This window comes from Burkholderia sp. MSMB1072 (assembly GCF_001524725.1).
Lineage (GTDB): Bacteria > Pseudomonadota > Gammaproteobacteria > Burkholderiales > Burkholderiaceae > Burkholderia.
The window spans coordinates 56664-113034 of the sequence record NZ_LOYC01000022.1; the positions used below are offsets into that span (position 1 = coordinate 56664).

A 56371-nucleotide genomic window follows, 5' to 3' on the forward strand; every position below is an offset into this window, starting at 1 on the left:
CGCCAGCGCGGACACGGCGCCAATGCTCGTAATCAGGAAACTCCGACGGGATGTTTTCATGGGGGACTCGCTCCAACGTTATCGGTTTGAAAGCCGTTCTGGCGACGGCGTACGACAGAATAACGCCCAAGCGGATAAATGTGCGCGCCGAAATGCCGGAGATAAGGGATTTCACACGGGCTCATCCGGCCGGCCCGCGCGGCGGCGGGCCGTGCGTCACGCGCGCGACACCATGTCGCCGACGCGCTGCGCGAGCGCGAGCGCGGCGGTGAGCCCCGGCGACTCGATGCCGAACAGGTTCACGAGCCCGCGCACGCCGTGCTGCGCGGCGCCCTGCACGATGAAGTCGGCCGGCGGCTCGCCGGGCCCCGCGACCTTCGGCCGGATGCCCGCGTACGCCGGCTGCAGCGCATCGTCGGGCAGGCCCGGCCAGAATGCGCGAATCGACGCGTAGAACGCGCCCGCGCGCGCCGGATCGACTTCGTAGCGCAACGAATCGCACCACTCGACGTCCGGGCCGAAGCGCGCCTGCCCGCCGAGATCGAGCGTCAGGTGCACGCCGAGCCCCGCGCGATCGGGCATCGGATAGATCAGGTGCGAGAACGGCGCTCGGCGCGACAGGCTGAAATAGTTGCCGCGCGCGAGATAGAGCGGCGGCACCCAGCGCGGATCGAGGCCGCGCGTGCGGCGCGCGAGCGCCTGCGCGCCGAGGCCCGCGCTGTTGATCACGCAGGTGGCGTCGATCTCGGCCGGCGCGGCGCCGCCGGTGCGCACAATGAAGCGCCCGCCGCGCAGCACGTCGATCGCTTCGACCGGCGATTGCAGCACGCACACGGCGCCGTCGCGCTCCGCATCGCCGAGCAGCGCGAGCATCAGCTGGTGGCTGTCGACGATGCCCGTCGACGGCGAGAACAGTGCCTCCACGCATTCGAGCGCGGGCTCGAGCGTCTGCGCCTCGGCGCGCGTGAGCGGCAGCAGGTCGAGTACGCCGTTTTCGGCCGCGCGCGCGGCGATCGCCTTCAACTGCTTCACCTGCGCGGCGCTCGTCGCGACGAGCAGCTTGCCCGTGCGCCGGTGCGGCACGTGATGGGTGTCGCAGAATTCGTACAGCAGGTCGCGCCCGTGCACGCACGTCACCGCCTTCAGCGACCCGCGCGGATAGTAGAGCCCCGCGTGAATCACCTCGCTGTTGCGCGAACTCGTGCTCGTGCCGATCGCGTCGGCCGCCTCGAGCACGATCGTTTCACGCCCGCGCGCGGCGAGTTCGCGCGCGATCGCCAGACCGACGACACCCGCGCCGATCACGACACAATCCGTCTGCTCCATGGCTTTTCGCGCTGCTCGCGCGTCGAAGGGAGAGAGGGGAATTGTACGTCCCGGTTCGCCCGCTTGCCGAACGCGCGCGCATCGCGGCGCGACGATGCGGCCGACCGCGCAACGAATGCCACGCGCGCACGCCGCAGCCGTGCGCGCGTGGCCGCGTCAGAAGCCGATCGGCCGGCGCTTCGCCGCGCCTTCGTCGGCGCGGATGTCGGCCGGCGCGATCGCGTCGCGGCCGTCGAGCCGCGCGGCGCCGAACGCGTGCAGCAGCGCGCGGCGCATCGTGCGCGGCGGCGTCGCGGCCAGCACGTCGAGCGCGTCGTCGCCGAGCGTATCGGGAAAGCGCCGCCCCCACGCATGCGACGTGCGGATCTCGTCGTAGATCGTCTGCGCGATCCGGCGCGCGCCGGCCGCATCGGGCGGCGCGATCTCGTACACGTTCATCCGGTTGAGCAGCGGCTCGGGAATCGCGTGCGCGTCGTTCGCGGTCGCGATCCAGATCACGTTGCCCGCGTTGATCGGCACTTCCGCGAATTCGTCGACGAACGCGCGCGCGGTGTCGTGCTCGAGCAACGCATACAGCGCGCCGAGCGGATCGTATTGCGCATCGCTGCCGGCCTTGTCGATTTCGTCGACCGCGATCACCGGGTTCGCGTAGCTGCCGTTCACGAGCGCGTCGAACACCTTGCCGGGCTTCGCGTTCTTCCATTGCGACGATGCACCCGACAGGATCCAGCCCGCCGTCAGCGAACTCATCGGCACGTAGTGGTACGCGGTGCCGAGCAGCTGCGCGAGCGCCTTCGCGAAATGCGTCTTGCCGATCCCGGGCGGCCCGAGCAGCAGGATCGGCATCAGTTCGAGCCGGTCGTCCGTTTCGAGACACAGCGCGATCTGCTTGCGTACGTCATCGAGCGGCTCGCCGAAATTCGGCAACGCTTCGCCGAGTGCGTCGAACGACGGCATCCGGTTCGGCTTCACGCAGAAACGCAAATTCCCCGTCTTGAGCATCTTCTCGTAGGTCGAGCGCAGTGCGTCGCTTGCGCTCTCGTTCAGGTCGCCCAGCGCCGTCTCGACCTGCTCGAGGTCGTACACCGTGCTGAAGGACGCCACCGCCAGTTCCTGTTTCACCATCGCCGTCGTCATACCTACCTCGCTGCACTTGCCGTCACATACTCATCAGACCCTTACGATTTCAGTGTAGCGATCCCGCATCGCCATGCAAGCAAGCAGCCGGGTGCGTCTGCTGCTAACAGCGCGCGCACGCTGCAGGGCCGCGCGCCGCGGCGTATGATCGAAAGTTCACGAGGTTCGCGCCGGGCTCGCCGACGGCGCCCGCGCGCCGCGCACACGCTGCTGCGCACCTCGCCCGACGCCTCGCCCGAAGGGTTGCCGATGTCCATCCCCGCTGCTTCTCCGCGCGTCGACGCCGACGCGATCCGTTCCGTCGACGCCGCGCTCAAGTCGCGTCGTTCGGTCCGTGCGTTCCTGCCGACGCCCGTGCCGCGCGAGACGATCGAGGCGATCCTCGAAGCCGCGAGCCGCGCGCCGTCGGGCACCAACATCCAGCCATGGCGCGTGTACGTCGCGACGGGCGCCACGCGCGACGCGCTCGCCGCCGCGCTCACCGCGGCCTACGACGATCCGGCGCGCGACGAGAAATACGTCGCCGAATACGACTACTACCCGCGCGAATGGGTGTCGCCGTATATCGACCGGCGCCGCAAGGTCGGCTGGGATCTGTACGGCCTGTTGAACATTCGCCGCGACGAGAAGGCGCGCATGCACGCGCAGCACGCGCGCAATTTCCGTTTCTTCGATGCGCCGGTCGCGCTGTTCTTCACGCTGGACCGGGTCATGACACGCGGCGCGTGGCTCGATTGCGGGATGTTCCTGCAAGGCGTGATGACGGCCGCGCGCGCCCGCGGCCTCGATACCTGCCCGCAGGCCGCGTTCGTGCCGTTTCACCGGATCGTCGCCGACCACCTCGGCATTCCGCCGAACGAACAGTTCGTCTGCGGGATGGCGCTCGGCCATGCGGACCCCGACGCGATCGAGAACCGTCTCGTCACCGAGCGCGCGAGCGTCGCCGAATTCACGCGCTTTTTCGCTTGAAAACGCATGACGCGGCCTTACCTGTCGAGCAGGATCGCATCGTGCTGCGAACCTGCCGCGGCACGTCCCGTCACATCGCGACCGAAATCGATCGGGCGTAAGATGTGCGTCCGTTCCCCGCTATCCCGCGTTTCCGGAGACGTTTCATGCTGAAACACGGCCTGGCCGTCCTGCTTGCGAGCGTCGTGCTCGCCGCCCATGCGCAGAGCCCCGCGCCCGCCGTCGTCGCATGGGAAATCCAGGTGGTGCGCGACGGTCAGACGATCGACACGTTCCAGCAAAACACCACCGTGGGCCAGTCCCGCACCGATACCCATCGCTATCCGGCCGCCGTGCCGGTGGGCTGCGGCAATGCCGCGCGCGTCGTGCCGACCGAGCGCTCGCGCTCGGTGTCGGTCGCCCCGCTCGCCGTCGATGCCAGCGCGAACACCGTGTCGCTCGGGCTCGACGTGCAGGAAACGCTCGACGACGAAAACGCGCGCGGCGATCCGTGCTTGCCCGCGTCGCCGCGGCAAATCGTCGCGAGCCACCCCGGCCTGTCGGTCGGCGGCGACGCCTGGACCGACTGGACGCTCGTCGAGCAGCATCCGCATCTCGTCTACCGCGTGCGCGCGCACGTCGCGAAGGATTGAGCGTCATGTCCGCCGACGCCCTCTCGCTGCCGTTCGCCGAACCGCACGCCGCGCCCGACGAAATCACCGCCGTCAGCTGGAATCTGCACAAGGGCCGCTCGCCGCTCGGCTTCACCGCGTGGAACGCGATGCGCGACTGGATGCAGTCGACGCACGCCGACGTGTATTTCCTGCAGGAAGCGATGGCGCGCCGCATGCCGCGCCCGATGCTCGCCCCGGGCTTCGGCGCGCCGATGGACGACGCGGTCGACGACGTGTGGCATTGCCAGGCCACCGAGATCGCGCAGGCGCTCGACTGGCAGATCGCGCTCGGGCCCAACGTGTTCAAGCCGTCGTGGCGGCACGGCAATGCGATCCTGTCGCCGCATCCGCTCGACCTCGGCGGCCGCTGGGACATCTCCGCGCACCGCTTCGAGCGGCGCGGGCTGCTGGTCGCGCGCGCGACGCTCGCGGGCGCACGCCCGGTCACGCTGCTGTGCGCGCATCTCGCGCTCACGCGCGCCGCGCGGCTGCGCCAGATGCACTGGATCGCGCACTGGATCGTGCGCAACGCGGGCGACGGCCCGCTGATGCTCGCCGGCGACTTCAACGACTGGCGCAACGATTCGGTCGCGCTGTTCGGCGAGATCGGGCTGTCCGAGGTCGCGACGCTGCTCGGCGAATCGGGCCGCACGTTTCCGGCGTTCTCGCCGGCGCTCGCGCTCGACAAGATGTTCGTGCGCGGCCTGACGCCGCTCGAATGGCGCGCGCCGTCCGGCGAGGCCGCATGGCTGTCGGACCACCTGCCGTACATCGCGCGCCTGCGCCTCGATCCGCAGTAAGTTGCCCGGTCGGGCGCGCCGCCGGAATGCGCCGGCCTCGGCGCGAAACGGGCGGCCGATCGATGAAAGTTCGTTGAAAGGATATGTTGCGCCAAATCCGCGCGGCCGCGGGGGTCAAGCCCGCGATCCGCGTCAACAGGGTAAAATAACGAGTTCCTCAAACGTCTGTCATCGAGAAGGCGCGTGTCCGACGCGCCGGCCGGCCGATCCGCGATCGGGCCGTCGCACTCGGTTTTTTGCCCGTTTTTGGGCCCGTTACACGCGTTCGCCACGCGCGTCCGTTTTCAAAGCCATGAGCAAATACGACACCGCCACCGTCCAATCCGTCCATCACTGGACCGACACGCTTTTCAGCTTCACCTGCACCCGTGAGGCGAGCCTGCGCTTCAACAACGGCGAATTCACGATGGTCGGCCTCGAAGTCGACGGCAAGCCGCTCGCGCGCGCCTACTCGATCGTCAGCCCGAACTACGAAGAGCATCTCGAATTCTTCAGCATCAAGGTGCAGAACGGCCCGCTGACGTCGCGCCTGCAACACCTGAAGGTGGGCGACAAGGTGCTGATCGGCAAGAAGCCGACGGGCACGCTGGTGGCCGACAACCTGCTGCCGGGCAAGACGCTGTGGATGCTGTCGACGGGCACGGGCCTCGCGCCGTTCATGTCGATCATCCGCGATCCGGACATCTACGACCGCTTCGATAAGGTGATCCTGACCCACACGTGCCGCCTGAAGGGCGAGCTCGCGTACATGGACTACATCAAGCACGATCTGCCCGGCCATGAGTACCTGGGCGACATCATCAAGGAAAAGCTCGTCTACTATCCGACGGTCACGCGCGAAGCGTTCGACAACGAAGGCCGGATCACCGACCTGATCGCAACGGGCAAGCTGTTCACGGATCTCGGCGTGCCGGCGTTCTCGCCGGAAAACGATCGCGTGATGCTGTGCGGCAGCACCGCGATGCTGAAGGACACGACCGACCTGCTGAAGCAGGCCGGCCTCGTCGAAGGCAAGAACAGCGCGCCGGGCCACTACGTGATTGAGCGCGCGTTCGTGGACTGATCGATCCCCCAATTTGCGCATCATCAAGAACCGGAGCGAAAGCTCCGGTTTTTTTTCGTCCCTACTTGGCGAATTCGTAACAAACTGGGACCATTCCATCTCAAATAGTTACATTTTGATACGTCATCGTGGGGTGGTCGGGTGTCAGTGTTTTTCCTACAACACCTTCATTCCGATTATTCACATTTACCCTTAAATGACCGCCTGACATGACCTTTTCGGAAATTTTGAGATATTATTCGGCGCGCGTGGTTGCCGTTCGGATGAGCGTGGAAGGGTCGGATGCAAGTGTTACAAGATGTAACTTTTGTTACCTCGGCATGGAGCGACTCCGTGGCGGCGACCGTCGTCGAAACGGCAGCCAGCCCACGCAGCCAGCCGGTGTCTGAACCGCTTTCTGACAGCAGGGAGAGTCATGGATACGTCGCTTAACGCGCCCTTGGGCGCCCACGCCCCGTTCCCGTCGCGGCAGCGCATGCCCGGCTACGCTGCTACGCCGCCCATGGCCGACGAAGCGTCGGGACGCGACGCGTCCGACGCACGGATCGCGGCACTTTCCGCCCAGCTTCTCGCCGCCGACGAAGCGGCCCGCCGCCATTTGGCCGGCGAGCTGCACGACGGGCTCGGCGCCGAATTGACCGCCGCCCGCTTCGCGCTGGCAAACGTTCAAACATGGCTGCCGGCCGATGCGCCGGAAGCCTGCCTGCGCGCACTGACGCTGGCGCAGCAGGCGCTCGACGCCGCGACCGACGCGAATCGCCGGCTCATCGACGAACGCGCCGCGCCGGCGCTCGACGCCGGCATGGTCGGCGCGCTGGCGTCGTGGATCGACACGCATGCGGCGCGCACCGGCCTGCGCACGAGCTTCGTGTGCGCGGCCGACGCACGCCTGACGCAGCTCGCCGGCGCAGGCGCGCTTGCGGTGTTCCGCGTCGCGCAGGAGGCACTGTCGAACGTCGCGAAACACGCGCGCGCGACGGCGGTCGACGTCCGGATCGTCACCGACGGCACGCATCTGTCGCTGAGTGTCGCCGACGATGGGACCGGTTTCGCCCGGCGCGGCCGCAACGGCTACGGCCTGGCCGGCATGCGCGCCCGCTGCGAGGCGTTCGGCGGTAGCTTCGAGACGGCCACGCCGGCAACCGGGCGAGGCACGCGCGTCACCGCGCGCTTCGCGTGGGCTTCGCTGCTCGCGGTGTCCGGCGCAGCACGCCGCACGTCGCTTTCGTGAGGTCGCGATGAGCCTGAACATCCTGCTCGTGGACGATCACGCGATCGTCCGGCAAGGGATCCGCCAGTTGCTGATCGATCGCGGCGTCGCGCGCGACGTGACCGAGGCCGAGAGCGGCGGCGACGCGATGGCCGCCGTCGACAAACAGGAATTCGACGTGATCCTGCTCGACATCTCGCTGCCCGACACGAACGGCATCGAGGTGCTCAAGCGCCTCAAGCGCAAGCTGACGCGCACGCCGGTGCTGATGTTCTCGATGTACCGCGAGGACCAGTACGCGGTGCGCGCGCTGAAGGCCGGCGCAGCCGGCTACCTGTCGAAGACGGTCAACGCCGCGCAGATGATCGGCGCAATCCAGCAGGTCGCGGCCGGCCGCAAGTACGTGAGCCCCGCGATGGCCGAGGCGCTCGCCGAGTACGTGTCGTTCGAGAACGAGCCGCTGCCGCACGAGAAGCTGTCCGATCGCGAATACCAGACGCTCTGCATGCTCGCGTCGGGCAAGCGGCTCACCGATATCGCGAACACGCTGTCGCTGTCGGTGAAGACGGTGAGCGTGTACCGGTCGCGGCTGCTCGAGAAGATGCGGCTGTCGAACAACGCGGAACTCACGTTCTACGTGATGAGCAACCGGCTCGTCGACATGGCGCCCGCGGCCGGCGCCTGATCCGATCCCCCGGCCCACTCGAATTCGTCCGATCCGGCGACGCGGCGCAGGCCGCGCCGCGCTGGACCACACCCGACCCAGCCCGTTTCGCGCACAAACGCCCGTTTTATCGGACGATTCCGCGGCGCCGCGGCGGGCTTATACGCCAAATCGGCTAAAATTATGGGTTTTCACTTAGTTGGCGCGCCGTGCCTGCGCGTGCCGGCGATTCATCCGCAATGTCCCTCTTCCGCAAGAAAAACGTCGATCGCATGATCGCCGGCGCGCAAGCCGCCGGGCTCAAGAAAGCGCTCGGCGCGATCGACCTCACCTTCCTCGGCATCGGCGCGATCATCGGCACCGGCATCTTCGTGCTGACCGGCACCGGCGCCGTCCAGGCCGGGCCGGCGCTGATGCTGTCGTTCGTGATCGCCGCGATCGCGTGCGGCCTCGCCGCGCTGTCGTACGCGGAGTTCGCGTCGACGATCCCCGTCGCCGGCTCGATCTACACGTATTCGTACGCGACGCTCGGCGAGCTCGTCGCGTGGATCATCGGCTGGGACCTGATGCTCGAGTACGGCCTCGCGTCGTCGGCCGTGTCGGTCGGCTGGTCGGGCTACCTGCAGTCGCTGCTGCAAGGCTTCGGGCTCACGCTGCCGACCGTGCTCACCGCCGCGCCCGGCGCGGTGCCGGGAGTCGTCACGTGGTTCAACCTGCCCGCATTCCTCGTGATGATCGTGATCACGACGCTGCTGTCGATCGGCATCCGCGAATCGACCCGCATCAACAACATCATGGTGTTCATCAAGGTCTCGGTCGTGCTGCTCGTGATCGCGGTCGGCCTGTTCCACGTGACGCCCGCGAACTGGAAACCGTTCATGCCGCACGGCTGGAACGGCGTGTTCGGCGCCGCCGCCGTGATGTTCTTCGCGTTCATCGGCTTCGACGCGGTGTCGTCGGCGGCCGAGGAAGTGAAGAACCCGAAGCGCGACCTGCCGATCGGCATCATCGCGTCGCTCGCGGTGTGCGCGGTGCTGTACGTGACGGTCGCCGCGGTCGCGACCGGCATCGTGCCGTCCGCGCAGTACGCGAGCATCTCGCACCCGATCTCGTACGCGCTGCAGATCGCCGGCGAGAAATGGGTCGCAGGCTTCATCGACCTCGGCGCCGTGCTCGGCATGCTGACCGTGATCCTCGTGATGAGCTACGGCCAGACCCGCATCATCTTCGCGATGTCGCGCGACGGCCTGCTGCCGGCGGCGCTGTCGCGTGTGCATCCGCGCTTCGCGACGCCGTTCCTGACGACCTGGCTGGTCGGCCTGTTCTTCGGGCTGATCGCCGCGCTGGTGCCGCTCAACGTGCTCGCCGAGCTGATCAACATCGGCACGCTCGCGGCGTTCTCGATGGTGTCGATCGCCGTGCTCGTGCTGCGCCGTACGCACCCCGAACTGCCGCGCGCGTTCCGCTGCCCGGGCGTGCCCGTGGTGCCGATCCTCGCGGTCGCGTCGTGCCTGTTCCTGATGCTGAACCTGCAGCCCGTCACGTGGGCCGCGTTCGGCATCTGGCTCGTGATCGGCCTCGCGATCTACGCGCTGTACTCGCGGCACCACTCGAAGCTCGCGCACGGCCACCCCGACGCGCACTGAGCATCCGTGATGGCGCGCCTTCCGCGGTGCGCCATCACGAGAACCCCACGCGGGGCCGGCACCGGCTCCGCACGTCCGTCTCTCCCGAACCCTCGGCCACCGCGCGATCGCTGTCCGATCGTCGCAATCTCTTGCCCGATTCTCCGGATTTGCCTGCCCGGCCGGCGCGCCACCTGCACGCGCGCGCCGGGCGGTTCATAATCCCGCCATCGAACGACGGCGCCGCCCGACGGGCCGTCCGGCAACAGGAAAAAACGATGGAAAGCGTCGATCTCGATGTACTGAAATCCAGCGCGCGCTGGCTCGAAGAAGGGCGTCGCGTGCTGCTCGTGACGGTCGTGAAGACGTGGGGCTCGTCGCCGCGCCCCGAAGGCGCGATGCTCGCGGTGCGCGAGGACGGCCTGGTGGTCGGCTCCGTGTCCGGCGGATGCATCGAGGACGACCTGATCGCCCGCGTGCATGCGAGCGGCATCGCGGCCGATGCGCGCCCGGAAGCGCTCAAGTACGGCGTGACGGCCGAAGAAGCGCACCGCTTCGGCCTGCCTTGCGGCGGCACGATCCAGCTCGTGCTCGAACCGCTCACGCGCGATAGCGGAATCGCCGCGCTGTGCGCGGAAGTCGAGGCCGGCCGCCTCGTCACGCGCACGATGACGCTCGCGACCGGCCGCGCGTCGCTGTCGCCCGCGCAGGCGACCGACGGGCTCGCCTTCGACGGCGAACGGCTCGTGACGATCCACGGGCCGCGCTACCGGATGCTCGTGATCGGCGCAGGACAGTTGTCGCGCTACCTGTGCCAGATCGCGGTCGGGCTCGACTACCAGGTGACGGTCTGCGATCCGCGCGAGGAATACACGGACGCGTGGGACGTGCCGGGCACGCGCGTCGTCCGCACGATGCCCGACGATACGGTGCTCGACATGAAGCTCGATGCGCGTTCGGCCGTGATCGCGCTCACGCACGACCCGAAGCTCGACGATCTCGCGCTGATGGAAGCGCTGAAGACGCCCGCGTTCTACGTGGGCGCGCTCGGCTCGCGACGCAACAACGCGGCGCGGCGCGAGCGGCTGCGCGAATTCGATCTGAGCGAAGCGGAGCTGGCCCGGCTGCACGGGCCGGCCGGCATCTACATCGGCAGCCGGACGCCGCCGGAAATCGCGATCTCGATCCTCGCGGAGATCACCGCCGCGAAGAACAACGTGTCGCTGCCGACGATCCTGCAGGTCGAAGGCGCGAAGGCCGCACGCGAAATCGCGGCGAACGGCGGCGCGGCCTGCGGCCTCTGACCGGCGGCGGCGGGCGGTAACGCTCCCGCCGGGCGCCGGCGCCGGCCGGCGCGAACGTCGATCAGCTCAGGCCGGCCGCCAGCGCGGCGGCAACCGAACCGACCACCAGCACGACGCCGACCGTACGGCGCTTGTTCAGCTCGGTCCACAGCAGCACGCCCGTCAGCGACAGCAGGATCAGCGAGCCTGCGATCGTGTCCATCAGCAGCACCCAGCCGAGATTCATACCGACGCCGCGATGCAGGTTGTTCAGCGTCGTCAGGAACGTGTTGCCCGTACGTTTCACGGACACGTAGCCGTTGCCGACCCAGTACTCGCCCTGCAGGTTCTGGTGCGGCCCGAACACGCCGAATTGCCAGTGCTCGGGCTGCATCACGCGCTTGTCGCCCCACGCGACGGCCTGCGCAGGCTCCTTGCGCATGCGGCCCGGCTTGCCGTCGAAATGCAGCTCCTGCTGCAGCCATTTCGTCATCGCGGCGGGCGTCTTCGGCACCGGATCCGGCAGCGCGATCTGCATTTCCTCGACCTGCGGCTCGCCGGTCGAAATCTTCAGCGGCGGCGCGCGGTGATTCAGCAGCACGCCCGTCACGCCGAACAGCAACCCGAGCACCGCGCCCCACAGCCCGACCCAGCCGTGCACCTTGCGCAGCCACTTGATGAAGGTCGCGCGGCGCGAGCGCTGGCGGCGCGCGGCCAGTTCGTCGTCGGTCAGCGGGCGGCCCGCCGGGTGCAGCACGGTGACGCCGGCGCGCGGCAGGCCCGTCTTGGGCGGGTCGATCGTTTCGGGCGCGTTCACGCGAAAGTATCCATTCGTTCAAAACGACGGGCGGCGCGCAAGATGTGCGCGCCGCCCGGGCAGCATGAAAATGAGAATGGATATCATTACATAAATCGCAAGCCGGCTCAATCCGTACGCGCACGAAGCGGGAGGTCCGGTGTACGCGCAAATGCGGAAGAAGGCATGCGTTGCAATCCGATGACGAACGATAGACGGTAAATACCGGGAGAACGATCCCGCAAGCCACGGACAGCCGTTCGTAAGAACCCGCCCGTCGGCTGACCGTTCAGCGCAACGGCGGCAGCGGAAAACGCGGCGCGGCGTCGTCCGGCGCGGGGTCGGCGCGATCGAGCGCGTACAGCCACGCGAGCAGGTCCGCGACCGCCTGGTAAAGCTGCGGCGGAATCCGGTCGTCGAGATCGACCTGCATCAGCAGCGACACCATCTCCGGCGCCGTATGCACGTACAGCCCGGCCTCGTGCGCGCGCGCGACGATCATCTCGGCGAGCACGCCGTAGCCCTTCGCCACCACGCGCGGCGCCGCATCGCCGCCTTTCGGATCGTAGACGAGCGCGGCCGCGCGCTTGCGGGACGTCATGCTCATGGCAGCGCCTCGTCATCGTCGCCCGGCACCGGCGCGTCGGGGCCGCCGGCCGCGCCGCGCGCGTATGCGGCGGCGGCGGCCTGCGCGGCGAACAGGTCGAAGCCGTCCGGCCCGTCGTCGACCGCGCGGATCGACAGCCCACCGACCCTGAGCCCCGATCCTTCGAGCCGCTGCCGCAGCGCGGCTTCGTGGCGCGTGAGACGGTCCGCGCCCGTCTGGTTCGCGCGCAGCCGCGCGACGAGCTGCGCGCCGTTCAGCACCAGTTCGGCATCGACCGTGCCGAGCGACGGCAGCGTCAGCGTCAGGCGCGTGCGCCACGCGATGCCGTCGCCCGGGTCGTCGCCGCCGCGCGGGGCGCGATGGCCCGGCTCGTCGGGTTCGATCGTCCAGTCGAGCCGCGCGCCCGGCCACGCCTCGCCGGTCCAGCGAAACTGGTCGGTCGCGAGTGCGTCGAGCTGCTGCCGAACGAGCGGCACGGCGGCCGGATGCACGGTCGCGAGCGGCTGCGCCTGCGGCTCGGACGATGCGGCGGCCAGCTCGGCCCGCGCGAGCGTCCAGCGCGTATCGGTGGGTGCAGCCAGCGGATCGGCGGGGTCGAGCGGCAACGATGCGCTCTGCCGGGCGGCCGCCGGCGCGGCCTGCGCGGGATCGCGCGCAGGCGCGCCGCCCTGGGCCGGCGGGGGCGCGCTCGCCCGCGCGGCGGCCGGCAGCGACGGGCGCTGCGCGAGCAGCTCGTCGAGCACGTCGGTCGACGCGTGCGGAACGGCTTCCGGGTCGGCCGGCGCGAGCGCGGTCGCGAGGCGCGCCTGCGGTTCGCGCAGCAGCGCCGCGAGCGGACGCTGGCCGGCCAGCCACTGCGCGAGATGGGATTCGTAGAAGAGGCCGCTTTCGCTCACGGCCTGCGCGAGCGCCGCGCGCAACGCCGCGACCGGCGGCGGCGCGGCGGTTTCGCGCGCCGCCGCGGCGGACGACGCTTCAGCCGAAGCCGGCGTGGAGGACGCCGGACCGGACGCAGCCGACGCGCGCGCCGGCACGGACGTATCGGTGAGCAGCACCGCGGGATCGGCCAGCAGCGGCAGCCGACCGACGATCGCCGGCGTCGCATCGCCGCCCGAGCGCGAAATCGCGTCGAGCACGCGCCCGACCTCGGACAGCGCGGTCTGCGTGGAAGCCGGCGGCGCGGCGGGCGGGCTGCCGGCCGGCGGCGAGGACGACGCGCCGGCCCCCGGCGTGCCGACCTGCGAGGTCGCGCCGCCGCCGGCGGGCGCCGATACGGTGCCGGTCAGCAAGCTGTCGAGGCGGCTCGCCAGCAGCGCAGCCGCAACGGAGTCGATACCGGTCATGATCGGAGCCTGCTCACCTTGGGTCCGTTTGCATATGCAAGCGGACGCTACACATCGTTGCGAATCCGGCGCGGCACGCCGGCGCCGCCCGCGGGAACGGCGCGCGCCACGTGCGGCACCGGGCCGGGGCGCCCGCCTCCCGGAACACGGCCCTACCCGCGCGCGCGATAGAGATCGGTCAATACCTGGGTCGAGCGCCGCGCCTCGAACAGCGCGGACAGCCGCGCGACGTCCGGGCTCGCGAGATCGCGGATCGCGGCGTCGTCGGCCAGGATGCGGCGGATCAGGTCGAGCTTGCGGCCGAGATCCGATTCGTCGAGCGCGACGCCCGGATCGGCCTCCTTCAATCCGTCCACGAGCTGCATGAATTCGGCCTGCAACCCCGGCAACGCGTTCCAGTCGGCGCCGCGCGCGGCGCACAGCATCCGGCTCGACACGGCGGCAAGCGCCTCGTAACGCGCGAAGTATTCGGCCTTGTGATTCATCGTGATGCTTCCGCTACCTGTTGCGCGGCCATCCGCGCGACTTCCGGGGCGATGCCCGTCCATGCTTCCTCGAGCGTCGCGAGCAAGCCGTCGACCTCGACCAGCATCGCGTCGCTCGCCTGCGCGTTCGCTTCCAGCAGGCGCCGGCCGATATACGCATACAGCGCATCGAGCCGGTCGGCGATCTCGCCGCCCGCGTCGCGGTTCAGCGACGCCTGCAGGCCGCTCTCGACGATCCGGATCGCCTTGCCGATCGCTTCGCCGCGCCCGGCTACGTTGTCCTGCTGCAAATGCATGCGCGCCAGCGCGATTGCCTGCCGTGCCCCCTGGTACAGCATCGCGATCAGCCGATGCGGGGAGGCGCCCATCACCCCGGTCTCGACGCCGACACGCGCGTACGCACTGGCTCCAGCGTGTCCTGGGGAAAACATGCGCTTCTCCTTTATTTGCCTTGGCTATGCGGGAGCCGCCGCCGTGCGTCGCACGGCGCGGCCTTCACCGGAGTTATCGGAAGGGATTTGAAAAGCTTTAGGTGCGCCGGAGCTGCCGCCGGGCCAGCGATGCCGGCCCGCCGGCCCCATTCAGCAAGCACCGAACCGTCCCGGGATGCCCGTCGTCGGTTAGCCGCCCCCGGGATGCCCGTCGTCGGATAGCCGCCCCCGGATGCCCGTCGCCTCACACCGACATCTGCATGATGTCGTTGTAAGCGCTCACTAGCTTGTTGCGGACCTGGAGCCCGAACTGGAAGCCGATATTGGCCTTCTGCATGTCGACCATCACGTCGTTCAGCGAGATGTTCGGCGCGCCGACCTCGAACGCCTTCGCCTCGCCGAGCGCGCGCTGCTGGTCGCCGCTGATCTTGTCGAGCGACGCCTTCATCGCGCTCGCGAACGTGCCGGCCATCGCCGCGCCCGAGCCGGCCAGCGCCGCCGTCGGGCTCGCGACGCCGCCGGACGCCTGCGCGGCCATCGACTGCATCTGTTGCAACACCGAACCGATTCCGCTGACGTTCGCAGTCATGCTGTCCCCAGACATAGAGAAGAGACCCGGACGCACCGGGCGATCCGCCGGCGCCGCACCACGCGCACCATGCCGGATCGCGAAAAAGGATAGCAGCGCGGCACGCGTCAAAGCCGAGAAAGTACGGGGGAAACCCCGCTCTTTTCGGTCGATCGGAGTACGCCTCGGGTCACGATAATCGCATCGTGTCATTGTCCGCCCGCTCGCCCGAGCGAGCTCAGTCGCCCCGCTCCGGAGAAACTCGACGCATGGATTCGCAGGCCAACTCGCTGATCAACCCAGACGCCCGCGCGGGCCTCAGCCCGGCGCCCGGCGCCGCCGCGGCCGCCGCGTTGCCGGGCACGGGCGGCGCAGGCGCGGACTTCGGGCTGGGCGGCTTCGCCGAACGCATTCCCGGCATCTCGCGAATGAAGGGCAACCCGAAGCTGCCGTTCGTGATCGCCGTCGCGTTCGCGATCGCCGCGATCACCGCGCTCGTGCTGTGGAGCCGGGCGCCCGACTACCGCGTGCTGTACAGCAACCTGTCCGACCGCGACGGCGGCGCGATCATTGCCGCGCTCCAGCAGGCAAACGTTCCGTACAAGTTCGCCGATGCCGGCGGCGCGATCCTCGTGCCGTCGAACCAGGTGCACGAAACGCGGCTGAAGCTCGCCGCGATGGGGCTGCCGAAGGGCGGCTCGGTCGGCTTCGAGCTGATGGACAACCAGAAATTCGGCATCAGCCAGTTCGCCGAGCAGATCAACTACCAGCGCGCGCTCGAAGGCGAGCTGCAGCGCACCATCGAATCGATCAACGCCGTGCGCGGCGCCCGCGTGCATCTCGCGATCCCGAAGCCGTCGGTGTTCGTGCGCGACAAGGAAGCGCCGAGCGCGTCGGTGTTCGTCGATCTCTACCCGGGCCGCGTGCTCGACGAGGGCCAGGTGCAGGCGATCACGCGGATGGTGTCGTCCGGCGTGCCCGACATGCCGGCGAAGAACGTGACGATCGTCGATCAGGACGGCAACCTGCTGACCCAGACCGCGTCCGCTTCCGGCCTCGACGCGAGCCAGCTCAAGTACGTGCAGCAGGTCGAACACAACACGCAGAAGCGCATCGACGCGATCCTCGCGCCGATCTTCGGCGCCGGCAACGCGCGCTCGCAGGTCAGCGCGGATCTCGATTTCTCGAAGATCGAGCAGACGTCGGAAAGCTACGGCCCGAACGGCACGCCGCAGCAGGCCGCGATCCGCAGCCAGCAGACCAGCAGCGCGACCGAACTCGCGCAGGGCGGCGCGTCGGGCGTGCCGGGCGCGCTGTCGAACACGCCGCCGCAGCCGGCTTCCGCGCCGATCGTCGCCGGCAACGGCCAGAACGCGCCGCAGACGACGCCCGTCAGCGACCGCAAGGACCAGACGACCAACTACGAGCTCGACAAGACGATCCGCCATACCGAACAGCCGATGGGCAGCGTGAAGCGGCTGTCGGTCGCGGTCGTCGTCAACTACCAGCCGGTCGCCGACGCGAAGGGCCACGTGACGATGCAGCCGCTGCCGCCCGCGAAGCTCGCGCAGGTCGAACAGCTCGTGAAGGACGCGATGGGCTACGACGCGAAGCGCGGCGACTCGGTAAACGTCGTGAACAGCGCGTTCTCGACCGCGAGCGACCCGTACGCCGACCTGCCGTGGTGGCGTCAGCCCGACATGATCGCGATGGCGAAGGAAGCCGCGAAGTGGCTCGGCATCGCGGCGGCCGCGGCGGCGCTCTACTTCATGTTCGTGCGCCCGGCGATGCGCCGCGCGTTCCCGCCGCCCGAGCCGCCCGCGCCGGCGCTCGCGGCGCCGGACGAAGCGGTCGCGCTCGACGGCCTGCCCGCGCCGGAAAAGGCGGCGGAGGAAGCCGATCCGCTGCTGCTCGGTTTCGAAAACGAGAAGAACCGCTACGAACGCAACCTCGACTACGCGCGCACGATCGCCCGCCAGGATCCGAAGATCGTCGCCACCGTCGTGAAGAACTGGGTGTCCGATGAACGCTGAAGGCTTGACCAAGAGCGCGCTGCTGCTGATGTCGATCGGCGAGGAAGAGGCCGCGCAGGTATTCAAGTTCCTCGCGCCGCGCGAGGTCCAGAAGATCGGCGCCGCGATGGCCGCGCTGAAGAACGTCACGCGCGAGCAGGTCGAGGACGTGCTGCAGGAGTTCGTGAAGGAAGCCGAGCAGCACACCGCGCTGTCGCTCGATTCGAGCGAGTACATCCGCTCGGTGCTGACGAAGGCGCTCGGCGAGGACAAGGCCGGCGTGCTGATCGACCGCATCCTGCAGGGCAGCGACACGAGCGGCATCGAAGGCCTCAAATGGATGGATTCGGGCGCGGTGGCCGAACTGATCAAGAACGAGCACCCGCAGATCATCGCGACGATCCTCGTGCACCTCGACCGCGACCAGGCCTCGGAAATCGCGTCGTGCTTCACCGAACGGCTGCGTAACGACGTGCTGCTGCGGATCGCGACGCTCGACGGCATCCAGCCGGCCGCGCTGCGCGAGCTCGACGACGTGCTCACGGGCCTGCTGTCCGGCAGCGACAACCTGAAGCGCAGCCCGATGGGCGGCATCCGCACGGCGGCCGAGATCCTGAACTTCATGACGAGCGTGCACGAGGAAGGCGTGCTCGAAAGCGTGCGCCAGTACGACGCCGATCTCGCGCAGAAGATCATCGACCAGATGTTCGTGTTCGAGAACCTGCTCGACCTCGAGGACCGCGCGATCCAGATGGTGCTGAAGGAAGTCGAGTCGGAAACGCTGATCGTCGCGCTCAAGGGTGCGCCGCCGGCGCTGCGCCAGAAGTTCCTGGCGAACATGTCGCAGCGCGCGGCCGAGCTTCTCGCCGAGGATCTCGACGCGCGCGGCCCGGTGCGCGTGTCCGAAGTCGAGACGCAGCAGCGCCGCATCCTGCAGATCGTGCGCAACCTCGCCGAGAGCGGCCAGATCGCGATCGGCGGCAAGGCGGAAGACGCGTATGTCTGATTCGGCGAGCGATCGCGTGGGCACCCTCACCGCGTACCAGCGGTGGGAGATGGCGTCGTTCGACCCGCCGCCGCCCCCGCCGCCGCCCGACGACGCGGCGGCGGCCGCCGCCGCGCTCGCCGAGGAACTGCAGCGCGTGCGCGACGCCGCGCACGCCGAAGGCCATGCGGCCGGCCACGTCGAAGGCCAGGCGCTCGGCTACCAGGCCGGTTTCGAGCAGGGCCGCGAACAGGGCTTCGAGGCCGGCCAGGCCGATGCCCGCGAACAGGCCGCGCAGCTCGCGGCGCTCGCCGCGTCGTTCCGCGAAGCCGTATCGGCGGTCGAACACGATCTCGCGTCCGAGCTCGCGCAACTCGCGCTCGACATCGCGCAGCAGGTCGTGCGCCAGCACGTGAAGCACGACCCGGCCGCGCTGGTCGCGGCCGTGCGCGACGTGCTCGCGGCCGAGCCCGCGCTGTCCGGCGCGCCGCATCTCGCGGTGAATCCGGCCGACCTGCCCGTCGTCGAAGCGTATCTGCAGGACGAGCTCGACACGCTCGGCTGGAACGTGCGCACCGACGCGTCGATCGAGCGCGGCGGCTGCCGCGCGCACGCCGCGACCGGCGAGGTCGACGCAACGCTGCCCACCCGCTGGCAGCGCGTCGCCGCCGCGATCGGCAAGGTGAGCACGTGGTGACGCGCTTGCCCGACGCACTCGCGCACGACGGCATGACGCCGCTCGAACGCGAGCTCGCGCTCGCGTCGTTCGGGCCGGCGGCCGCGCACGATCCCGCCCACGACACCGCGCCGCATCCAGCGGCCTCGGCCGCCGCCCCGCGCGCGCCGCACAATCCGCATCTCGCACACTGGCGCACGCACCTGAACGGGCTCGCCGCGCGCAGCCACCACGCGTTGCCGCTGCGGCCGTGCGGACGCCTCACGCGCGCGGCCGGCCTCGTGCTCGAGGCGATCGGGCTGCGCCTGTCGGTCGGCGCCGAATGCACGATCGAACTGCCGCCCGGCAGCACGCTGTCGCACGCGGAAGCCGAAGTCGTCGGTTTCGCCGGCGACCGCCTGTTCCTGATGCCGACCACCGACGTCGCCGGCGTCCTGCCCGGCGCACGCGTGTGGCCGCGCGAAAGCGCGCCCGTCACCGATCCCCTCGCGGGTGCGAAGCGGCTGCCGGTCGGCTGGGAGATGCTCGGGCGCGTCGTCGACGCGTCGGGCCGCCCGCTCGACGGCCTCGGCCCGCTCGCGTCGAAAGTCGACGCGCCGCTGTCGGCGCCGTCGATCAACCCGCTCGATCGCGAGCCGATCCATCACGTGCTCGACGTCGGCGTGCGCGCGATCAACGCGCTGCTCACCGTCGGCCGCGGCCAGCGGATGGGTCTGTTCGCGGGCTCCGGCGTCGGCAAGTCGGTGCTGCTCGGCACGATGGCGCGCTACACGAGCGCGGAAGTGATCGTGATCGGCCTGATCGGCGAACGCGGCCGCGAAGTAAAGGAATTCATCGAACAGATCCTCGGCGAGGACGGGCTCGCGCGCTCGGTCGTCGTCGCGGCCCCGGCCGACGTGTCGCCGCTTCTGCGAATGCAGGGCGCCGCGTACGCGACGTCGCTCGCCGAGTATTTCCGCGATCAGGGCAAGCACGTGCTGCTGCTGATGGATTCGCTCACGCGCTACGCGATGGCGCAGCGCGAGATCGCGCTGGCGATCGGCGAGCCGCCCGCGACGAAAGGCTATCCGCCGTCGGTGTTCGCGAAGCTGCCCGCGCTCGTCGAGCGCACCGGCAACGGGCCCGAAGGCGGCGGCTCGATCACCGCGTTCTACACGGTGCTGACCGAAGGCGACGACCAGCAGGACCCGATCGCGGATTCGGCGCGCGCGATCCTCGACGGCCACATCGTGCTGTCGCGTGCGCTCGCCGAGGCCGGCCACTATCCCGCGATCGATATCGAGGCGTCGATCAGCCGCGCGATGACCGCACTGATCGACGAAACGCATCTCGACCACGTGCGGCAGTTCAAGCAGATGCTGTCGCGCTACCAGCGCAATCGCGACCTGATCGCCGTCGGCGCCTACGCACCCGGCCGCGACGTGCAACTCGACCGCGCGATCGCGCTCTACCCGCGCATCGAGGCATTCCTGCAGCAGGGCTTTCGCGAATGCGCGCCGTTCGCATCGAGCCTCAGCGCGCTCGATGCGCTGTTCGACGCTTACGGAGGCTGATCCCGATGGCCCACGGCTTTCCCCTTCAGTTGCTGCTCGAGCGCGCGCAGGAGGACCTCGATTCGGCCGCGAAGCAGCTCGGCACCGCGCAGCGCGATCGCACCGCGGCGGCCGAACAGCTCGACGCGCTGCTGCGCTATCGCGACGAATATCACGCGCGCTTCGCGCAATCGGCGCAGAGCGGGATGCCGGCCGGCAACTGGCGCAATTTCCAGGCGTTCATCGACACGCTCGATGCGGCGATCGCGCAGCAACGCACCGTGCTCGCCGCGGCCGAAGTCCGCATCGACGAGGCGCGCCCGAACTGGCAGCAGAAGAAACGTACCGTCGGCTCGTATGAAATCCTGCAGGCGCGCGGCATCGCGCAGGCAGCGCAGCGCGACGCCCGGCGCGAACAGCGCGACGCCGACGAACACGCCGCGAAGATCCTGCGCATGCGGGCCGACGCGGCCCGTTCGTCGTAACCGACCACCGCATTCGAACGAGAGAACCGCCATGCCTCCCCTGCCCCTGCTCGGTGCGCTGCTCGACACCGCCGGCGCCGCACTCAAGGCCGCCCGCGGCTCGGGTGCGTCCGCCGCCAGCGATGCGTCGGCCACCGCGAGCGCCGTGCCGTTCGCGCAGACGCTGAAGCAAAGCGTCGCCACGCGCGACGATACGGCCAACGCCGGTACACCGGACGTGTCGACCCAACAGGTTTCGTCTAAGCCGGCCGCCGGCGCGAAGCCGTCCGGCACGAACGACGACGACGCGACCGACGATACGACCGCGAACGCCGCCGCCAACCCCGATGCCGCAGCACTCGCGGCGGCCGCCGCCGTACAGGCGCAACTGCAGGCCCGCCCGGACCCTGCGACGCCGGCCGACGCGGCGAGCGCCGCTGCCGCCGCTGCCACGACGCAAAAGACGGCCGTGTCCGGCCAGCCGGACGCCACGGCGATGCTCGCCAGCCACGCAACCCAGGACGCGGCCACCGAGCCGAGCGACCCGGCATCGAGCCGCGACGCGCTGCAAGCGACGCTCGCCAGACTGACGGGTGGCGCGGGCGCGATCGCGATGCCGGCGCCCGGCTCGGCCGCCTCCACCGCGCCGACGGCGCCGGCAGCGACCGCGTCGAACGCAGCCGCGCCGCTTACGCCGAAAGTGCCGACCTTCGACCGCACGCTCGCCGACGCGAAAGGCGCGCTCGCCTCCCAGCCGACGCCGGCTCAGGTCACGCCGCAAACGCTGCAGGCCGACGCGAATGCGCAATCCGGCACCCAGCACGCGCTCGCGGCGGCCGGCAACGCGACGGACCCGGCCGCCAGCGCGACGCTCGCGGCCGGCGCAACGGCCGCCGCCGCCGCGCAGACGAACCTGCAACTGTCGCCGGCCGCCGGCGCGATCGCCGCCGCCAACGCGCACGTGCTCGCACCGCACGTCGGCACGGCCGACTGGACGGATGCGCTGAGCCAGAAAGTGGTGTTCCTGTCGAATGCGCACCAGCAGAGCGCCGAGCTGACGCTCAACCCGCCCGATCTCGGGCCGCTGCAGGTCGTGCTGCGCGTCGCGGACAATCACGCGCACGCGCTGTTCGTGTCGCAGCACGCCCAGGTGCGCGATGCGGTCGAAGCCGCGCTGCCGAAGCTGCGCGAGGCGATGGAAGCGGGCGGGCTCGGGCTCGGCAGCGCGACCGTCAGCGACGGCGGCCTCGCCTCGCAACAGCAGCCCAACCCGCAGCAGGCCTTCGCCGGCGGCCAGTCGTCGCGACGCGGGAACGGCGGACCGTCAACCGTCGATGCACCCGCCGACGCCGCGCCATCCGCACCGGTCGCCGCACGCGCGAGCCGCGCCGGCCTCGTGGATACGTTTGCCTGAGCATGACCGCCGCCGTGCGCGCCGCGTCTAGCGGCCGTGCACCGCGGCAGCCGCCTCGCCGCGCGGCACGCCGCCCCGACGCGCCGCGACGATGAAGTCGGCCGCGCGTTCGCCGATCATCACCGACGGCGCATTCGTGTTCCCGCCGATCAGCGTCGGCATCACCGACGCATCCACCACGCGCAGCGCGTCGACGCCGCGCACGCGCAGTTGCGGATCGACGACCGCGCGCGCATCGGCGCCCATCCGGCAGGTGCCGACCGGGTGATAGATCGTGTCCGCATGCGCGACGATCGTCGCGCGCAGCTCCGCTTCGCTCTGGTCCGGCCGCGTGTACAACTCGCGCCCGCCCTGCGACGCGAGCGGCGCCTGCGACAGGATGCGCCGCATCGCCTGCGCGCCGCGCACCAGCAGGTCGAGATCGCGCGAATCGCTGAAGAAGCGCGGATCGATCAGCGGCGCGTCGCGCGCGTCGCCGCTCGCGAGCGCGACCGTGCCGCGGCTGAACGGCCGCAATGCGCACACGTGCAGCGAATAGCCGAAACCCCAGTGCATCTTGCGGTTGTGATCGTCGACGAGCGCCGTGCAGAAATGCAGTTGCAGGTCGGGACGCTCGAGCGACGGATCGCTCTTGATGAAGCCGCCGGCCTCCGCGACGTTGCTCGTCATCATCCCCGTGCGGCTCGAGAAATAGCGAGCGAGCGCCGGCGTCATCTTCGCGATGCCGCGCAGGCACACGCCGACCAGCTCCGACGAATTCACGCGCGTGTTGATGATGAAGTCGATGTGATCGATCAGGTTCGTGCCGACGTCCGGCGCATCCTGCACGACCGCGATCCCGTGCCGGCGCAATTGCTCCGCCGGGCCGATCCCCGAACACATCAGCAGTTGCGGCGAATTGAACGCGCCGGCCGACAGGATCACTTCCGCGCGCGCGCCGAGCGTCTCGATCCGCCCGTTGCGCGACACGACGACGCCGACCGCGCGCTTGCCGTCGAACCCGACGCGCAGCGCCGTCGCATCGGTGATCACGTGCAGGTTCGGCCGGTTGCGGCCGTAGATGTACGCGCGCGCCACGCTGCAGCGCGAGCCGTCGCGATGCGTGACCTGATAGAAGCCGACGCCTTCCTGCTTCGCGCCGTTGAAGTCGTCGTTCAGCGGATAGCCGGCTGCGTGCGCGGCCTGGATGAATCGTTCGGAGAACGGATTGCGAAAGCGCAGATCCGACACCGACAGCGGGCCGTCCGCGCCGTGCCACGCGTCGGCGCCGCGCTCGTTGCCTTCCGCGCGGCGGAAATACGGCAGCACGTCCTGCCAGCCCCAGCCCGTCGCGCCGAGCTGCGCCCATTCGTCGTAGTCGCCCGGGTGGCCGCGCGTGTAGATCATCGCGTTGATCGCGCTCGAGCCGCCCATCCCGCGCCCGCGCGGCTGATAGCCGCGCCGCCCGCCGAGGCCCGGCTGCGGCACCGTCTCGTAGCCGTAGTTGGTGCCCAGCTTGAACGGCACCAGAGCCGCGATGCCGACCGGCATGTTCACGAGCAGGTTGCGCTCCGTATGCGAGCCGGCCTCGATCAGCGCGATCGTCGCATCGGGGCAGGCATCGGCGAGACGGCCGGCGAGGCTCGAGCCGCCCGAACCGCCGCCGACGATGATGTAGTCGTATTGCATGTCACGTCTCCGTCGTGTCATGGAAGGCGCCCGGCACCGCCGCGCGACCGCGTCTCCTCTTGTGTTCGGGCATTGTAGGAATGGCCGTCGCGTGCGCGGCGCGCGGATTCAAGAGCGATTCCTCTAAACGCCCGCGTGAACTAAATTTAAGATGTACCGATACGCTTCGCGCGATGCACCGGCCACGAGAAGCCGATTCGTCGCGAAACGGGAGGAACGACGATGCAGCGCCCGATTCTGCAGGCCGCGTGTCGACCGGGTGATCCCGAAGTCGCGCGCGCGGCCCGCATTTCATTTCAAACGACGGCCCGCGCGACGATGCGCGGCATCATGCGTGCGGTCGGTCGAAATCGAACGGCGCGTGTCGTCGCCGACCGTTTGGACGGTGTGTCGGCGCCGCCGCACGATGCACGGCGGCCCGCAATCGCATACGCGTCGCATTGCCCAGCTGCGGTGCACCGGCAGACGATCGCAAGACGGCATCGCGTGCCCGCTCGTCCCCGTATCGGGTCGCGCACGCGGGCCGTGCGGCACGATTTTCGGGCGCGCGCACCGTCGCGCGGATACGACGCCCGCCGCGTACCGCAACCGGTTTTCGAGCACCCGTCGCATCCGGCCCCGTGCCGCGCGACACGCATCACCCGATCCGCGTCGCCGCGCTCGCCGAGCGTGCGCGTGCGGCGTGACGGCCGGCCGATCGGCCAGGCCCAACTGGAGGAGACGACATGAAGAACGACCTGCCCGAACTGGCCCCGCAAGCACTGCCGTCGGTCGATGCGCTGACGTCGCTGCTGCACGACCAGCGCGCGGCGTACCTGCGCGCACCGTACCCGGCATGGGACACGCGTGCGCAGCACCTGCGCGCGCTGCGCACGATGCTGATCGACCACGCGGATGCGCTCGCCGACGCGATCAGCGCCGATTTCGGCCATCGCGCGAAACAGGAAGTGCTGCTGTCGGAAATCTGGATGGCGAAGGAAGAGATCGACGACGCGTTGAAGCACGGCAAGCGCTGGATGAAGCCGATCCGCAAGCCGATGAACAAGTGGCTGCGCCCGGCGCGCGCGAAGGTGATACCGCAACCGCTCGGCGTGGTCGGCATCGTCGTGCCGTGGAACTACCCGGTGCTGCTCGCGGCGGGCCCGCTGATCTGCGCGCTCGCCGCCGGCAACCGCGCGATCGTCAAGATGTCCGAACTGACGCCGCGCACGTCGGCGCTGTTCGAGCAGCTCATCGGCAAGACCTTCGCGCGCGACCACGTCGCGGTCGTGAACGGCGACGCGGAGGTCGGCGCCGCATTCAGCGCGCTGCCGTTCGACCATCTGCTGTTCACCGGCTCGACGCACGTCGGCCGCCACGTGATGCGCGCGGCCGCCGACAACCTCACGCCCGTCACGCTCGAGCTCGGCGGCAAGTCGCCGGCGATCGTCGGCCCGAATGCGCGCTTCGACGCGGCCGTCGACGCGATCGTCGCCGGCAAGACGCTGAACGCCGGCCAGACCTGCATCGCGCCCGACTACGTGCTGCTGCCGCGCGGGATGGAAGGCGCGTTCATCGAACGCGCGCGGACCCGCTTCGCGAAGCTGTATCCGGACCTGGCGGCCAACGGCGACTACACGACGATCGTGTCGCCGCGTCACTACGCACGCCTGCAGCAACTCGCGAGCGACGCGCAGGCAGCCGGCGCACAATTGCATCCGCTGTCCGACGCGCAGTCCGATCCCGCGTCGCGCCGCTTCGTGCCGTGCGCGGTCACGCAGGTGCCGGCCGCGTCGTCGCTGATGCAGGAAGAGATCTTCGGGCCGCTGCTGCCGCTCGTGCCGTACGAGCGGCTCGACGAGGCGATCGCGTACGTCAATGCGCGCCCGCGTCCGCTCGCGCTGTACCTGTTCGACGAGGATCGCGGCACGATCGACCGCGTGATGCGCGAAACGGTCTCGGGCGGCGTATCGATCAACGAAACGCTGATGCACATCGCGTGCGGCAGCCTGCCGTTCGGCGGCGTCGGTGCGAGCGGCATGGGCGCGTATCACGGCTACGACGGCTTCGTGACGTTCTCGAAGATGAAGCCGGTGCTCACGCAGGCGCGGCTGAACGCACGCAACCTGCTCGCGCCGCCGTACGGCAAACGCTTCGCCGCACTGATCAAGCTGATGCTGAAATTCTGAGCCGGCCGGGCCGCACGTACGCATCGCGTCGCGGCCGTTGCGGGCCCGACGCGCGGCATCCATGCCGCGCACGCAGCCGTCACACCGGCCAGAGCGGCCCCTCCTGCATCGCGCCGATTTGCTCGCGCAATTCGAGCACGCGTGCTTCCCAGTAACGATGCGTGTTGAACCACGGGAAGGCAGCCGGAAACGCGGGGTCGTCCCAGCGCCGCGCGAGCCACGCCGCATAGTGGATCAGCCGCAGCGTGCGCAGCGCTTCGACCAGATGCAGCTCGCGCGGCTCGAATTCGCAGAAATCCTCGTAGCCGGCGAGCAGGTCCGCCAGCGCGCGCGACGCGCCTTCGCGATCGCCCGGCAGCAGCAGCCACAGATCCTGCACGGCCGGCGCCATCCGGCTGTCGTCGAAGTCGACGAAATGCGGGCCGGCATCGGTCCACAGCACGTTGCTCGGATGACAGTCGCCGTGCGTGCGCAGCAGGCGGATCTCTCCGGCGCGCTCGAACGCGGCCTCGACGCCTTCGAGCGCGAGCGCGACCGCGCTCGCGTACGCCGGTCTTACGTCATCCGGAATGAAATCGTGCGCGAGCAGATAGTCGCGCGGCTCGTAGCCGAACGTATCGATGTCCAGCACGGGACGCGCGACATACGGCTGCGTCGCGCCGACCGCATGAATGCGGCCGATGAAGCGACCGAGCCATTCGAGCGTGTCGCTGCGGTCGAGATCGGGTGCGCGGCCGCCGCGCCGCTCGAAGATCGAGAAGCGGAAACCGTCGAACGCGTGCAGCGTACGGCCGTCGAACGATCGCGCGGGCACCGCCGGAATCTCGCGCGCGGCGAGTTCGGCGACGAACGCATGTTCTTCGAGAATCGCGTCGTCCGACCAGCGCGCCGGGCGATAGAACTTCGCGACGACCGGCGGGCCGTCTTCGATACCGACCTGGTAGACGCGGTTTTCGTAGCTGTTGAGGGCGAGCAGGCGCCCGTCGGTGCGCAGGCCGGCCGGCATCAGCACGCTGTCGAGCGCGTCGAGCACGCATTCGGGCGTGAGGCCGGCGAACGGCGGGCTGGCGGGAGAAGCGGGAGCGGAAGTGGCGTCTGTCATGCCCCGCATTGTGCCGCCACCCGGGCCGAAAGACGAGCGTCCGGCGCGATGCGCCAGGGCCTGTTCACGCTAATCACGGACTTGCGCTCGCCCCCATGGATGAATTTCTCCAAACGGGGGAACGCGCCTTTCCGCCCGCAGGGCGGCGTCGTTCGTCGTTGCAATAGCTACGGCTATTGCACCTCCTCTCTTCTTGCACGCGCCCGAAGGAAGTCCCCTTGGGGGACGGGGTGAAAGGTGCGTTCGCGAGCCCGTTGCTAGCGCGAACAGGCCCTAGTGAAGCGCCGCGCCGGCCGGCAGGACGGATTCGCCGGTGTCGATCAGATCCTCGAGAAAGAACGGCTCGGTGTTGAGTTCTTTCGACTCACCCGGCACGCCCGCGTACCAGGTCACCATGGCCATGTCGCCCAGGATGCGCTGGACGATGCCGCGCGCGCCTTTCGGCACCGCGATATGGGTAGTGCAGACGATCGACCCGATATGCATGATGGTTCCCCACTCTTGAATCTTGAAACCCGGCCCGCTGGCGAGCCGGCAAATGCACGATCCGCGCCGCTCTCGACGGAGCGTTGCGCGTGATCCCATTGTTCACGGTTTATCGAAGCGCGAAAAGAAGAAGAAGCAGGCGAAATGCCGCGAATTCGTCGAATGTCTCCAATCAACCACTGCGCCGGGCTCGTACTTGCCTGCCCGGTTACCCCCATCATACCCTGTCGAATGTGACCGCCCACCGAAACCGCCCGGCCGTGCCGCGCGCACGGAATTGACGCAACGCGCATACCGCTTCGCTTCTTCCGTGCAGGACCATCGGCACACGCCCTGCGATCGGCGCCGACATCGCCTCGCGCGCGTCGCATGTCGATCGCCTTTCGCCGTTTGTCGAATGCTTGCGTGCGCAGCGGCCGGCGCACCGGCGTCGGCCTGCATCGGCGCAACATATCGCCGGCAACATGCAGCCGCCGACAGGAGTTGCGTTCGGCGCTTGCCTTGCGGTACCTTAGGCTTTCGTTCGCGTTCACTCGCATTCCGACACGATGCATCCGCTCACGTCCGCCCTTGCCAAATCCCGGCCGCAGTTCGACTCGCGGCCGCAGGCGTGCGCGCATCCGTCGGTCCTTCCCCCTCCTGTCGCACCGCCGCTCGTCAGCGCTGCGCCGCCCCCGCCGGCGGCACGCGCCGGCTGACCGGCCGGCTTCCGTTTTCGTCTTCCATTCGCCTCGTTGGCTGCAGGTGCGTGCGTCGTGACGCACGGCATGTTGCCGCGCGCGCGGATGGAACGTTTCGATCCGTTCGACAGGTGGATTCACATGGTTTCGTTCAAACGCGCGCTTGCCGCGCATGGCGCGACGTCGCTCTTCGTGCTGCTGTGGAGCAGCGGGGCGATCTTCGCTGAACTCGGTCTGCGTCACGCATCCGCGTTCGCCTTTCTCACTGCCCGTTTCGCGCTCGCATCGCTCGTGCTGCTCGCGCTGGCCTTCGTGCGCAAGCGCTGGCTGCCGCCGCACGGCGAGCGGCGCATGGCCGCGCTGACCGGCTTGCTGATGATGGGCGGCTATTCGATCTTCTACCTGCTCGCGCTCGAGCGCGGCATCGCGCCCGGCGTGCTCGCGACGATCCTCGGCGTGCAGCCGATCCTCACGCTCGCGATCGTCGAGCGTCGCTGGCAGCCGCTGCGCATCGCGGGGCTCGCGCTGTCGCTCGCCGGCCTCGCGCTCGTCGTCGGCCGTGGCGTGGGCGGCATGAACGGCGGGAAGGGCGGCCTGTCGGCTGCCGGTATCGCGTGCGCACTCACGGCACTCGTCGCGCTGACCGTCGGCTCGCTGCTGCAAAAACGCGCACGCGCGGCGCCCGCCGACGTGCTGCCGCTGCAGAATGCGATCGGCCTCGCACTGTGCGTCGCGATCGCGCCGTTCCGGCCGGTGTCGTTCGACACGAGCTGGGCGTTCGTCGTGCCGCTACTGTGGCTCGGCATCGTGATTTCGGTGATCGCGCAACTGCTGTTCTACCGATTGATGCAGCGCGGCGATCTCGTGAACGTGACGAGCCTGTTCTATCTCGTGCCCGTCGTCACCACGCTGATGGATGCCGTGTGGCTCGGCAATCGGCCCGAGCCGCTCGCGCTCGCCGGCATGAGCGCGATCGTCGCCGGGCTCGCGCTCGTGTTCCGCGCGCCGGCCGCACGATCGCAACCCGAGCGCGCCTGAGCGGCGGGCCGCCGCGCCTGCGGGTGCGGCGGCCCGCATCGGACACGTACGACGATTCCGCGAGAACCGAAAGGAACGGGAAAGATACGTGCAAGGCGTTCGTCTTGCTTGCACGAAAAACGCGTGCTTCCCGCGGCTTTCCGCTGATTTTTAATGGTTCGGATAGCGAAAAGCGCCGCCGGTTGCCTATACTCGAATGGACGGCCCGCACGCAACGGGCCGGACCAACTAGAAACACCCGGCATGGGGCCGGGGTGAGCGCACGCGTGCCGTTTCGGGCCGATATCCCGCAGGGATGGAGCCGCCAAGGCAACACTGAAGCGCCCACTTCGGTCGACACTGGAGACACGCATGACGACCTATTTCACGATCGGCGACTTCATCCTGTTGATTCCGATGGCGCTGGCCGGAGCGCTATTTCTCGGCGCGGTGCCGTGCGCGACCCAATTCCGTCACAACCTGCTGCGCGTACTCGGCGTCATTCTCGGCGTCGGCGTCGCGGTGCTGCTCGTTGAAGGCCTGCCTGCGCTGATCTAGCGCGCCGCCAGCGCGCGACGTGCGTCGCTGCATCGCAGCGACGCGACGTACGGTCCGCGGGTCGGCGACACGGCACGCGACGTTTCGCATGCCGTATCGACTCCCGATCAGATCGCCTGATCGGTGGACGGCTTTTCCCACAGATTGATGCCGCCTTCCGTCGCGTAACGATCGATCTCGGCGAGCTCCTCCGCCGAGAATTCGAGGTTCTTCAACGCCCCGACGTTCTCGCGCACCTGCTCCGCGCGGCTCGCGCCAATCAGCGCGGACGTCACGCGGCCGTTACGCAACACCCACGCCAAGGCCATCTGCGCAAGGCTCTGCCCGCGCCGTTCGGCGATCGTGTTGAGCTTGCGCACATGCTCGAGGTTGTCCGCGCTCAGGTGTTCCTGCTTCAGCGAGCCGCCGCCCGGCTTGTTCACGCGCGCGTCGGCCGGCACGCCATTCAGATACTTCGACGTCAGCAAGCCCTGCGCGAGCGGCGTGAACGCGATGCTGCCCGCGCCGACTTCGTCGAGCGTGCCGAGCAGGTCGCGCTCGATCCAGCGGTTCAGCATGTTGTACGAAGGCTGGTGAATCAGCAGCGGCACCTTGTATTGCGCGAGCAGCTCGGCCATCTCGCGCGTCTTCGCGGCCGAATACGACGAGATGCCGATGTAGAGCGCCTTGCCCTGCTGCACGGCCGACGCCAGTGCGCCCGCCGTTTCCTCGAGCGGCGTGTGCGCGTCGAAACGGTGCGAATAGAAGATGTCGACGTAGTCGAGCCCCATCCGCTGCAGGCTCTGGTCGAGACTCGCGAGCACGTACTTGCGCGATCCGCCGCCGCTGCCGTACGGCCCCGGCCACATGTCCCAGCCGGCCTTCGTCGAGATCAGCAGCTCGTCGCGATACGGCCGGAAATCCTCCTTCAGCAGCCGGCCGAAATTGATTTCGGCGCTGCCGTACGGCGGCCCGTAGTTGTTCGCGAGGTCGAAGTGGTTGATGCCGAGGTCGAACGCGGTGCGCAGAATCTCGCGCTGCGTCGAGATCGGCGTCGAGTCGCCGAAGTTGTGCCACAGACCAAGCGACAGGGCGGGCAGTTTGAGCCCGGATTTGCCGCAGGTGCGGTATTGCATGCCGGCATAACGTTCGGAAGCTGCTTCGTAGGCCATGAGTCTGTTCCGTCAGGACATCAGGGGAAGGGGCGCGCGCCGGCCGCGCACATGGCGTGACGGCGGCGAAGGAGTCATACGACGACTATGGTAGCGAAAGCGGCCGGATCGCGCACGGCGGCACGGCGATGGACGCGACCGCGGCCGTCGCCTACACTGCGGCGTCTCGAATCACCGTTTCAGCGAGGTTGGTATGTCCCGGGTCATCTCGGTTGCACTGCTCGTCGGCGGCATCGTGCTGCTGTATTTCGGCGGCCAGTCGTTCCATTCGATCAACGACAACGTGTCGCGCTTCTTCACCGGCTCGCCCGCGACGAAGACGATCCTGCTGATCGTCGGCGGCGCCGTCGCGTCGTTCGCCGGCCTGATCGGCCTCGCGATGCCGGGCAGCAAGCGCTGATCGCTGCGCATCGCGACGCCCGCCCGTCTGCCTCACGCGCGCGGGCCGCACCAAGCGAAACGGGCGGCCACGCCGCCCGTTGCTTCATTCGCGCGCGATGCGCCGCATCGCGTGATCGGGGGCGGCAACACCCTGCCGCTCCGCTCCTGACCTAGAACTGCACTTCCGGCTTCGACGCCGAGCGCGTGCCGGGCACCGGCCGGTTGCTTGCGCCGTGATACGTGTACACGAGCGAGAACTTCACCTGGTCGGAACGGTTCTGCCCGGCCGAATGCAGCGTGTTGCAGTGAAAGAACACGACATCGCCCGTCTCTAGCGACGGACACGTGGCCGCGTCGATCATCCTGCGGTTTTCCGGCAGATCGCCGCGGAAGAACTTCGCGTCGTCGAACGCTTCCGGCCCGAATTCGGCCGTATGCGAACCCGGCACGAGCCACAACGCGCCGTTCTCGTTGGTTTCAGGCCCAAGGGCGAGCCACACCGACACCATGTCCGGGCGCTCGAACGCCCAGTAGCGGAAATCGCGATGCCAGCCGGTCAGGCTGCCGTACGCCGGGTGCTTCGTCATCATGCAGTTGTGATGCGCGCGCGACAGCACGGGCTCTTCACCGAAATACTCGCGCATCCACGCGCCGATTTCAGGAGCGACCGCGCGCTCGGCAAACGCCGGATCGCGCGAATACGCATCGAGCAGCCGCCGCACCGTATGCCCGCCCGGCGCATGCTTCGATTCGGGCGCGCCCGGGTAGCGCAGGTCGGCCTCGAACTCGATCGGCTCGGCGGCCTCCCGCAACTGACGCTCCGCGATCTGCCTGAGCGCCGCGCACTGCTCCTCGCCGACGAGGCCGCGCGCGACGACGAAGCCGCGCTCGCGCAATTCCGCGACCTGCGCGCGGATCGATTCCGACTGCAATGGAGACGACATGGGATGCCAGACGTTTATTGTGTGAATGTGACGATTGTAAATCGGCGCCGGATACCGCGAACAGCACCATTGTCGTGCGCAGGGGCATGCCAATCACGGCTTTGATCCGGGTCAAGGGAACTGTGCGACGCGGCACCTGCCTCAGCGACAGGCGGTATGCGGCACACGCGTTGCAGCACAAGGGTTTATCGCGACTTTTGCCCGTCACGAAACCCCTGTAGCCTGACGCGGCCTGTCAATTCTGGCGGGGGCGGCGCGCAGCGGGATCCGATAAGATCCGTTGTGCCATCCGAGGCCGTTCATACCAGTGCGCTCTTCAGGGCGCCACCCATACAAGCGAAGCATCGTTCACATGCCATTCCGTCTGACTTCCCGTTTCAACCGCGCTGCGAAGCGCGTCGTGCCGTCCGCTCCTGCCCGCTCGCTGCGCCATCACCGCGCACGCACGCAGGCGCTGGCCGAGCGTACGCACACGCACAGCCGGCTGGACGGCATCCGTGCGTGGTTCCACGCGTTTTTCTCGATGATGAGCGCGCAGACGTTCGCGCGCCGCGCCGGCCTGCGCTCGCTGCTGCAGAAGCCGTCGTCGCTGCGCGCGCTCGCGCTGCGCCGCACGCTCGGCCCGCAGCGCCGCGTCAACCGCCCGCGCCGCCTCGCGGCGAGCAACGGCTGGTTCGGGTTCGGCGCACGCTGAGCGAATGCCTGGCGGGCATGGCCCGCACCGATCGCCGCCATTGCATCGGCGACCGAAATCCATAAAAAAACCCCGGCCAGGCCGGGGTTTTTCATTTCAGGCGAACGACGCTTACGCGACGCGTGCCGTCGGCTCCACACCGGCTGCTTCGGCCAGCGCGAGCGCCTTGTCGGTCGCTTCCCACGAGAATTCCGGCTCTTCGCGGCCGAAGTGGCCGTAAGCCGCGGTCTTCTCATAGATCGGGCGCAGCAGGTCGAGCATCTTGATGATGCCCTTCGGACGCAGGTCGAAATGCTCGCGCACGAGCTTCGTGATCACCGCATCCGACACGCGGCCCGTGCCGAACGTGTTGACCATCACCGAGGTCGGCTCGGCCACGCCGATCGCGTACGACACCTGGATCAGCGCGCGCGACGCGAGGCCGGCGGCAACGATGTTCTTCGCGACGTAGCGGCCGGCATAGGCAGCCGAGCGGTCGACCTTCGACGGATCCTTGCCCGAGAACGCGCCGCCGCCGTGCGGTGCGGCACCGCCGTACGTGTCGACGATGATCTTGCGGCCGGTCAGGCCGCAATCGCCCTGCGGGCCGCCGATCACGAACCGGCCGGTCGGGTTCACGAGGAACTTGATGTCGCCCTTGATCAGGTCGGCGGGCAGCGTCGGCTTGATGATTTCCTCGATCACGGCTTCGCGCAGCGCGGGCAGTTCGATGTCCGGCGCGTGCTGCGTCGACAGCACGACGGTGTCGATCGAATCGGGCTTGCCGTCGACATAGCGGACCGTCACCTGCGACTTCGCGTCCGGACGCAGCCATTGCAGGCGACCGTCGCGGCGCAGGCTGGCCTGGCGCTCGACGAGGCGGTGCGACAGGTAGATCGGCAGCGGCATCAGTTCCGGCGTTTCGTCGCACGCATAGCCGAACATCAGGCCCTGGTCGCCCGCGCCTTGATCGAGGTTGTCGTCGTGTGCGCGATCGACGCCCTGCGCGATGTCCGGCGACTGCTTGTCGTACGCGACGAGCACCGCGCAACCCTTGTAGTCGATGCCGTAGTCGGTGTTGTCGTAGCCGATGCGCTTGATCGTGTCGCGCGCGATCTGGATGTAATCGATGTTGGCCGTCGTGGTGATTTCACCGGCCAGCACGACGAGACCCGTGTTGCACAGCGTTTCGGCCGCAACGCGGGAGTATTTGTCCTGCTCGAGGATGGCGTCGAGAATCGCGTCCGAGATTTGGTCCGCGACCTTGTCCGGATGGCCTTCGGAGACGGATTCGGACGTGAAGAGATAATCGTTTGCCACTTTTTCAGGCTCCTGTGTGGTTACGGTTGGTTTCACGTAGCCAGCTTCGTTGGGCCTGAAGCGGCGACGCTTTAGCGGATTACCAGGACCGGGCAGCGCGTGTCGCGCCAGCCGGCTTCGCCCCGCAAGTTGTCAGTTAACTCGGCGAAGCCCGTATTATAGCGGCTTTCCTGAATTGTCACAGAGCGCCGCCCGTGCTGCATCTTCCGCTGTCTTACCACCCTGTTCGCAACGTGCCGGCCAGCCGGCCCTACGGAGCTTTCGCATGCTAGGCCGCCTCGGCACGCACCTCGCCATCGGCTTGCTGAAGCTGCTCGCCCTGCTGCCGTACGGCCTGACCGCACGGTTCGGCGACGGCCTCGGCTGGCTGCTGTATCAGATCCCCAGCCGGCGAAAGCGCATCGTACATACGAATCTGAAACTCTGCTTCCCCGACTGGAGCGACGAGCGGCGCGAGGACGTGGCGGGCCGGCATTTCCGCCATGCGATCCGCAGCTACGTCGAGCGCAGCGTGCAGTGGTTCGGCTCGGAGAAAAAGCTCGCGAAACTGATCCAGGTCGACAGCGCGGTCGATCTCACCGATCCCGACCTGCCGCCGACGCTGTTCCTCGGCCTGCACTTCGTCGGCATCGAAGCCGGTTCGATCTGGCTCAACCGGTCGCTGCAGCGCCGCTGCGGATCGCTGTACCAGCCGTTCTCGAACGCGGTGCTCGAGGAAGAGGCGAAGAAGGCGCGCGGGCGCTTCGACGCCGAGATGGTCGGCCGCGCGGACAGCGCGCGCGTCGTGCTGCGCTGGCTGCGCGACCGCAAGCCGGTGATGCTCGGCGCCGACATGGACTACGGGCTGCGCAATTCGACGTTCGTGCCGTTCTTCGGCGTGCCGGCGTGCACGCTGACGGCCGTCGGCCGGCTCGCGAAGACGGGCCGCGCGCAAGTCGTGCCGTTCATCGGCGAGGTGCTGCCGAACTACAAGGGCTATCGTCTGAAGGTATTCAAGCCGTGGGATCACTACCCGACCGGCGACGACGATCTCGACGCGCGGCGGATGAACGAATTCCTCGAGGAACAGATTCCGCTGATGCCCGAGCAGTATTACTGGGTGCACAAGCGCTTCAAGACGCGCCCGCCCGGCGAGCCGAGCCTCTACTGAGCAGCATCGGCCTGCGGGCGCACGGTCACGCGCGCGTCCGCACTCTGGTTACCTTCGGCACGCCTTTCGCGCGTGCCTGCCACAGATTGTAGGCGGATTGCTGCGCGAGCCACAGATCCGCACGGCCGCCATTCTCCTCGCCGAGCCATGCCTCGAGGCGCAGCGCCATTTCCGGCGAGATTCCTGCATGGCCGTGCAGGATGCGCGACAGCGCCGCGCGCGTGACGCCAAGTTGCGCGGCAGCCTCGGTGACAGTCAGGCCCAGCGCCGGTAGCACGTCCTCGCGCAGCGCTTCGCCCGGATGCGGTGGATTGAAGATGCGAGTCATGGCTTGAATCACCTCGATGGTAGTGCTGGTAATCGACCAGGACGGCATCGGCTCCGTCGAAGCTGAACGTCAAACGCCAGTTGCTGCTCACGCTCGCCGCGTAATGGCCGTCCAGCCCTCGGGCCAGGCCGTGAAAGCGCCAGCCCGGCACGTTCATGTCGAGCGGCCGGCTCGCAGCGTCGAGACGTGCGAGCTGGCGCCGTAACCTCGGGGCATGGCCGGGCCGGATGCCCGCCTTGTTCCCGCTCGTGAAAAACACTTCCAGCCCCTTGTGCTGCCACGACTTGATCATGGATCTCCCACATTCGAGTCGCGATGCCGACAGCATGGCCCATGCGTATAGCCACACTATACGAATCGCTCGATTGCGCTCTCAATTTGACCTGTACGAAAGTGCGCGTCCCGCCCGTCCGCTGTTTTCGCCGAGCCTTGCGCCCGCCGCGACAGGTTCGCCACACCGCATCAATTTGCTCACCCGCCTCACATGCGACCAGTCGACCGATCGGCAGATACCGCTCCCTGCCCGCCTTCGCCCGCGGTACAAACCGGTCGCCCACGCAGGACGCCCCTGTCGGCTGCATGTATCATTTGCGGTTGAGATCAGCACGACGAACGAGGCCGCCCCGGCGCGGCCACCGGCCGGCCGTGCCGACCGCCTTGTTCGCCATGGAATTCCGGACCCAGTGAAACTCTCGTTCACCAAGATGCACGGCGCGGGCAACGACTTCGTCGTGCTCGACGGCTATTCGCGCGCGCTGCCGCCGCTCACCGATGCGCAGGTGCGCGCGCTCGCCAACCGCCACTTCGGCATCGGCGCCGATCAGTTGCTGCTGGTCGAGAAACCGACCGTCGACGGCGCGGATTTCAAGTACCGGATCTTCAATTGCGACGGCGGCGAGGTCGAGCACTGCGGCAACGGCGCGCGCTGTTTCGTGAAGTTCGTCAGCGACCGCGGCCTGACCGACAAGCGCAGCGTGCGCGTGCAGGTCATGAAGGGCCTGATCACGCTGACGATGCAGGACAACGGCGAAGTCGTCGTCGACATGGGTGCGCCCGTGTTCGCGCCGGCGCAGGTGCCGTTCGATGCATCGGGCCTCGACGGCCGGACCGACGGCAACGACACGCTGTGGCCGCTCGACGTCGGCGGCGCGACGCGCTGGATCTCGACGGTGTCGATGGGCAACCCGCACGCGGTGCAGGTCGTCGACGACGCCGAAGCGTATCCCGTGCTGGAAGAAGGCCCGCTGATCGAGCGCCATGCGCGCTTCCCGCAGCGCGTGAACGCCGGTTTCATGCAGATCGTGTCGCGCCGCGAAGTGAAGCTGCGCGTGTACGAACGCGGCACGGGCGAGACGCTCGCGTGCGGCACCGGCGCGTGCGCGGCGGTCGCGGCCGGCATCCGGCGCGGCCTGCTCGATTCGCCCGTGACCGTGCACACGCACGGCGGCACGCTCACGATCGGCTGGGACGGCGCGCGCGACGAAGCCGCCGCGCTGACGATGGCCGGCCCCGCCGCGACCGTGTTCGAAGGCGAGATCGACCTGATCGCCTGACCCTGCAACGTCCTTGATAACTGAACGCTCCAGCCACATGAACGATCGCGAAGTCGCCGACTACCTGCTCGCCAATCCCGAATTCTTCGCGCAGCACGCCGAGCTGCTCGCGACGATCCGTCTCGCGAACCCGCACGGCAAAGCCGCGATCTCGCTGCAGGAGCGGCAGATGGAGATGCTGCGCGACAAGAACAAGCACCTCGAACGCCGGCTCGCCGAGCTCGTGCGCTACGGGCACGAGAACGACAGCCTGTCCGCGAAGTTCAGCCGCTGGACCGCGCGCGTGATCGCGGAGCGCGATCCGTACGCGCTGCCGCGCACGATCGCCGACGGCATCGCCGACGTGTTCGACGTGCCGCAAACGGCGCTGCGCGTGTGGGATGTGGCCGACACCTACGCGCAAGCCGACTTCGCACGCCAGGTCGGCGAGGAAGTGCGCCTGTTCACGAACGGCCTGTCGACGCCGTACTGCGGCGCGAACACGGGCTTCGAGGCCGCCCAGTGGCTCGCGCCCGCGCTCGCCGCCCCGGCCGCGAGCGCGGCGGAAGGCGCCGAGGCCGCGCCGGCCGGCGACGGCTCGGCCGCGTCGGTCGCGCTGCTCGCGCTGCGTGCGCCGCTCGCCGGCAACGACGCGCCCGCGTTCGGCCTGCTGGTGCTCGGTTCGCCCGATCCGCGCCGCTTCCACGACGGGATGGCCACCGACTTCCTCGCGCAGATCGCGACGCTCGCGAGCGCCGCGCTCACGCGCCTGCTGCCGCACTGATTCGCCGCACGCGATGACCGACGATCCGATCGCCGCCTACCTGTCGAACCTGCAGCACGTCAGGCAGCTGTCGGAACACACGCTGCGCGGGTACGCGCACGAACTCGACGAACTGAAGAAGCTCGCGGCCGGCCGGCCGCTCGAAGCATTGACAGCCGCCGACATGCGCGGCGCGGTCGTGCGCGCGCACGCGGCCGGGCTGTCCGCGCGCTCGATCTCGCACCGGCTTTCCGCATGGCGTGCGTTCTATCGCTGGTTCGCGCAGCGCATCGAGATGCCCGCGAATCCCGTGGCCGGGGTACGCGCGCCCAAACGCGAGAAATCGCTGCCCAAAGCGCTGTCGGTCGACGATGCGGTCGCACTCATGGATACGCCGCTGCCCGAAACGACCGAAGGCATCCGCGACCACGCGATCCTCGAGCTGTTCTATTCGTCGGGGCTGCGCCTCGCCGAACTGGTCGGGCTCGACGTCGGGTACGCGCAGGCCGACGGCTACCGCTCGGCCGGCTGGCTCGATCTCGCCGAAGCCGAAGTCACCGTGCGCGGCAAGGGCAACAAGGAGCGCAAGGTGCCGGTCGGCCGCAAGGCGATCGACGCGCTGAACGCGTGGCTCGCGGTGCGCGGCGAATTCGTGAAGCACGATCCGCATCCGCTGTTCCTGTCGGTGCGCGGCAACCGGATGTCGCCGGGCGTCGTGCGCGAACGTGTGAAGCGCGCGGCGCTCGCCGCCGGCATCCCCGCCAACGTCCACCCGCACGTGCTGCGCCACTCGTTCGCGACGCACGTGCTGCAGTCGAGCGGCGACCTGCGCGCGGTGCAGGAACTGCTGGGCCACGCGAGCGTCGCCGCGACGCAGGTCTATACGTCGCTCGACTTCCAGCATCTCGCGAAGATTTACGACAGCGCGCATCCGCGCGCGAAGAAGCGCGACTGACGCGCGCCCCGTGTTACCCGCCGCGCGCGGCGGCCGGCATCGGCCGGCGTCGCGCCCGGCCCATTTCGATCTCATCATGCAAACCGTCACCCTCAAGCCGTCCAAGGAAAAATCGCTGCTGCGCCGCCATCCGTGGATCTACGCCAATGCGATCGACCGCGTCGACGGCAAGCCCGCGCCCGGCGCGACCGTGCTCGTGCGCGCGCACGACGGCCGCTTTCTCGCGCGCGGTGCGTACAGCCCGCAGTCGCAGATCCGCGTGCGGGTGTGGAGCTTCGACGAGAGCGAGCCGATCGATCACGCGTTCTTCAAGCGCCGCGTGCAGCGCGCGGTTGCGCACCGCACGACGATGGTGTCGGGCACGGGCGCGGTACGGCTCGTGTTCGGCGAGGCCGACGGGCTGCCGGGGCTGATCGTCGACTACTACATCGCGGACACGGCCGAGCCGGGCGCCGCGCCGCGCGGCCAGCTCGTGTGTCAGTTCATGGCGGCCGGCGTCGAAGCGTGGAAGGACGCGATCGTCGCGGCGCTCGTCGGCGCGACCGGCTGCCCGAACGTGTACGAGCGCTCGGACGTGTCGATCCGCGACAAGGAAGGGCTCGAGCAGACGACCGGCGTGCTGGCCGGCGACGCGCCGCCCGCGACGCTGATCGCGAACGAAAACGGCGTGCGCTATCACGTCGACGTGCCGAACGGCCACAAGACGGGCTTCTACGTCGACCAGCGCGACAACCGCGCGCTCGTCGCGCAGTACGCGGCCGGCCGCGACGTGCTGAACTGCTTCTGCTACACCGGCGGCTTCTCGCTCGCGGCGCTCAAGGGCGGCGCGAAACGCGTCGTGTCGATCGACTCGTCGGGCGACGCGCTCGCGCTCGCGCAGCAGAACGTCGTGGCCAACGGCTTCGACGCCGAACGCGCGACCTGGCTCGACGCCGATGCGTTCAAGACGCTGCGCCGCCTCGTCGACGAAGGCGAGCGTTTCGACCTGATCGTGCTCGATCCGCCGAAGTTCGCGCCGACCCGCGACAGCGTCGATCGCGCGGCGCGCGCGTACAAGGACATCAACCTGAGCGGCTTCAGGCTGCTGCGCCCGGGCGGCCTGCTGTTCACGTACTCGTGCTCGGGCGCGATCGACATGGACCTGTTCCAGAAGATCGTCGCGGGCGCGGCCGCCGACGCGAAGGTCGACGCGCGCATCCTGAAGCGGCTCGGCGCGGGCGTCGACCATCCGTTGCTCGCCGCGTTCCCGGAGGGCGAATATCTGAAGGGCCTGCTGTTGCAAATCGTCTGATCGCCCCGATCTAGCGCGGACAACCGCGCCCACCCGCCGTTGGCGGCACAGTGCTTTCGCCTGTCGTCCGGACGACGGGCGGGGGCTTGACAGGTATGTTTCAATGGATGGTTGTGCGCCCCGGCTCGCAGCGCGAGGGCGCGACGCACATCCTGGTTTTGACCCCGATTCACGAACCACAGGCGACCGACATGGCCACTCCCGTCACCATCCTTACCGGCTTCCTCGGCAGCGGCAAGACGACGCTGCTCAAGCGCATCCTGAACGAACAGCACGGCATGAAGATCGCCGTGATCGAGAACGAGTTCGGCGAAGAGAACATCGACAACGAAATCCTCGTGCAGGATTCGAACGAGCAGATCATCCAGATGAGCAACGGCTGCATCTGCTGCACGATCCGCGGCGACCTTGCCCGCGCGCTCGGCGATCTGGCCGCGAAAAAGCGCGAAGGCAAGCTCGACTTCGACCGCATCGTGATCGAGACGACCGGCCTCGCGAACCCGGGCCCCGTCGCGCAGACGTTCTTCATCGACAGCGAAATCGCCGACGATTTCCTGCTCGATGCCGTCATCACGCTGGTCGACGCGAAACACGCGAACGCGCAGCTCGACGAACACGAAGTGGTGCAGCGCCAGGTCGGTTTCGCCGACCGCCTGTTCATCACGAAGTCGGACCTGGTCGACGACCAGACCGTCGCCGGCCTCAAGCACCGCCTGATGCACATGAACCCGAAGGCCGCGATCAAGATCGTCAATTTCGGCGAAGCGGACATCAAAGAAATCTTCGACCTGCGCGGCTTCAACCTGAACGCGAAGCTCGAGATCGATCCCGATTTCCTCGCCGAGGACGATCACGCGCACGCCCACCACGATCACGACCATGATCACGATCACGCCGGTTGCGACCACGATCACGGCCAATGCGCGCACGATCACGGCCACGGCCATGGCCATGGCCACCACGATCACCACCACGCGCACCATGACGACAAGATCAAGTCGTTCGTGTACCGCAACGACCGCCCGTTCGACCCGAACAAGCTGGAAGACTTCCTCGGCGGCATCCTGCAGATCTACGGCGAGCGGATGCTGCGCTACAAGGGCGTGCTGTACATGAAGGGCGTCGACCGCAAGGTCGTGTTCCAGGGCGTGCACCAGATGATGGGCAGTGATCTCGCGGCCAAGTGGCTGCCGGCCGAGAAGAAGACCAACAAGATGGTGTTCATCGGCGTCGACCTGCCGCAGGACCTGATCACCGACGGCCTCGACGCCTGCCTCGCCTGACCCGCGTGGGCGCCTGCCGCCCCCGCTGCCCGGCCGCCTTCGCAGGCGGCCGCGGCAGTCGCGCGGCGCCTTTTCCGGGCAGGGTTTCGTCGTCATCGCTTTTTCGCGATTTGCGCGTTATATTTTCTAGATATTGGCGTGGCCGACGGGGATCGACCCGATACGGCGCCCGCTTGCGATTCAGTTACAATACGTGCCCGCTGGAGTACGGCAACAAACAGGCCCGGTTCTTGCTGAACTAGTTATCCGGGCATCGCAACCGCGCCGGATCGCCCATCCGCCTCCCGGCCGCGGCCGATGCGATCTGCCGCGCAGCACACCGGTTCGCAGCGCGCGCAAATCAGCGCCAGGCCTATCCTGGTATTTGAGAACCGGTTTCCAGAGGCTTTCGGCCCCGCGGCGGCAAATCGCAAATGATTGCAAGCGCGGTTGCGGGTAATCCCAAAGTGCAGGCACTATCTCTTGATTTGCCGCACATTGAAGAAGCAAGCAGATGACGAAGAAACTCTTGACCGAAGCCGAAATCCTGAAGATGAGCGACAAGGATTACATGAATGAGGATCAGCTCGCCTTCTTCAAAAATCGGCTCGAACAGTTGCAGGCGGACATCCTCAAGAATGCAGGCCAGACGACCGAAAACCTGCGCGAGACGGTGATCGTCCCCGATCCCGCCGACCGCGCGACGATCGAGGAGGAGCACGCGCTCGAGCTGCGTACGCGCGATCGCGAACGCAAGCTCCTCAAGAAGGTTCAGCAGTCGCTCGCCCGCATCGATTCCGGCGATTACGGCTGGTGTGAGGAAACCGGCGAGCCGATCGGCATTCCGCGCCTGCTCGCGCGTCCGACCGCCACGCTGTCGCTCGAGGCGCAGGAGCGCCGCGAGTTGCGCCAGAAGCTGTTCGGCGACTGATCGAGCGGCATTCCGCTCAGACACGCTGCTTCCCGGAAGCGCGCGGCCTGCCGCGCGCTTTTTGTTTTTCCGGTGCCGGCTCCCGGCCGCCGGCCGATTTGCCTCCCCCTCTTGATATCCCGGCGCCCGCCCTAAAATGAAACGAATGTGCGCCGGGCCGCTTCCCGGCGCACCGCGGATTCACGCGGCGGCCCCTCGCGCCGCCCGACTCTTCCCCGTTTTTCTCAAGGAACGCAGATGGAGCAATTTCACGGCACGACCATCGTTTCGGTCCGGCGCGGCGACAAGGTCGCGCTCGGCGGCGACGGCCAGGTAACCCTCGGCAACATCGTCATGAAGGGTGGCGCGCGGAAAGTGCGGCGGATCTACAACAACCAGGTTCTGGTCGGATTCGCGGGCGGCACCGCCGATGCGTTCTCGCTGCTCGACCGCTTCGAGGCGAAGCTCGAGAAGCACCAGGGCAATCTCACCCGCGCGGCCGTCGAGCTCGCGAAGGACTGGCGCACCGACCGGATGCTGCGCCGCCTCGAGGCGATGCTGATCACGGCCGATGCGACCACCACGCTCGTGATCACCGGCAACGGCGACGTGCTCGACCCGGAAGGCGGGATTTGCGCGATCGGCTCGGGCGGCGCGTACGCGCAGGCGGCGGCCCGCGCGCTCGCCGAGAACACCCAGCTGTCGCCGCGCGAGATCGTCGAGAAATCGCTCGAGATCGCCGGCGACATGTGCATCTACACGAACCACAACCGCATCATCGAAACGATCGAGTAAGGACCGCACCATGAGCACCATGACCCCTGCCGAGATCGTCTCGGAACTCGACAAGCACATCATCGGCCAGGCGAAGGCGAAGAAGGCCGTCGCCGTCGCGCTGCGCAACCGCTGGCGCCGCCAGCAGGTCGCCGACCCGCTGCGCCAGGAAATCACCCCGAAGAACATCCTGATGATCGGGCCGACGGGCGTCGGCAAGACCGAAATCGCGCGCCGCCTCGCAAAGCTCGCCGATGCGCCGTTCATCAAGATCGAAGCGACCAAGTTCACCGAAGTCGGCTACGTCGGCCGCGACGTCGACAGCATCGTGCGCGACCTGATCGAGATCTCGGTCAAGCAGACGCGCGAATCCGAAATGCGCAAGGTGCGCAGCAAGGCGACCGACCAGGCCGAAGACCGCATCCTCGACATCCTGCTGCCGCAACCGCGCGCGGTGGGCTTCGGCGGCAATGCCGAGCACGCGAACGACGACAACAACGCGACGCGCCAGACCTTCCGCAAGCGCCTGCGCGAAGGCCAGCTCGACGACAAGGAAGTCGAGCTCGACCTCGAGCAGCCGACCGTCGGCATGGACATCATGGCGCCGCCGGGGATGGAAGAGATGACCGAGCAGATCCGCTCGATGTTCTCGAACCTCGGCAGCGGCAAGAAGCAGCGCCGCAAGGTGAAGATCAAGGAAGCGCTGAAGCTGCTGACCGACGAGGAAGCGGCGAAGATGCTGAACGAAGAGGAAGTGAAGACGAAGGCCGTGCAGAACGTCGAGCAGAACGGCATCGTGTTCCTCGACGAGATCGACAAGATCACGTCGCGCAACAACGAAGGCAGCGGCGGCGAAGTGTCGCGCCAGGGCGTGCAGCGCGATCTGCTGCCGCTCGTCGAGGGCACGACGGTCAACACGAAGTACGGGATGGTGAAGACCGATCACATCCTGTTCATCGCGAGCGGCGCCTTCCACCTCGCGAAGCCGAGCGACCTGATTCCCGAACTGCAGGGGCGCTTCCCGATCCGCGTCGAGCTCGATTCGCTGTCGGTCGAAGACTTCGAGGCGATCCTCGATGCGACCGACGCGAGCCTCGTCAAGCAGTACCAGGCGCTGCTCGCCACCGAGGACGTGCAGCTCGAATTCGCCGACGACGGTATCCGGCGCCTCGCCGAGATCGCGTTCGCGGTCAACGAGAAAACCGAGAACATCGGCGCGCGCCGGCTGTACACGGTGATCGAGAAGCTGCTCGAGGAAGTGTCGTTCTCGGCCGGCAACCACGCCGGCGAGCGCGTGACGATCGACGCGCAGTATGTCGACCGCGCGCTCGGCGAAGTGTCGCAGGACGAAGACCTGTCGCGCTACGTGCTGTAACGCGCGCGGCGGTGAAAGCGAAACGGGCGGCCCGCGGGCCGCCCGTTTTCGTTGGCGCGCCGGTTCGATTTGGGGGCGACGGGCAACCGTGCGGCGGCAGCCGCGCACGGCCTGCCCGCCTCCGGCAGCGCGCCCGCCGCGCCGCTTACTGCCGAACCGGCTTCTTCGCGAGCTTGCGCTGCAGCGTGCGGCGGTGCATGTTCAGCGCCCGCGCGGTCGCCGAAATGTTGTTGTTGTTCTCGGCCAGCACGCGCTGGATGTGCTCCCATTCGAGCCGGTCGACCGACAGCACGACCGGATTCTCGAGCGCCTCGTCGGCCTGCACTTCGGTCGCGTTGGTCTGCAGCGCGGCCAGGATCGACTCGACGTTCGCCGGCTTCGCGAGGTAGTTGTCGGCACCCTCCTTCACGGCCTGCACGGCGGTCGCGATGCTCGCGTAGCCGGTCAGCACCAGGATCCGCGCATCGGGCTGCAGGTCGCACAACGGCGCGATCAGGCTCAGCCCCGAATCCTCGCCGAGATGCAGGTCGACGGTGATGAACTGGAACTTGCCGCCCGCGGCGAGCCGAAGCGCCGCCTCCTTGTCGTGCGCCTGCTGGACCGCGTAACCGCGGCGCTCGAGGCCGCGCGCGAGCGTGCCCGCGAACACCTCGTTGTCGTCGATCACCAGGAAATTGTTCTCGCTCATGGGGTTTCTCCGTCTACGTGTTGGTTGAGGCAGCCGGCATCGCGACACGCGCGACCGGCAGGCGCAGCACGGCCCGCGTGCCGCGCCCGGCCGCGGCGCCGGCCGGTCGGCCGTCCGGCGTGCCGGCTGGCCGTTCGGCCGCACGGGCACCCGTGCGTTGTCCCGATGCGGCCGCCGCGTGGCCGTTCGCCGCACCTGCGGCCCGCCCGTTGCCGCCGGTCGCACGCGGCGCGACATCGGACAGTTCGATCTCGCCGCCCAACCGCGCGGCCGCACTGAACGCGAGATACAGGCCGACGCCGTGCCCGCCCTGCGTGCTGTCGACCGGCATCGCGCCGAGCGATTCGCGCAGCGCGGCCGGAATGCCGGGCCCGTCGTCGCATACCTCGAATTCGATTTCGTCGGTCGCACGGTCGTGCGCGACCTTTGCGGCGAGCGTCACGCGCTGTGGGCTCGCGCGCGCGGCGTTGTCGAGCAGGATCGTCAGGATCTGGCCAGCCGCGACCGTATCGTCGAGCGCGACGCCCGACGGGCGCGCGCCGAGCAGCTCGAACTGCACGTGCGGATGCCGCAGGCGCCAGTGCTCGACGAACGTGTCGAGCCAGTCGTCCACCGGTTGGCGGCTCGCCGGCGCGCTCGCGCGGCTGCGCAGGCGCGCGAGCGCCGACGTGCAGAGCGTCATCTGTTCCTCGAGCACCTTCAGGTCGGCCTCGTAGCGCGCCAGCCCCGGATCGGCGCGCGCCGCGTCGCGCAACTCCTCGGCGAGCATCGCGATCGTCGACAGCGGCGTGCCCATTTCGTGCGCGACGGTGGCGGCCTGCACGCCGAGCGCGACGGCCCGCTCGTCGCGCAGCAGGTGCTGCTGCGCCTCGCCGAGCGCCGCGTCGCGCTGGCGCAGCGCATTCGACATGCGCGCGACGAACCACGCGATCAGCCCGACGCTGACCATGAAGTTCGCCCACATGCCGGTCCGGTAGTAATCGAACAGGTTCGCCGGGTTGTCCATGTTGAGCGGCACCGAATCGAAGCCGAGCGCCGCGTAGCACGCGACCGCGAACGCCGCGAGCCAGATCATCAGGTGCCACGGCAGCACGGCTGCCGCGATCGCGAGCGACGGCAGGTACAGCGACACGAACGGGTTGGTCGTGCCGCCCGACAGGAACAGCAGCGCGGACAGCGCGCCGAGGTCGACCCACAGCTGGCCGAGCAGCTCGAAATTGGTCTCGGGCCGCGCGCGCAGCACGCGCACCCAGGTCAGCGCGTTGAAAACGATTTCGAGCGCGATGACCATCAGCATCGCCGGCAACGGCAAATGCACGCCGAAATAGGTCTGCACGACGCCGATCGTCACGAGCTGGCCGATGATCGCGAGATTGCGCAGCCAGAACAGGTGACTGAGGTTGACGCGCCCGGTGGTGGTGATTCGTTGCATCCGGGCAGTTTACCCGTTTAGCGCCCGGCGCCTCCAGCGGGGCCGGATCCGCGCGTGCGAACGGGCGAGGCGAGTGCGCCGCGAGCCGCGTCAACCGGCCGCGCCGGCCATGCGCTGCGCGATTTCGTCGGCCAGGCACTCGGGGCATCGGCACCGCGCACCGGCCGCGGGCGGCGTGCCGTCGGGCAGCAGCGGCATCGACGCGCACCAGCAGTCGAACGGCTGCGTGTGCGCGCCGCAGTCGAAGCCGCGCCCGCAGTGCGGGCAGCGCGCACGGCGCGGGACGGAACGGGCGTCGGCGGCGGAATCGGTCATGGCGCAATCGCGAAAGCGGGCGGGACATCGCCCCACGCGACAAGCATAGCGCGGCGGCTGAATTTTGCACGCCGGCCGCCCGGCCGCGGTCGGCCGCCAACGCACGCGCGCCCGCCCGCCGGCGCCACCCGCGCGACGGCGCCCCGAATCGTGCCGCGCCATAGCCGGCGGGCCGCCGCGTGCGATGCCGCGCCGCGCCGCCGGCGTTCCGGCCGGCCCAAAAACCCGATGCTGCGCTGCGCCACTCCTGTACAATTCGCCCTGTTTCAACCGTTCCCAGCCAGAGCCGCCGCCATGTCCGAGCCCATCGACCTCTCGCAGATCGCCCCCACGCTGAAAGCAGAAATCCTCGCGGAGGCGCTGCCGTACATCCGTCGCTACCACGGCAAGACCGTGGTCATCAAATACGGCGGCAACGCGATGACGGAAGAGCGGCTCAAGCAGGGCTTCGCGCGCGACGTGATCCTGCTGAAGCTGGTCGGCATCAACCCGGTGATCGTCCACGGCGGCGGTCCGCAGATCGATCACGCGCTGAAGAAGATCGGCAAGGCCGGCACCTTCATCCAGGGCATGCGCGTGACCGACGAAGAGACGATGGAAGTCGTCGAATGGGTGCTCGGCGGCGAAGTGCAGCAGGACATCGTGATGCTGATCAACCACTTCGGCGGCCACGCGGTGGGGCTGACGGGCAAGGACGGCGGCCTGATCCACGCGCGCAAGCTGCTGATGCCGGACCGCGACAACCCGGGCCAGTACATCGACATCGGCCAGGTCGGCGAAGTCGAGGCGATCAACCCGGCCGTCGTGAAGGCGCTGCAGGACGATGCGTTCATCCCGGTGATCTCGCCGATCGGCCTCGGTCAGGACGGCCTCTCGTACAACATCAACGCAGACCTCGTCGCCGGCAAGCTCGCGACCGTGCTGAACGCCGAGAAGCTGCTGATGATGACCAACATCCCGGGCGTGATGGACAAGGACGGCAACCTGCTGACCGATCTGTCCGCACGCGAGATCGACGCCCTGTTCGAGGACGGCACGATTTCGGGCGGCATGCTGCCGAAGATCTCGTCGGCGCTCGACGCCGCGAAGAGCGGCGTGAAGTCGGTGCACATCGTCGACGGCCGGATCGAGCATTCGGTGCTGCTGGAGATCCTGACCGAGCAGCCGTTCGGCACGATGATCCGCTCGCATTGAGCGCGCGCCGCCCGCCTGCCGGCCCCGCTCTGCCGGCCCCGCTGCGGCGCCGGCGCATCTCTCGCAGCCGGCCGCGCGCCGGCGCACCCGTCTGGCTGTTCGATCTCGACAACACGCTGCACCATGCGTCGCACGCGATCTTTCCCGAGATCAACCGTGCGATGACGCAATACATCGTCGACGCGCTGCAGGTCGGGCGCGCTGAAGCCGACCGCCTGCGCAACGGCTACACCGAGCGCTACGGCGCCGCGCTGCTCGGCCTGACCCGCCATCACCCGATCGACCCACACGACTTCCTGCGCGTGGTCCACACGTTTTCCGACCTGCCCGCGATGGTGCGCGCCGAGCGCGGCCTCGCGCGCATCGTCGCCGCGCTGCCGGGTCGTAAGCTGGTGCTAACCAACGCGCCGGAGAACTACGCGCGCGCGGTGCTGCGCGAGCTGCGCATCGAGCGGCTGTTCGAGCGCGTGATCGCGATCGAGCACATGCGCGACCGACGTGCGTGGCGCGCGAAACCCGACCATGCGATGCTGCGCCGGATACTGCGCGCCGCGCATGCGCGCGCGGCCGACGCGATCCTGGTCGAAGATACCCGCAGCCATCTGAAGCACTACAAGCGTCTCGGCATCGGCACGGTATGGATCACGGGGCACCTGCCCGGCCATCTGCCGGCAACCGGACGCCCTCATTATGTCGACCAGCGCATTCGTTCGTTAAAATCGCTGCGACTGGGCACACGATCGGGGCGACAAAAATGCAGCCGACTTACCCGCAGGACCAAGCCGTAACGGAAAGCCACGCCACACCGTCCCGCCCGCGCCCGAAGCCGGGCGAGCGCCGCGTCATGATCCTGCAGACGCTCGCGACCATGCTCGAGGCCCCGAAACCCGAGAAAATCACCACGGCCGCGCTCGCGGCCCGGCTCGACGTGTCGGAAGCCGCGCTGTACCGGCATTTCGCGAGCAAGGCGAAGATGTACGAAGGGCTGATCGAGTTCATCGAGCAGGCACTGTTCGGGCTCGTCAACCAGATCGTCGCGAAGGAGCCGAACGGCGTGTTGCAGGCGCGCACGATCGCGCTGACGATGCTCAATTTCGCCACAAAGAACCCCGGGATGACGCGCGTGCTGACCGGCGAGGCGCTGATCGGCGAGGACGAGCGCCTGACCGAACGCGTGAACCAGTTGCTCGACCGCATCGAGGCGACCGTCAAGCAATGCCTGCGGGTCGCACGCACGGAAGCGAATGCACCGCAGGACGGCGCGACACCGTTCGTGCTGCCGGCCGACTACGATCCCGCTGCCCGCGCGAATCTGCTCGTCAGTTACGTGATCGGCCGGTGGCACCGTTTCGCGAAGGGCGGATTCCAGAAACCGCCGAGCGAACAGGCCGATGCGCATCTCCGGCTGATCCTGCAATGAGCGGCGCATGACGGCGCGCTCTGCCACGCGCCAAAATCCGCGCTTCACAATTTCCGCTATACTTTGCCGACTTGCCGCCCCGTGGCGGCAGGTCGGAAGCGCGCCGATTTGCTGACTCGATTGCGGGCGCGCGAACCGGCCGGGGCCTTGATGCGTCGTGCGTCGTTCCCCGGCGGTTCACTACAAATGCGGCTAAAGAGGTCGTCAGCCGCGCATCTCCGACTCCGCGCCTCGCCGACACCGTTTAGCCGCCCAGTCATAAGGCGGAACGAATGGAATCGATCGGCATCGTCGCTCCACAGACCATGCATTTCGCCGAACCGCTGCGCTTGCAAAGCGGCAGCGCGCTCGGCAACTATCAACTCGTCGTCGAAACGTACGGCGAGCTCAACGCCGCGCGCTCGAACGCGGTGCTCGTCTGTCACGCGCTGAACGCGTCGCATCACGTCGCCGGCGTCTACGCGGACGATCCGCGCAGCACCGGCTGGTGGGACAACATGGTCGGCCCCGGCAAACCGCTCGACACCAACCGCTTCTTCGTGATCGGCGTGAACAACCTCGGCTCGTGCTTTGGCTCGACCGGCCCGATGAGCATCGATCCGTCGACCGGCAAGCCGTACGGCGCGCGCTTCCCGGTCGTCACCGTCGAGGACTGGGTGCACGCGCAGGCGCGTGTCGCCGATGCGTTCGGCATCGAGCGCTTCGCCGCGGTGATGGGCGGCAGCCTCGGCGGGATGCAGGCGCTCGCATGGAGCCTGATGTATCCGGAGCGCGTCGCGCACTGCATCGACATCGCGTCGACGCCGAAGCTGTCCGCGCAGAACATCGCGTTCAACGAAGTCGCGCGCTCGGCGATCCTGTCCGATCCCGATTTCCACGGCGGCGACTACTACGCGCACGACGTGAAGCCGAAGCGCGGCCTGCGCGTCGCGCGGATGATCGGTCACATCACCTACCTGTCGGACGACGACATGGCCGAGAAATTCGGCCGCGCGCTGCGCCGTGCGGACGGCGCGCTCGACGCGTACAACTTCAGCTTCGACGTCGAATTCGAGGTCGAGTCGTACCTGCGCTACCAGGGCGACAAGTTCGCCGACTACTTCGACGCGAACACCTATCTGCTGATCACGCGCGCGCTCGATTACTTCGACCCGGCGAAGGCGTTCGACGGCAACCTGACGGCCGCGCTCGCGCACACGCAGGCGAAATACCTGATCGCGAGCTTCTCGACCGACTGGCGCTTCGCGCCGGCGCGCTCGCGCGAGATCGTGAAGGCGCTGCTCGACAACAAGCGCACGGTCAGCTATGCGGAAATCGACGCGCCGCACGGCCACGACGCGTTCCTGCTCGACGACGCGCGCTATCACAACCTGATCCGTGCGTATTACGAACGAATCGCCATCGAGGTGGGAGCATGAACCAGCAAGCGCTGAATTCCCTGTCCGCGCGCGCGGACTTCCGCACGATCGCCCGCTGGGTCGAGCCGCGCTCGACCGTGCTCGACCTCGGCTGCGGCGACGGCTCGCTGCTCGCGTTGCTGATGGAAGAGCTGGACGTCACCGGCTACGGGATCGAGCTGAACGACGCGGGCGTGCTCGCGAGCGCGAAGAACGGCATCAACGTGATCCAGCAGAACCTCGAGGACGGCCTGCGCCTGTTCGAGGATCACAGCTTCGACATCGCGATCCTGTCGCAGACGCTGCAGACGATCCACCAGACGGCCGCGATCCTGCGCGAAACGGCGCGCGTCGGCCGCGAGTGCATCGTGTCGTTCCCGAACTTCGGCTACTGGTCGCACCGGCTGTCGGTGCTGCAGGGCCGCATGCCGGTGTCGAAATCGCTGCCGTACCAGTGGCACAACACGCCGAACGTGCGCGTGCTGACGATCAAGGATTTCGAGGCGCTCGCGCCCGAGGTCGGCGTCACGATCCTCGACCGCGTCGTGCTGCACGAAGGCCAGCCGATTCGATGGGGAGCGAACTGGCGTGGTAGTCTTGCTGTCTATCGCGTCAAGCGCAGCTGAGCCGGGGAGCCGTTGACGGAAGATCCGGCCGGCCCGCGTGCGCGGCCGCCCCTCCTGTGCCGTCCGCGCCGCCTGCGCTGCCGCCGCCATCAGTCAACGCTACCCAGTTCCATTCCATGTCGAAAACGCCACACGAGGCGCCCGCACTCACCGCTCACGAGGATCACCCCGGCTGGCGCGCCTATCTGAACACGCACATGCTGATCTGCGTGTTCCTGGGCTTCACGTCGGGGCTGCCCCTTTTCACGCTCGTCTACCTCGTGCAGGCATGGCTGCGCTCCGAGGGCGTGAACCTGAAGGAAATCGGCCTGTTCGCGCTGATCCAGTTCCCGTATACGTGGAAGTTCCTGTGGGCGCCGCTGATGGACCGCTACGTCCCGCACCTGCCGGGCTGGCGGCCGGGCCGCCGGCGCGGCTGGCTGCTGCTCACGCAGCTGCTGGTCGCGGGCGCGATCGCCGCGCTCGGCTTCGTGTCGCCGCGCGACTCGATCTGGACGGTCGCCGCGCTCACGACGCTCGTCGCGTTCTTCGGCGCGAGTGCCGACATCGTGATCGACGCGTATCGCCGCGAGCTGCTGCGCGACACCGAGCAGGGGCTCGGCAACGCGGTGCACGTGAACGCGTACAAGCTCGCCGCGCTGATCCCCGGCTCGCTGGCGCTGATCCTGTCGGACCACCTGCCGTGGGACGCCGTCTTCGCGATCACCGGCGCGTTCATGCTGCCGGGCATCCTGATGACGCTCGTCGTGCGCGAGCCGGAAGTGGCCGGCGCCCCGCCGCGCAACCTGCGCGACGCGATCGTGCTGCCGTTCCGCGAATTCATCCAGCGCGACGGCTGGGCCGGCGCGCTGCTCGTCATCGCGTTCATCTTCCTGTTCAAGATCGGCGACACGATGGCCACCACGCTGTCGACGTCGTTCTTCCTCGACATCGGCTTCACGCGCACCGAGATCGGCATCGTCGCGAAAACCACCGCGCTGGTCGCGAGCGTCGCCGGCGGCATCATCGGCGGCATCTGGCTCGTGAAGATCGGCATCGGCCGCGGGCTGTGGATCTTCGGCGCACTGCAGATGGTGTCGACACTCGGCTTCGCGTGGCTCGCGCAGTTGGGCCCCGGCTCGCCGGTGCTCGCGGTGCTGTACGACTTCACCGTATCGACGAGCCATGCGATCGCGGCCGCGCTGTCGGTGTTCGGCATCGCCGTCGCGCCGCAATTCAGCCCGATGACGGTCGCGCTCGCGCTCGTCTACGGCTTCGAAACCTTCACGACCGGCCTGACGATGGCCGCGTTCGTCGCGTACATCGCGAGCACGACCGACCCGCGCTATACGGCCACGCAGTTCGCGCTGTTCACCAGCCTCGCGTCGGTGCCGCGCACGCTCGCGTCGGCCGCGAGCGGCTTCGTCGTCGCGAAGATCGGCTGGTACGACTACTTCATCGTGTGTACCGCGCTTGCGATTCCCGGCATGTTGCTGCTGTTCAGGATCGCGCCGTGGAACGGTACCGCACGCAACGGCGAGGCCAGCCGTGCGCGGTAACCGCCTGCATCGTCTCGCCCACGTGGCGGCTTCGCTGAGCGTCGGCGCCGCGGCACTCGCCGCGCACGCGACCGACACCGGCGCGACGGCAGCGGGCTCCGCACCGGCCGCGGCGCAGGCGGCGCCTCCCGGCCCTGCCACGTCCGCCGCGCCCGTCCCGCCGTCCGCCGCGGAAGGCGCGCAGCCGACTGGCGCCACGGCGCCGGCGAAGGCCTATACGCCGACGCCGCAGCAGGTCCGCTACGGCAACGCGATCGCGTTCCGCACGCTGATCCCGTCGCCGCTGCTCGAGCAGCTCACCGCGAACGAATACGCGCAGATCGTGCAGACGGCCGCCGACAGCAATCGCCTGCTGCCCGCGAACCAGCCGCGCGTGAAGCGGCTGCGCGCGATCGTCGCGAAGCTCGCGCCGTATTCGGTGAAGTGGAACGACCGCGTGAAAAGCTGGGCGTGGGACGTCAACGCGATCCGCTCGCGCGACATCCGCCTGACCTGCCTGCCGGGCGGCAAGGTGCTCGTGTACGGCGGCATGCTCGAGCGCGTGCGCCTGAACGACGACGAGCTCGGCGTGCTGCTCGCGCACGGCATCGCGCATGCGCTGCGCGAACACGCGCGCAGCAATTTCAGCATGACCTCGCAGACGTCGCTGCGCGCGGCCGCGCTGCCGCCGCTGTTCGGCGTCGGCGATCCGCTGCCGCAGGCGCTGAACTTCGGCGAGCGCCTGCAGTCGCTCCACTACGATCCGACCGACGAGACCGAGGCCGACGTGATCGGCGGCGACATCGCCGCACGCGCTGGCTTCGATCCGCGCGCGGCGATCACGCTGTGGGACAAGCTCGCGGTCGCGACGCGCGCGAACAAGGCGTCGGGCTTCATCTACACGCACCCGTACAGCAGCGCGCGCCGCCAGGATCTGCTGAACCGGCTGCCGGACCTGATGCCGCTGTACGCGAAAGCGACCGGCAAACGCGTCGAATCGCTGCCCGACTACGCGGGCATCAGCGCACAGCGGCGCAAGATCGTGCGGCGCTGAGCCGCCGAGCGAAACGGCGGACGCTACGCGTCCACGTCGGCCATCGCCGGGCGCACCCCGCTGTCGCGCATCCAGCGCACTTCGTCGCCGGGGCTGCGGCCGAACAGCCGCTTGAACTCGCGGCTGAACTGTGACGCGCTCGCATAGCCGACCCGCGCGGCGGCCGCGCCCGCACCGACACCGTCCTGCACCATCATCAGCCGCGCCTGGTGCAGCCGCGCGGCCTTCACGTACTGCATCGGCGACGTCGCCGTCACGTGCTTGAACTGCGCGTGAAACACCGCGACGCTCATCCCGGCTTCGCGCGCGAGCGTCTCGACATCGAGATCGGCCTTCAGGTCCGCATGGATGCGGCGCAGCGCCTTCGCGACGCGGCCGAAATGATGCTGCTGGACGAGCGCCGCACGAATCGCGTCGCCCTGCGCGCCGGTCAGCACGCGGTACGCGATCTCGCGCATGATCGCGGGCCCGAGCACGCGCGTGTCGTGCGGCGACGCGAGTGTTTCGAGCAGGCGCACCACCGCGTCGGCGAGCGGCGCATCGAGCGGCGTCGAATAGACGCCGTGCGGCTCGCTAACAGCGGCACCGAGCGTCTCGTCGAGCAGGATCGCGAGCTCGGCGATCACCGCGAGATCAACGCGGATCGAGATCGCGAGAAACGGCTCGTCCATGGTCGCGAAGGTTTCGCATTCGAACGGCAACGGTACCGACAGCACCAGATACTGCTGCGCGTCGTAGACGAACGAGCGATCGCCGAGATAACCGAGCTTGCGGCCCTGGCACACGACGACGATGCTCGGTTCGTACAGCACCGGCATGCGCGGCACCGGACGGCTCACGCGAATGAAGCGCACGCCGTCGAGCGCCGCCAGCGTATCGCCTTCATTCGGCGCGAGACGTGAATGCAGCTCGATCATGCGGCGCCGCACACGGTCGCCCGAGTCGTCGAAAAGGGGCTGGAAGCTCATCGGCTTGGTCCTGTCCGGCAAGAGAATCTGGCTCGCAATGTAGCACCGCTAACGCATTTTGACGGCTGTTCGCTGGCAATTCGAGAGGAATAGGCAAATCTTCCAGACCTTCGGGTATTTCACCGCGGCGGTGCGCTCCTTACGATAGGCACCTGTCTCGCCGCATCGCCACACGATGCGACGGCAGTCTGTTTCGCCGGATCTTTTCCGGACAAGGAGCCCACCGCATGAGCACAACCTATGCCTACGCGGCGACGGATTCGCAGTCGCCGCTCGCCCCGTTCGAATTCCAGCGTCGCGCGCTGCGCGACCTCGACGTCCAGATCGACGTCCTCTACTGCGGCGTCTGCCACTCGGATCTTCATCAGGCCCGCAACGAATGGCGCAACACGATCTATCCGGTCGTGCCGGGCCATGAAATCGTCGGCCGCGTGACCGCGACCGGCCCGCAGGTGTCGCGTTTCAAGGTCGGCGAACTGGTCGGCGTCGGCTGCCTCGTCGATTCGTGCCGCACGTGCGCGAGCTGCGCGGAAGGTCTCGAACAGTATTGCGAGAACGGCTTCGTCGGCACCTACAACGGCCAGGATCGCGTGACCGGCGACATCACGTACGGCGGCTATTCGACGCAGCTCGTCGTCGACGAGGCGTTCGTGCTGCGCGTGCCGGACACGCTCGACCCGGCCGGCGCCGCGCCGCTGCTGTGCGCGGGGATCACGACCTACTCGCCGTTGCGGCAGTGGAACGTCGGCCCCGGCAAGAAAGTCGGGATCGTCGGTCTCGGCGGCCTCGGCCACATGGGCGTGAAGCTGGCGCGCGCGATGGGCGCGCACGTCGTGCTGTTCACGACGTCGCCGTCGAAGATCGAGGACGGCAAGCGGCTCGGCGCGCACGAAGTGGTGATCTCGAAGGACGAAGCGCAGATGAACGCGCACCTGAACAGCTTCGACTTCATCCTGAACACGGTCGCCGCGCAGCACGATCTGAATCCGTTCCTGCACCTGCTGAAGCGCGACGGCACGATGACGCTGGTCGGTGCGCCGGAGCATGACCACCCGTCGCCGCAGGTGTTCAACCTGATCTTCAAGCGGCGCCGCCTCGCGGGCTCGCTGATCGGCGGCATCGCGGAAACGCAGGAAATGCTCGACTTCTGCGCGGAGCACGGGATCACGTCCGATATCGAGACGATTCCGATGCAGCAGATCAACGCGGCCTACGAGCGGATGCTGAAG

General features: G+C 68.4%; 56 protein-coding genes and 1 pseudogene (2 of these 57 only partly in view). 36 read left to right on the forward strand and 21 right to left on the reverse strand.

Translation table 11 applies throughout. The annotated features are described in order from the left end of the window. The 3 genes from WS89_RS11410 to WS89_RS11420 form a co-directional block, all read right to left on the reverse strand. A protein-coding gene (locus tag WS89_RS11410) for a high-potential iron-sulfur protein (protein ID WP_059500616.1) crosses the window boundary here: on the reverse strand, positions 1-60 show its 5' portion. 252 nt of this gene lie to the left of the window's left edge; the window shows 60 of its 312 coding nt (coding positions 1-60); its start codon is at positions 58-60; the stop codon falls past the left edge of the window. A gap of 156 nt (positions 61-216) precedes the next feature. Continuing rightward, positions 217-1326 carry an NAD(P)/FAD-dependent oxidoreductase gene (locus WS89_RS11415; protein ID WP_059791026.1) on the reverse strand — a complete coding sequence of 370 codons (1110 nt, stop codon included), beginning with the start codon at positions 1324-1326 and terminating at the stop codon, positions 217-219. Positions 1327-1482: 156 nt separating this feature from the next. Beyond that, a complete protein-coding gene (locus WS89_RS11420) occupies positions 1483-2463 on the reverse strand; it encodes an AAA family ATPase (RefSeq protein WP_034208632.1) in 981 nt (326 codons plus the stop codon). A gap of 249 nt (positions 2464-2712) precedes the next feature. On the opposite strand from WS89_RS11420, the gene WS89_RS11425 reads away from it, so the two are divergent. The 8 genes from WS89_RS11425 to WS89_RS11460 all read left to right on the forward strand — a co-directional run bounded on the left by WS89_RS11425 (position 2713) and on the right by WS89_RS11460 (position 10751). Beyond that, a complete protein-coding gene (locus WS89_RS11425) occupies positions 2713-3432 on the forward strand; it encodes a nitroreductase (RefSeq protein ID WP_059500614.1) in 720 nt (239 codons plus the stop codon). 146 nt (positions 3433-3578) lie between these two features. Beyond that, entirely contained in the window at positions 3579-4064 is a 486-nt protein-coding gene (locus WS89_RS11430; RefSeq protein WP_059791028.1) for a hypothetical protein, read from the forward strand. Positions 4065-4069: 5 nt separating this feature from the next. Then, positions 4070-4885, forward strand: a complete 816-nt coding sequence (locus tag WS89_RS11435; RefSeq protein ID WP_034208635.1) for an endonuclease/exonuclease/phosphatase family protein — start codon at positions 4070-4072, stop codon at positions 4883-4885. 292 nt (positions 4886-5177) lie between these two features. Next, on the forward strand, positions 5178-5948 hold the full coding sequence (locus tag WS89_RS11440) for a ferredoxin--NADP reductase (protein WP_059500612.1): 771 nt from the start codon (positions 5178-5180) through the stop codon (positions 5946-5948). Positions 5949-6363: 415 nt separating this feature from the next. After that, positions 6364-7179: a quorum system sensor histidine kinase RqpS gene (gene rqpS / locus WS89_RS11445; RefSeq protein ID WP_059500611.1), complete on the forward strand. Its 816-nt coding sequence runs from the start codon at positions 6364-6366 to the stop codon at positions 7177-7179. A 7-nt stretch (positions 7180-7186) separates the two neighbouring features. Further along, positions 7187-7843 (forward strand): response regulator transcription factor RqpR, encoded by a 657-nt coding sequence (gene rqpR, locus WS89_RS11450; RefSeq protein WP_059500610.1) that lies wholly within the window; start codon positions 7187-7189, stop codon positions 7841-7843. 218 nt (positions 7844-8061) lie between these two features. Continuing rightward, positions 8062-9468 (forward strand): amino acid permease, encoded by a 1407-nt coding sequence (locus tag WS89_RS11455; protein ID WP_059500609.1) that lies wholly within the window; start codon positions 8062-8064, stop codon positions 9466-9468. A gap of 257 nt (positions 9469-9725) precedes the next feature. Continuing rightward, the gene (locus tag WS89_RS11460; protein ID WP_034208640.1) at positions 9726-10751 is read left to right on the forward strand and encodes an XdhC family protein; all 1026 of its coding nucleotides are present in this window, start codon (positions 9726-9728) and stop codon (positions 10749-10751) included. A gap of 61 nt (positions 10752-10812) precedes the next feature. Here the strand turns inward: WS89_RS11460 and WS89_RS11465 are convergent, their stop codons facing one another. The 6 genes from WS89_RS11465 to fliE form a co-directional block, all read right to left on the reverse strand. Continuing rightward, positions 10813-11547, reverse strand: a complete 735-nt coding sequence (locus WS89_RS11465; RefSeq protein ID WP_059791030.1) for a PepSY-associated TM helix domain-containing protein — start codon at positions 11545-11547, stop codon at positions 10813-10815. 268 nt (positions 11548-11815) lie between these two features. Continuing rightward, complete coding sequence (locus WS89_RS11470; protein WP_059791033.1) at positions 11816-12133, reverse strand: EscU/YscU/HrcU family type III secretion system export apparatus switch protein; 318 nt, start codon at positions 12131-12133, stop codon at positions 11816-11818. Next, positions 12130-13476, reverse strand: coding sequence for a flagellar hook-length control protein FliK (fliK, locus tag WS89_RS11475; protein ID WP_059791035.1), 1347 nt, complete (start codon positions 13474-13476; stop codon positions 12130-12132). The genes WS89_RS11470 and fliK overlap by 4 nt, the downstream gene beginning before the upstream one ends. Positions 13477-13628: 152 nt before the next feature. Then, positions 13629-13961, reverse strand: a complete 333-nt coding sequence (locus tag WS89_RS11480) for a flagellar protein FliT (protein WP_059791037.1) — start codon at positions 13959-13961, stop codon at positions 13629-13631. Further along, on the reverse strand, positions 13958-14392 hold the full coding sequence (gene fliS / locus WS89_RS11485; protein WP_059500604.1) for a flagellar export chaperone FliS: 435 nt from the start codon (positions 14390-14392) through the stop codon (positions 13958-13960). Before fliS ends, WS89_RS11480 begins: the two co-directional genes overlap by 4 nt. Before the next feature lie 244 nt (positions 14393-14636). After that, entirely contained in the window at positions 14637-14981 is a 345-nt protein-coding gene (gene fliE, locus WS89_RS11490) for a flagellar hook-basal body complex protein FliE (RefSeq protein WP_059791039.1), read from the reverse strand. 248 nt (positions 14982-15229) lie between these two features. On the opposite strand from fliE, the gene fliF reads away from it, so the two are divergent. The 6 genes from fliF to WS89_RS11520 are packed head-to-tail and all read left to right on the forward strand — an operon-like array spanning position 15230 to position 22043. Beyond that, entirely contained in the window at positions 15230-16993 is a 1764-nt protein-coding gene (fliF, locus tag WS89_RS11495; RefSeq protein ID WP_059791042.1) for a flagellar basal-body MS-ring/collar protein FliF, read from the forward strand. Beyond that, positions 16983-17978 (forward strand): flagellar motor switch protein FliG, encoded by a 996-nt coding sequence (gene fliG / locus WS89_RS11500; RefSeq protein WP_034208648.1) that lies wholly within the window; start codon positions 16983-16985, stop codon positions 17976-17978. The genes fliF and fliG overlap by 11 nt, the downstream gene beginning before the upstream one ends. Beyond that, positions 17971-18654, forward strand: a complete 684-nt coding sequence (gene fliH / locus WS89_RS11505; protein WP_059500602.1) for a flagellar assembly protein FliH — start codon at positions 17971-17973, stop codon at positions 18652-18654. Before fliG ends, fliH begins: the two co-directional genes overlap by 8 nt. A 32-nt stretch (positions 18655-18686) precedes the next feature. Continuing rightward, positions 18687-20186: a flagellar protein export ATPase FliI gene (gene fliI / locus WS89_RS11510; protein WP_373558387.1), complete on the forward strand. Its 1500-nt coding sequence runs from the start codon at positions 18687-18689 to the stop codon at positions 20184-20186. Between the two features lie 5 nt (positions 20187-20191). Further along, positions 20192-20650 carry a flagellar export protein FliJ gene (gene fliJ, locus WS89_RS11515; RefSeq protein ID WP_059500600.1) on the forward strand — a complete coding sequence of 153 codons (459 nt, stop codon included), beginning with the start codon at positions 20192-20194 and terminating at the stop codon, positions 20648-20650. A 31-nt stretch (positions 20651-20681) separates the two neighbouring features. Then, complete coding sequence (locus WS89_RS11520; protein ID WP_059791046.1) at positions 20682-22043, forward strand: flagellar hook-length control protein FliK; 1362 nt, start codon at positions 20682-20684, stop codon at positions 22041-22043. Between the two features lie 27 nt (positions 22044-22070). Here the strand turns inward: WS89_RS11520 and WS89_RS11525 are convergent, their stop codons facing one another. Continuing rightward, positions 22071-23711 (reverse strand): GMC family oxidoreductase, encoded by a 1641-nt coding sequence (locus WS89_RS11525; RefSeq protein WP_059500598.1) that lies wholly within the window; start codon positions 23709-23711, stop codon positions 22071-22073. Positions 23712-24436: 725 nt separating this feature from the next. Between WS89_RS11525 and WS89_RS11535 the strand changes: the two genes are divergently transcribed. After that, positions 24437-25879 (forward strand): coniferyl aldehyde dehydrogenase, encoded by a 1443-nt coding sequence (locus WS89_RS11535; RefSeq protein WP_059500596.1) that lies wholly within the window; start codon positions 24437-24439, stop codon positions 25877-25879. Positions 25880-25958: 79 nt separating this feature from the next. Here WS89_RS11535 and WS89_RS11540 read toward each other — a convergent pair whose 3' ends face one another. Together WS89_RS11540 and WS89_RS11545 are read right to left on the reverse strand one after the other, a co-directional pair. Then, positions 25959-26981 carry a serine/threonine protein kinase gene (locus tag WS89_RS11540; protein WP_082741844.1) on the reverse strand — a complete coding sequence of 341 codons (1023 nt, stop codon included), beginning with the start codon at positions 26979-26981 and terminating at the stop codon, positions 25959-25961. 273 nt (positions 26982-27254) lie between these two features. Continuing rightward, positions 27255-27467, reverse strand: coding sequence for a hypothetical protein (locus tag WS89_RS11545; RefSeq protein ID WP_006477514.1), 213 nt, complete (start codon positions 27465-27467; stop codon positions 27255-27257). An 821-nt stretch (positions 27468-28288) separates the two neighbouring features. Between WS89_RS11545 and WS89_RS11550 the strand changes: the two genes are divergently transcribed. Both WS89_RS11550 and WS89_RS11555 read left to right on the forward strand, forming a co-directional pair. Next, complete coding sequence (locus WS89_RS11550) at positions 28289-29185, forward strand: DMT family transporter (RefSeq protein WP_059791146.1); 897 nt, start codon at positions 28289-28291, stop codon at positions 29183-29185. 351 nt (positions 29186-29536) lie between these two features. Next, positions 29537-29722 (forward strand): hypothetical protein, encoded by a 186-nt coding sequence (locus WS89_RS11555; RefSeq protein ID WP_006482800.1) that lies wholly within the window; start codon positions 29537-29539, stop codon positions 29720-29722. Positions 29723-29829: 107 nt separating this feature from the next. Here the strand turns inward: WS89_RS11555 and mgrA are convergent, their stop codons facing one another. Beyond that, positions 29830-30873 carry an L-glyceraldehyde 3-phosphate reductase gene (gene mgrA, locus WS89_RS11560; protein ID WP_059791052.1) on the reverse strand — a complete coding sequence of 348 codons (1044 nt, stop codon included), beginning with the start codon at positions 30871-30873 and terminating at the stop codon, positions 29830-29832. Positions 30874-31066: 193 nt separating this feature from the next. Between mgrA and WS89_RS11565 the strand changes: the two genes are divergently transcribed. Beyond that, a complete protein-coding gene (locus WS89_RS11565; protein ID WP_034208658.1) occupies positions 31067-31273 on the forward strand; it encodes a DUF3185 family protein in 207 nt (68 codons plus the stop codon). A gap of 151 nt (positions 31274-31424) precedes the next feature. Here WS89_RS11565 and WS89_RS11570 read toward each other — a convergent pair whose 3' ends face one another. After that, positions 31425-32198 (reverse strand): phytanoyl-CoA dioxygenase family protein, encoded by a 774-nt coding sequence (locus WS89_RS11570; protein ID WP_059791054.1) that lies wholly within the window; start codon positions 32196-32198, stop codon positions 31425-31427. 352 nt (positions 32199-32550) lie between these two features. Between WS89_RS11570 and WS89_RS11575 the strand changes: the two genes are divergently transcribed. Then, positions 32551-32892 carry a hypothetical protein gene (locus WS89_RS11575; RefSeq protein WP_034208660.1) on the forward strand — a complete coding sequence of 114 codons (342 nt, stop codon included), beginning with the start codon at positions 32551-32553 and terminating at the stop codon, positions 32890-32892. 111 nt (positions 32893-33003) lie between these two features. Here the strand turns inward: WS89_RS11575 and metK are convergent, their stop codons facing one another. Next, complete coding sequence (metK, locus tag WS89_RS11580) at positions 33004-34191, reverse strand: methionine adenosyltransferase (RefSeq protein ID WP_006482984.1); 1188 nt, start codon at positions 34189-34191, stop codon at positions 33004-33006. Between the two features lie 265 nt (positions 34192-34456). Here metK and lpxL point away from each other — a divergent pair, with 265 nt between their 5' ends. Then, positions 34457-35341: a lauroyl acyltransferase LpxL gene (gene lpxL, locus WS89_RS11585; protein WP_059791056.1), complete on the forward strand. Its 885-nt coding sequence runs from the start codon at positions 34457-34459 to the stop codon at positions 35339-35341. A gap of 25 nt (positions 35342-35366) precedes the next feature. On the opposite strand, the gene WS89_RS11590 is transcribed toward lpxL, so the two are convergent. Beyond that, positions 35367-35669 (reverse strand): HigA family addiction module antitoxin, encoded by a 303-nt coding sequence (locus WS89_RS11590; RefSeq protein WP_059791058.1) that lies wholly within the window; start codon positions 35667-35669, stop codon positions 35367-35369. Between the two features lie 16 nt (positions 35670-35685). After that, a pseudogene (locus tag WS89_RS32220) lies at positions 35686-35961 on the reverse strand (type II toxin-antitoxin system RelE/ParE family toxin); the annotation flags it as partial. Positions 35962-36352: 391 nt separating this feature from the next. On the opposite strand from WS89_RS32220, the gene dapF reads away from it, so the two are divergent. The 8 genes from dapF (at position 36353) to hslU (ending at position 44531) form a co-directional block, all read left to right on the forward strand. Next, positions 36353-37222 (forward strand): diaminopimelate epimerase, encoded by an 870-nt coding sequence (gene dapF / locus WS89_RS11595; protein WP_059791060.1) that lies wholly within the window; start codon positions 36353-36355, stop codon positions 37220-37222. Between the two features lie 37 nt (positions 37223-37259). Next, positions 37260-37985: a DUF484 family protein gene (locus WS89_RS11600; protein ID WP_059500589.1), complete on the forward strand. Its 726-nt coding sequence runs from the start codon at positions 37260-37262 to the stop codon at positions 37983-37985. 13 nt (positions 37986-37998) lie between these two features. Beyond that, positions 37999-38919, forward strand: coding sequence for a tyrosine recombinase XerC (gene xerC / locus WS89_RS11605; protein ID WP_059500588.1), 921 nt, complete (start codon positions 37999-38001; stop codon positions 38917-38919). A 76-nt stretch (positions 38920-38995) separates the two neighbouring features. Then, a complete protein-coding gene (locus WS89_RS11610; RefSeq protein WP_059500587.1) occupies positions 38996-40210 on the forward strand; it encodes a class I SAM-dependent rRNA methyltransferase in 1215 nt (404 codons plus the stop codon). 191 nt (positions 40211-40401) lie between these two features. Continuing rightward, positions 40402-41493, forward strand: a complete 1092-nt coding sequence (locus tag WS89_RS11615) for a CobW family GTP-binding protein (protein ID WP_059791062.1) — start codon at positions 40402-40404, stop codon at positions 41491-41493. A gap of 493 nt (positions 41494-41986) precedes the next feature. After that, the gene (gene dksA / locus WS89_RS11620) at positions 41987-42403 is read left to right on the forward strand and encodes an RNA polymerase-binding protein DksA (protein ID WP_006477498.1); all 417 of its coding nucleotides are present in this window, start codon (positions 41987-41989) and stop codon (positions 42401-42403) included. 237 nt (positions 42404-42640) lie between these two features. After that, positions 42641-43177 carry an ATP-dependent protease subunit HslV gene (hslV, locus tag WS89_RS11625; RefSeq protein ID WP_059791064.1) on the forward strand — a complete coding sequence of 179 codons (537 nt, stop codon included), beginning with the start codon at positions 42641-42643 and terminating at the stop codon, positions 43175-43177. Between the two features lie 10 nt (positions 43178-43187). Continuing rightward, complete coding sequence (hslU, locus tag WS89_RS11630) at positions 43188-44531, forward strand: ATP-dependent protease ATPase subunit HslU (protein ID WP_059500585.1); 1344 nt, start codon at positions 43188-43190, stop codon at positions 44529-44531. A gap of 145 nt (positions 44532-44676) precedes the next feature. On the opposite strand, the gene WS89_RS11635 is transcribed toward hslU, so the two are convergent. The 3 genes from WS89_RS11635 to WS89_RS11645 form a co-directional block, all read right to left on the reverse strand. Next, positions 44677-45219 (reverse strand): response regulator transcription factor, encoded by a 543-nt coding sequence (locus WS89_RS11635; RefSeq protein ID WP_021156278.1) that lies wholly within the window; start codon positions 45217-45219, stop codon positions 44677-44679. A gap of 13 nt (positions 45220-45232) precedes the next feature. Continuing rightward, positions 45233-46651, reverse strand: a complete 1419-nt coding sequence (locus WS89_RS11640; protein ID WP_059791065.1) for an ATP-binding protein — start codon at positions 46649-46651, stop codon at positions 45233-45235. 90 nt (positions 46652-46741) lie between these two features. Then, complete coding sequence (locus WS89_RS11645; protein ID WP_059791067.1) at positions 46742-46966, reverse strand: cysteine-rich CWC family protein; 225 nt, start codon at positions 46964-46966, stop codon at positions 46742-46744. 294 nt (positions 46967-47260) lie between these two features. Between WS89_RS11645 and argB the strand changes: the two genes are divergently transcribed. From argB to WS89_RS11680, 7 genes are all read left to right on the forward strand, one after another. Beyond that, positions 47261-48160 carry an acetylglutamate kinase gene (gene argB / locus WS89_RS11650; RefSeq protein WP_027785735.1) on the forward strand — a complete coding sequence of 300 codons (900 nt, stop codon included), beginning with the start codon at positions 47261-47263 and terminating at the stop codon, positions 48158-48160. Next, entirely contained in the window at positions 48157-48948 is a 792-nt protein-coding gene (locus WS89_RS11655; RefSeq protein WP_059791069.1) for a pyrimidine 5'-nucleotidase, read from the forward strand. The genes argB and WS89_RS11655 overlap by 4 nt, the downstream gene beginning before the upstream one ends. Continuing rightward, positions 48915-49580 carry a nucleoid occlusion factor SlmA gene (slmA, locus tag WS89_RS11660; RefSeq protein WP_059791071.1) on the forward strand — a complete coding sequence of 222 codons (666 nt, stop codon included), beginning with the start codon at positions 48915-48917 and terminating at the stop codon, positions 49578-49580. Before WS89_RS11655 ends, slmA begins: the two co-directional genes overlap by 34 nt. Positions 49581-49852: 272 nt before the next feature. Further along, positions 49853-50998, forward strand: a complete 1146-nt coding sequence (gene metX, locus WS89_RS11665; protein ID WP_059501407.1) for a homoserine O-succinyltransferase MetX — start codon at positions 49853-49855, stop codon at positions 50996-50998. Then, entirely contained in the window at positions 50995-51603 is a 609-nt protein-coding gene (gene metW / locus WS89_RS11670; RefSeq protein WP_034208677.1) for a methionine biosynthesis protein MetW, read from the forward strand. Before metX ends, metW begins: the two co-directional genes overlap by 4 nt. A gap of 116 nt (positions 51604-51719) precedes the next feature. Beyond that, on the forward strand, positions 51720-53141 hold the full coding sequence (locus tag WS89_RS11675; RefSeq protein ID WP_059501409.1) for an AmpG family muropeptide MFS transporter: 1422 nt from the start codon (positions 51720-51722) through the stop codon (positions 53139-53141). Continuing rightward, complete coding sequence (locus WS89_RS11680; protein WP_059791074.1) at positions 53131-54174, forward strand: M48 family metallopeptidase; 1044 nt, start codon at positions 53131-53133, stop codon at positions 54172-54174. The genes WS89_RS11675 and WS89_RS11680 overlap by 11 nt, the downstream gene beginning before the upstream one ends. Before the next feature lie 23 nt (positions 54175-54197). On the opposite strand, the gene WS89_RS11685 is transcribed toward WS89_RS11680, so the two are convergent. Next, on the reverse strand, positions 54198-55142 hold the full coding sequence (locus WS89_RS11685) for an AraC family transcriptional regulator (RefSeq protein WP_034208785.1): 945 nt from the start codon (positions 55140-55142) through the stop codon (positions 54198-54200). 227 nt (positions 55143-55369) lie between these two features. Here WS89_RS11685 and WS89_RS11690 point away from each other — a divergent pair, with 227 nt between their 5' ends. After that, positions 55370-56371, forward strand: partial view of an NAD(P)-dependent alcohol dehydrogenase gene (locus tag WS89_RS11690; protein ID WP_059501413.1) — the 5' portion only. Its footprint extends 51 nt past the window's final position; 1002 of the gene's 1053 nt are visible here — the first part of the coding sequence; the start codon lies at positions 55370-55372; its stop codon lies off the right edge, out of view.

Excerpts from the sequence above, each read along its gene's own strand:
- WS89_RS11440 (WP_059500612.1), top strand. The coding sequence starts at position 5,178 with ATGAGCAAATACGACACCGCCACCGTCCAATCCGTCCATCACTGGACC.
- WS89_RS11415 (WP_059791026.1), bottom strand. The coding sequence starts at position 1,326 with ATGGAGCAGACGGATTGTGTCGTGATCGGCGCGGGTGTCGTCGGTCTG.
- WS89_RS11550 (WP_059791146.1), top strand. The coding sequence starts at position 28,289 with ATGGTTTCGTTCAAACGCGCGCTTGCCGCGCATGGCGCGACGTCGCTC.
- dksA (WP_006477498.1), top strand. The coding sequence starts at position 41,987 with ATGACGAAGAAACTCTTGACCGAAGCCGAAATCCTGAAGATGAGCGAC.
- WS89_RS11570 (WP_059791054.1), bottom strand. The coding sequence starts at position 32,198 with ATGTCGTCTCCATTGCAGTCGGAATCGATCCGCGCGCAGGTCGCGGAA.
- rqpS (WP_059500611.1), top strand. The coding sequence starts at position 6,364 with ATGGATACGTCGCTTAACGCGCCCTTGGGCGCCCACGCCCCGTTCCCG.
- rqpR (WP_059500610.1), top strand. The coding sequence starts at position 7,187 with ATGAGCCTGAACATCCTGCTCGTGGACGATCACGCGATCGTCCGGCAA.
- metX (WP_059501407.1), top strand. The coding sequence starts at position 49,853 with ATGGAATCGATCGGCATCGTCGCTCCACAGACCATGCATTTCGCCGAA.
- hslU (WP_059500585.1), top strand. The coding sequence starts at position 43,188 with ATGAGCACCATGACCCCTGCCGAGATCGTCTCGGAACTCGACAAGCAC.
- WS89_RS11540 (WP_082741844.1), bottom strand. The coding sequence starts at position 26,981 with ATGACAGACGCCACTTCCGCTCCCGCTTCTCCCGCCAGCCCGCCGTTC.
- slmA (WP_059791071.1), top strand. The coding sequence starts at position 48,915 with ATGCAGCCGACTTACCCGCAGGACCAAGCCGTAACGGAAAGCCACGCC.
- fliH (WP_059500602.1), top strand. The coding sequence starts at position 17,971 with ATGTCTGATTCGGCGAGCGATCGCGTGGGCACCCTCACCGCGTACCAG.
- fliE (WP_059791039.1), bottom strand. The coding sequence starts at position 14,981 with ATGACTGCGAACGTCAGCGGAATCGGTTCGGTGTTGCAACAGATGCAG.
- WS89_RS11470 (WP_059791033.1), bottom strand. The coding sequence starts at position 12,133 with ATGAGCATGACGTCCCGCAAGCGCGCGGCCGCGCTCGTCTACGATCCG.
- WS89_RS11590 (WP_059791058.1), bottom strand. The coding sequence starts at position 35,669 with ATGACTCGCATCTTCAATCCACCGCATCCGGGCGAAGCGCTGCGCGAG.
- WS89_RS11640 (WP_059791065.1), bottom strand. The coding sequence starts at position 46,651 with ATGCAACGAATCACCACCACCGGGCGCGTCAACCTCAGTCACCTGTTC.
- fliI (WP_373558387.1), top strand. The coding sequence starts at position 18,687 with ATGACGCCGCTCGAACGCGAGCTCGCGCTCGCGTCGTTCGGGCCGGCG.
- WS89_RS11525 (WP_059500598.1), bottom strand. The coding sequence starts at position 23,711 with ATGCAATACGACTACATCATCGTCGGCGGCGGTTCGGGCGGCTCGAGC.
- xerC (WP_059500588.1), top strand. The coding sequence starts at position 37,999 with ATGACCGACGATCCGATCGCCGCCTACCTGTCGAACCTGCAGCACGTC.
- WS89_RS11545 (WP_006477514.1), bottom strand. The coding sequence starts at position 27,467 with ATGCATATCGGGTCGATCGTCTGCACTACCCATATCGCGGTGCCGAAA.
- WS89_RS11425 (WP_059500614.1), top strand. The coding sequence starts at position 2,713 with ATGTCCATCCCCGCTGCTTCTCCGCGCGTCGACGCCGACGCGATCCGT.
- WS89_RS11600 (WP_059500589.1), top strand. The coding sequence starts at position 37,260 with ATGAACGATCGCGAAGTCGCCGACTACCTGCTCGCCAATCCCGAATTC.
- WS89_RS11460 (WP_034208640.1), top strand. The coding sequence starts at position 9,726 with ATGGAAAGCGTCGATCTCGATGTACTGAAATCCAGCGCGCGCTGGCTC.
- WS89_RS11645 (WP_059791067.1), bottom strand. The coding sequence starts at position 46,966 with ATGACCGATTCCGCCGCCGACGCCCGTTCCGTCCCGCGCCGTGCGCGC.
- fliG (WP_034208648.1), top strand. The coding sequence starts at position 16,983 with ATGAACGCTGAAGGCTTGACCAAGAGCGCGCTGCTGCTGATGTCGATC.
- WS89_RS11635 (WP_021156278.1), bottom strand. The coding sequence starts at position 45,219 with ATGAGCGAGAACAATTTCCTGGTGATCGACGACAACGAGGTGTTCGCG.
- WS89_RS11555 (WP_006482800.1), top strand. The coding sequence starts at position 29,537 with ATGACGACCTATTTCACGATCGGCGACTTCATCCTGTTGATTCCGATG.
- argB (WP_027785735.1), top strand. The coding sequence starts at position 47,261 with ATGTCCGAGCCCATCGACCTCTCGCAGATCGCCCCCACGCTGAAAGCA.
- mgrA (WP_059791052.1), bottom strand. The coding sequence starts at position 30,873 with ATGGCCTACGAAGCAGCTTCCGAACGTTATGCCGGCATGCAATACCGC.
- WS89_RS11675 (WP_059501409.1), top strand. The coding sequence starts at position 51,720 with ATGTCGAAAACGCCACACGAGGCGCCCGCACTCACCGCTCACGAGGAT.
- WS89_RS11685 (WP_034208785.1), bottom strand. The coding sequence starts at position 55,142 with ATGAGCTTCCAGCCCCTTTTCGACGACTCGGGCGACCGTGTGCGGCGC.
- WS89_RS11610 (WP_059500587.1), top strand. The coding sequence starts at position 38,996 with ATGCAAACCGTCACCCTCAAGCCGTCCAAGGAAAAATCGCTGCTGCGC.
- WS89_RS11535 (WP_059500596.1), top strand. The coding sequence starts at position 24,437 with ATGAAGAACGACCTGCCCGAACTGGCCCCGCAAGCACTGCCGTCGGTC.
- WS89_RS11615 (WP_059791062.1), top strand. The coding sequence starts at position 40,402 with ATGGCCACTCCCGTCACCATCCTTACCGGCTTCCTCGGCAGCGGCAAG.
- metW (WP_034208677.1), top strand. The coding sequence starts at position 50,995 with ATGAACCAGCAAGCGCTGAATTCCCTGTCCGCGCGCGCGGACTTCCGC.
- WS89_RS11575 (WP_034208660.1), top strand. The coding sequence starts at position 32,551 with ATGCCATTCCGTCTGACTTCCCGTTTCAACCGCGCTGCGAAGCGCGTC.
- WS89_RS11480 (WP_059791037.1), bottom strand. The coding sequence starts at position 13,961 with ATGAATCACAAGGCCGAATACTTCGCGCGTTACGAGGCGCTTGCCGCC.
- fliK (WP_059791035.1), bottom strand. The coding sequence starts at position 13,476 with ATGACCGGTATCGACTCCGTTGCGGCTGCGCTGCTGGCGAGCCGCCTC.
- WS89_RS11435 (WP_034208635.1), top strand. The coding sequence starts at position 4,070 with ATGTCCGCCGACGCCCTCTCGCTGCCGTTCGCCGAACCGCACGCCGCG.
- WS89_RS11520 (WP_059791046.1), top strand. The coding sequence starts at position 20,682 with ATGCCTCCCCTGCCCCTGCTCGGTGCGCTGCTCGACACCGCCGGCGCC.
- hslV (WP_059791064.1), top strand. The coding sequence starts at position 42,641 with ATGGAGCAATTTCACGGCACGACCATCGTTTCGGTCCGGCGCGGCGAC.
- fliS (WP_059500604.1), bottom strand. The coding sequence starts at position 14,392 with ATGTTTTCCCCAGGACACGCTGGAGCCAGTGCGTACGCGCGTGTCGGC.
- WS89_RS11420 (WP_034208632.1), bottom strand. The coding sequence starts at position 2,463 with ATGACGACGGCGATGGTGAAACAGGAACTGGCGGTGGCGTCCTTCAGC.
- WS89_RS11455 (WP_059500609.1), top strand. The coding sequence starts at position 8,062 with ATGTCCCTCTTCCGCAAGAAAAACGTCGATCGCATGATCGCCGGCGCG.
- fliJ (WP_059500600.1), top strand. The coding sequence starts at position 20,192 with ATGGCCCACGGCTTTCCCCTTCAGTTGCTGCTCGAGCGCGCGCAGGAG.
- lpxL (WP_059791056.1), top strand. The coding sequence starts at position 34,457 with ATGCTAGGCCGCCTCGGCACGCACCTCGCCATCGGCTTGCTGAAGCTG.
- WS89_RS11565 (WP_034208658.1), top strand. The coding sequence starts at position 31,067 with ATGTCCCGGGTCATCTCGGTTGCACTGCTCGTCGGCGGCATCGTGCTG.
- WS89_RS11430 (WP_059791028.1), top strand. The coding sequence starts at position 3,579 with ATGCTGAAACACGGCCTGGCCGTCCTGCTTGCGAGCGTCGTGCTCGCC.
- fliF (WP_059791042.1), top strand. The coding sequence starts at position 15,230 with ATGGATTCGCAGGCCAACTCGCTGATCAACCCAGACGCCCGCGCGGGC.